This window comes from Bradyrhizobium sp. 2TAF36 (assembly GCF_052114925.1).
Lineage (GTDB): Bacteria > Pseudomonadota > Alphaproteobacteria > Rhizobiales > Xanthobacteraceae > Bradyrhizobium > Bradyrhizobium barranii.
This window is the reverse complement of sequence record NZ_JBFRFR010000016.1, coordinates 57,672-108,098: the sequence shown is the minus strand read 5'-3', so window position 1 is coordinate 108,098 and position 50,427 is coordinate 57,672. Positions and strand designations below refer to the sequence as shown.

At 63.8% G+C, this 50,427-nt stretch carries 44 protein-coding genes and 1 pseudogene (1 of these 45 cut by a window edge); 18 read left to right on the top strand and 27 right to left on the bottom strand.

Translation table 11 applies throughout. The features are described from left to right. From AB4Z51_RS11820 to AB4Z51_RS11810, 3 genes and pseudogenes are all read left to right on the top strand, one after another. A pseudogene (locus AB4Z51_RS11820) lies at positions 1 to 325 on the top strand (IS481 family transposase); the annotation flags it as partial. Between the two features lie 268 nt (positions 326 to 593). Continuing rightward, entirely contained in the window at positions 594 to 1,790 is a 1,197-nt protein-coding gene (locus AB4Z51_RS11815; protein ID WP_085402018.1) for an acetyl-CoA C-acyltransferase, read from the top strand. A gap of 113 nt (positions 1,791 to 1,903) precedes the next feature. After that, on the top strand, positions 1,904 to 3,199 hold the full coding sequence (locus AB4Z51_RS11810) for an MFS transporter (RefSeq protein ID WP_441497438.1): 1,296 nt from the start codon (positions 1,904 to 1,906) through the stop codon (positions 3,197 to 3,199). On the opposite strand, the gene AB4Z51_RS11805 is transcribed toward AB4Z51_RS11810, so the two are convergent. The 3 genes from AB4Z51_RS11805 to AB4Z51_RS11795 form a co-directional block, all read right to left on the bottom strand. Further along, a complete protein-coding gene (locus AB4Z51_RS11805; protein ID WP_441497437.1) occupies positions 3,196 to 4,599 on the bottom strand; it encodes a carbohydrate porin in 1,404 nt (467 codons plus the stop codon). The genes AB4Z51_RS11810 and AB4Z51_RS11805 overlap by 4 nt on opposite strands. 21 nt (positions 4,600 to 4,620) lie before the next feature. Next, on the bottom strand, positions 4,621 to 5,637 hold the full coding sequence (locus tag AB4Z51_RS11800) for a transporter (RefSeq protein WP_354080560.1): 1,017 nt from the start codon (positions 5,635 to 5,637) through the stop codon (positions 4,621 to 4,623). A 114-nt stretch (positions 5,638 to 5,751) separates the two neighbouring features. Further along, positions 5,752 to 6,534 carry an acetoacetate decarboxylase gene (locus AB4Z51_RS11795; RefSeq protein ID WP_028153388.1) on the bottom strand — a complete coding sequence of 261 codons (783 nt, stop codon included), beginning with the start codon at positions 6,532 to 6,534 and terminating at the stop codon, positions 5,752 to 5,754. Between the two features lie 220 nt (positions 6,535 to 6,754). On the opposite strand from AB4Z51_RS11795, the gene AB4Z51_RS11790 reads away from it, so the two are divergent. The 3 genes from AB4Z51_RS11790 to AB4Z51_RS11780 all read left to right on the top strand — a co-directional run bounded on the left by AB4Z51_RS11790 (position 6,755) and on the right by AB4Z51_RS11780 (position 10,649). Further along, positions 6,755 to 7,930, top strand: coding sequence for a patatin-like phospholipase family protein (locus AB4Z51_RS11790; RefSeq protein WP_135214333.1), 1,176 nt, complete (start codon positions 6,755 to 6,757; stop codon positions 7,928 to 7,930). A 432-nt stretch (positions 7,931 to 8,362) separates the two neighbouring features. Beyond that, positions 8,363 to 9,736, top strand: coding sequence for an aldehyde dehydrogenase family protein (locus AB4Z51_RS11785; RefSeq protein ID WP_039157058.1), 1,374 nt, complete (start codon positions 8,363 to 8,365; stop codon positions 9,734 to 9,736). Between the two features lie 112 nt (positions 9,737 to 9,848). Then, on the top strand, positions 9,849 to 10,649 hold the full coding sequence (locus AB4Z51_RS11780) for a type 1 glutamine amidotransferase domain-containing protein (protein ID WP_085401966.1): 801 nt from the start codon (positions 9,849 to 9,851) through the stop codon (positions 10,647 to 10,649). 118 nt (positions 10,650 to 10,767) lie between these two features. On the opposite strand, the gene AB4Z51_RS11775 is transcribed toward AB4Z51_RS11780, so the two are convergent. From AB4Z51_RS11775 to AB4Z51_RS11760, 4 genes are all read right to left on the bottom strand, one after another. Beyond that, positions 10,768 to 11,421 (bottom strand): TadE/TadG family type IV pilus assembly protein, encoded by a 654-nt coding sequence (locus tag AB4Z51_RS11775; RefSeq protein WP_028157690.1) that lies wholly within the window; start codon positions 11,419 to 11,421, stop codon positions 10,768 to 10,770. Next, positions 11,421 to 11,978, bottom strand: coding sequence for a TadE/TadG family type IV pilus assembly protein (locus tag AB4Z51_RS11770; RefSeq protein WP_063983829.1), 558 nt, complete (start codon positions 11,976 to 11,978; stop codon positions 11,421 to 11,423). Before AB4Z51_RS11770 ends, AB4Z51_RS11775 begins: the two co-directional genes overlap by 1 nt. 10 nt (positions 11,979 to 11,988) lie before the next feature. Next, complete coding sequence (locus AB4Z51_RS11765) at positions 11,989 to 13,413, bottom strand: TadE/TadG family type IV pilus assembly protein (protein WP_071917521.1); 1,425 nt, start codon at positions 13,411 to 13,413, stop codon at positions 11,989 to 11,991. A gap of 380 nt (positions 13,414 to 13,793) precedes the next feature. Beyond that, on the bottom strand, positions 13,794 to 14,588 hold the full coding sequence (locus AB4Z51_RS11760; protein ID WP_441497436.1) for an IclR family transcriptional regulator: 795 nt from the start codon (positions 14,586 to 14,588) through the stop codon (positions 13,794 to 13,796). Between the two features lie 237 nt (positions 14,589 to 14,825). Between AB4Z51_RS11760 and AB4Z51_RS11755 the strand changes: the two genes are divergently transcribed. The 6 genes from AB4Z51_RS11755 to AB4Z51_RS11730 all read left to right on the top strand — a co-directional run bounded on the left by AB4Z51_RS11755 (position 14,826) and on the right by AB4Z51_RS11730 (position 20,909). Beyond that, positions 14,826 to 15,986, top strand: a complete 1,161-nt coding sequence (locus tag AB4Z51_RS11755; protein WP_441497435.1) for an aminotransferase class V-fold PLP-dependent enzyme — start codon at positions 14,826 to 14,828, stop codon at positions 15,984 to 15,986. A gap of 29 nt (positions 15,987 to 16,015) precedes the next feature. Beyond that, positions 16,016 to 16,912: an amino acid ABC transporter substrate-binding protein gene (locus AB4Z51_RS11750; RefSeq protein WP_441497434.1), complete on the top strand. Its 897-nt coding sequence runs from the start codon at positions 16,016 to 16,018 to the stop codon at positions 16,910 to 16,912. 62 nt (positions 16,913 to 16,974) lie between these two features. Next, complete coding sequence (locus tag AB4Z51_RS11745; protein ID WP_441268268.1) at positions 16,975 to 17,769, top strand: amino acid ABC transporter permease; 795 nt, start codon at positions 16,975 to 16,977, stop codon at positions 17,767 to 17,769. Next, positions 17,766 to 18,458 (top strand): amino acid ABC transporter permease, encoded by a 693-nt coding sequence (locus AB4Z51_RS11740; RefSeq protein WP_166095254.1) that lies wholly within the window; start codon positions 17,766 to 17,768, stop codon positions 18,456 to 18,458. The genes AB4Z51_RS11745 and AB4Z51_RS11740 overlap by 4 nt, the downstream gene beginning before the upstream one ends. A gap of 40 nt (positions 18,459 to 18,498) precedes the next feature. Next, the gene (locus AB4Z51_RS11735) at positions 18,499 to 19,266 is read left to right on the top strand and encodes an amino acid ABC transporter ATP-binding protein (protein ID WP_441268269.1); all 768 of its coding nucleotides are present in this window, start codon (positions 18,499 to 18,501) and stop codon (positions 19,264 to 19,266) included. Positions 19,267 to 19,439: 173 nt separating this feature from the next. Beyond that, positions 19,440 to 20,909 carry an FAD-binding oxidoreductase gene (locus AB4Z51_RS11730; protein WP_441497433.1) on the top strand — a complete coding sequence of 490 codons (1,470 nt, stop codon included), beginning with the start codon at positions 19,440 to 19,442 and terminating at the stop codon, positions 20,907 to 20,909. A 20-nt stretch (positions 20,910 to 20,929) separates the two neighbouring features. Here AB4Z51_RS11730 and AB4Z51_RS11725 read toward each other — a convergent pair whose 3' ends face one another. Further along, positions 20,930 to 22,966: a molybdopterin-containing oxidoreductase family protein gene (locus AB4Z51_RS11725; protein WP_441497432.1), complete on the bottom strand. Its 2,037-nt coding sequence runs from the start codon at positions 22,964 to 22,966 to the stop codon at positions 20,930 to 20,932. Between the two features lie 269 nt (positions 22,967 to 23,235). Here AB4Z51_RS11725 and AB4Z51_RS11720 point away from each other — a divergent pair, with 269 nt between their 5' ends. Further along, complete coding sequence (locus AB4Z51_RS11720) at positions 23,236 to 23,511, top strand: DUF3303 domain-containing protein (protein ID WP_038941960.1); 276 nt, start codon at positions 23,236 to 23,238, stop codon at positions 23,509 to 23,511. 489 nt (positions 23,512 to 24,000) lie between these two features. On the opposite strand, the gene AB4Z51_RS11715 is transcribed toward AB4Z51_RS11720, so the two are convergent. Then, positions 24,001 to 25,560: an acyl-CoA carboxylase subunit beta gene (locus AB4Z51_RS11715; RefSeq protein WP_441268271.1), complete on the bottom strand. Its 1,560-nt coding sequence runs from the start codon at positions 25,558 to 25,560 to the stop codon at positions 24,001 to 24,003. Beyond that, entirely contained in the window at positions 25,490 to 26,464 is a 975-nt protein-coding gene (locus AB4Z51_RS11710; RefSeq protein ID WP_208086270.1) for an IclR family transcriptional regulator, read from the bottom strand. Before AB4Z51_RS11710 ends, AB4Z51_RS11715 begins: the two co-directional genes overlap by 71 nt. A 94-nt stretch (positions 26,465 to 26,558) precedes the next feature. On the opposite strand from AB4Z51_RS11710, the gene AB4Z51_RS11705 reads away from it, so the two are divergent. The 4 genes from AB4Z51_RS11705 (at position 26,559) to glsA (ending at position 32,222) form a co-directional block, all read left to right on the top strand. Continuing rightward, a complete protein-coding gene (locus AB4Z51_RS11705) occupies positions 26,559 to 26,780 on the top strand; it encodes a biotin/lipoyl-containing protein (protein ID WP_014495968.1) in 222 nt (73 codons plus the stop codon). A gap of 167 nt (positions 26,781 to 26,947) precedes the next feature. Further along, complete coding sequence (locus tag AB4Z51_RS11700) at positions 26,948 to 28,111, top strand: TAXI family TRAP transporter solute-binding subunit (protein WP_441268272.1); 1,164 nt, start codon at positions 26,948 to 26,950, stop codon at positions 28,109 to 28,111. Between the two features lie 42 nt (positions 28,112 to 28,153). Next, positions 28,154 to 30,352, top strand: a complete 2,199-nt coding sequence (locus tag AB4Z51_RS11695; RefSeq protein ID WP_441268273.1) for a TRAP transporter permease — start codon at positions 28,154 to 28,156, stop codon at positions 30,350 to 30,352. 22 nt (positions 30,353 to 30,374) lie between these two features. Beyond that, positions 30,375 to 32,222, top strand: a complete 1,848-nt coding sequence (gene glsA / locus AB4Z51_RS11690; RefSeq protein ID WP_441497431.1) for a glutaminase A — start codon at positions 30,375 to 30,377, stop codon at positions 32,220 to 32,222. A 15-nt stretch (positions 32,223 to 32,237) separates the two neighbouring features. Here the strand turns inward: glsA and AB4Z51_RS11685 are convergent, their stop codons facing one another. The 5 genes from AB4Z51_RS11685 to AB4Z51_RS11665 all read right to left on the bottom strand — a co-directional run bounded on the left by AB4Z51_RS11685 (position 32,238) and on the right by AB4Z51_RS11665 (position 38,456). Continuing rightward, on the bottom strand, positions 32,238 to 32,540 hold the full coding sequence (locus AB4Z51_RS11685) for a nucleoside triphosphate pyrophosphohydrolase family protein (RefSeq protein WP_014495972.1): 303 nt from the start codon (positions 32,538 to 32,540) through the stop codon (positions 32,238 to 32,240). 26 nt (positions 32,541 to 32,566) lie between these two features. Next, on the bottom strand, positions 32,567 to 33,094 hold the full coding sequence (locus AB4Z51_RS11680) for a carboxymuconolactone decarboxylase family protein (RefSeq protein WP_441268275.1): 528 nt from the start codon (positions 33,092 to 33,094) through the stop codon (positions 32,567 to 32,569). A gap of 94 nt (positions 33,095 to 33,188) precedes the next feature. Further along, the gene (locus tag AB4Z51_RS11675; protein ID WP_441268276.1) at positions 33,189 to 35,426 is read right to left on the bottom strand and encodes a N,N-dimethylformamidase beta subunit family domain-containing protein; all 2,238 of its coding nucleotides are present in this window, start codon (positions 35,424 to 35,426) and stop codon (positions 33,189 to 33,191) included. 13 nt (positions 35,427 to 35,439) lie between these two features. Continuing rightward, positions 35,440 to 37,044 (bottom strand): ABC transporter substrate-binding protein, encoded by a 1,605-nt coding sequence (locus AB4Z51_RS11670; protein WP_441268277.1) that lies wholly within the window; start codon positions 37,042 to 37,044, stop codon positions 35,440 to 35,442. 20 nt (positions 37,045 to 37,064) lie between these two features. Continuing rightward, positions 37,065 to 38,456, bottom strand: coding sequence for an aspartate aminotransferase family protein (locus AB4Z51_RS11665; RefSeq protein ID WP_441497430.1), 1,392 nt, complete (start codon positions 38,454 to 38,456; stop codon positions 37,065 to 37,067). A 139-nt stretch (positions 38,457 to 38,595) separates the two neighbouring features. On the opposite strand from AB4Z51_RS11665, the gene AB4Z51_RS11660 reads away from it, so the two are divergent. Continuing rightward, positions 38,596 to 39,339, top strand: a complete 744-nt coding sequence (locus tag AB4Z51_RS11660) for a FadR/GntR family transcriptional regulator (protein WP_225005018.1) — start codon at positions 38,596 to 38,598, stop codon at positions 39,337 to 39,339. 448 nt (positions 39,340 to 39,787) lie between these two features. On the opposite strand, the gene AB4Z51_RS11655 is transcribed toward AB4Z51_RS11660, so the two are convergent. The 12 genes from AB4Z51_RS11655 to AB4Z51_RS11600 form a co-directional block, all read right to left on the bottom strand. After that, positions 39,788 to 40,147: a Zn-ribbon domain-containing OB-fold protein gene (locus AB4Z51_RS11655; protein ID WP_439034664.1), complete on the bottom strand. Its 360-nt coding sequence runs from the start codon at positions 40,145 to 40,147 to the stop codon at positions 39,788 to 39,790. After that, a complete protein-coding gene (locus AB4Z51_RS11650; RefSeq protein ID WP_439034663.1) occupies positions 40,144 to 41,280 on the bottom strand; it encodes a thiolase family protein in 1,137 nt (378 codons plus the stop codon). The genes AB4Z51_RS11655 and AB4Z51_RS11650 overlap by 4 nt, the downstream gene beginning before the upstream one ends. A 37-nt stretch (positions 41,281 to 41,317) precedes the next feature. Further along, complete coding sequence (locus tag AB4Z51_RS11645) at positions 41,318 to 42,310, bottom strand: OmpA family protein (RefSeq protein ID WP_439034662.1); 993 nt, start codon at positions 42,308 to 42,310, stop codon at positions 41,318 to 41,320. Between the two features lie 124 nt (positions 42,311 to 42,434). Continuing rightward, on the bottom strand, positions 42,435 to 43,637 hold the full coding sequence (locus AB4Z51_RS11640) for a CaiB/BaiF CoA transferase family protein (protein WP_441268278.1): 1,203 nt from the start codon (positions 43,635 to 43,637) through the stop codon (positions 42,435 to 42,437). A gap of 119 nt (positions 43,638 to 43,756) precedes the next feature. After that, a complete protein-coding gene (locus AB4Z51_RS11635) occupies positions 43,757 to 43,963 on the bottom strand; it encodes a hypothetical protein (RefSeq protein ID WP_014495977.1) in 207 nt (68 codons plus the stop codon). Between the two features lie 123 nt (positions 43,964 to 44,086). Next, a complete protein-coding gene (locus AB4Z51_RS11630; RefSeq protein WP_441497429.1) occupies positions 44,087 to 45,256 on the bottom strand; it encodes an acetyl-CoA acetyltransferase in 1,170 nt (389 codons plus the stop codon). A 57-nt stretch (positions 45,257 to 45,313) separates the two neighbouring features. Next, on the bottom strand, positions 45,314 to 45,964 hold the full coding sequence (gene eda, locus AB4Z51_RS11625) for a bifunctional 4-hydroxy-2-oxoglutarate aldolase/2-dehydro-3-deoxy-phosphogluconate aldolase (RefSeq protein ID WP_085401986.1): 651 nt from the start codon (positions 45,962 to 45,964) through the stop codon (positions 45,314 to 45,316). A gap of 13 nt (positions 45,965 to 45,977) precedes the next feature. After that, positions 45,978 to 46,964, bottom strand: a complete 987-nt coding sequence (locus tag AB4Z51_RS11620; RefSeq protein ID WP_167767987.1) for a sugar kinase — start codon at positions 46,962 to 46,964, stop codon at positions 45,978 to 45,980. A 29-nt stretch (positions 46,965 to 46,993) separates the two neighbouring features. Next, positions 46,994 to 47,980, bottom strand: a complete 987-nt coding sequence (gene denD / locus AB4Z51_RS11615) for a D-erythronate dehydrogenase (RefSeq protein WP_441268279.1) — start codon at positions 47,978 to 47,980, stop codon at positions 46,994 to 46,996. Positions 47,981 to 48,059: 79 nt separating this feature from the next. Beyond that, complete coding sequence (locus tag AB4Z51_RS11610) at positions 48,060 to 48,935, bottom strand: carbohydrate ABC transporter permease (RefSeq protein ID WP_014495982.1); 876 nt, start codon at positions 48,933 to 48,935, stop codon at positions 48,060 to 48,062. Between the two features lie 2 nt (positions 48,936 to 48,937). Further along, positions 48,938 to 49,885 carry a carbohydrate ABC transporter permease gene (locus AB4Z51_RS11605; RefSeq protein WP_063983847.1) on the bottom strand — a complete coding sequence of 316 codons (948 nt, stop codon included), beginning with the start codon at positions 49,883 to 49,885 and terminating at the stop codon, positions 48,938 to 48,940. A gap of 67 nt (positions 49,886 to 49,952) precedes the next feature. Next, on the bottom strand, positions 49,953 to 50,427 hold the final stretch of the coding sequence (locus AB4Z51_RS11600) for an ABC transporter substrate-binding protein (protein WP_071914934.1). It continues 839 nt past the right edge of the window; 475 of the gene's 1,314 nt are visible here — the last part of the coding sequence; its start codon lies beyond the right edge, outside the window; the stop codon is at positions 49,953 to 49,955.

Below are 50,427 nucleotides of genomic sequence, written 5' to 3'. Positions count from 1 at the left end.
TCACCAAGGCCTCGATATGCAGGTCCCTGCCGATCGCTTCCGGCCAAGTGCTCGTCCCATGCCGGCCCGCGTTCCGAACGTCGAATACGACAGCGGCGAGATCGTGCGCAGGGTCTCATCGACAAGACCCTACATCTCCTTCAAGGGACGCTTCTGGAAAGTTCCCCAGGCCTTCGCCCGCGAACGCCTTGCCATCCGGCCACTGGATCGTGACGGCCACTACGGAATCTTCTTCGCCAGCTGGCAGGTCGCATCGATCGACTTGACCAATGGCCAACCTGTCAGTGATGTGTCCGAACAGGTGTCAGCCATGTCTCCGGGCTAAACAGAAGGCGGGGCATCCAGTACGCCGCGGCCCCTCGATTCATCACAGCTGTCTCGGAGTACTGGATCGCCCGCCTTCGCGGGCGATGACAGTGTTTGGTGTGGCGGCTACCGTCCCCCTAGCCGCAGCCCAAGCCGCACCCCTCCTCCAATCGAACGACCAAATCTCATCCGAACCACGACAATTTCTCATGCCGGCTGCGGTTGCATTTTTTGCGCCGCATCATATGATGATCATAATCTTTTCCGTCATCGCTGGGAGTTTCATCATGGCCGAAGCCGCCGATCCCGTCGTCATCGTCTCCGCCGCCCGCACCCCGCTCGGCCGCTTCATGGGCGAGCTGTCGCCGCTGGCCGCGCACAAGCTCGGATCGCATGTGATCAACGCCGCGCTGGAGCGCGCCAAGCTTCCGCCCGAGAAGGTCGACGAGGTCTTCATGGGCTGCGTGCTGCCGGCCGGACAAGGCCAGGCGCCGGCTCGCCAGGCGGCGCGCGCGGCCGGCCTGCCCGACGCCACCGGCGCCACCACCGTCAACAAGGTCTGCGGCTCCGGCATGAAGGCGACCATGCTGGCGCACGACATCATCCGCGCAGGCTCGGCCGAGATCGTCGTTTCCGGCGGCATGGAGAGCATGAGCAACGCGCCCTATCTGCTCGCCAAGGCCCGCGGTGGCTACCGCGCCGGGCACGACCGCATCATCGACCACATGATGATGGACGGGCTGGAGGATGCCTACGAGACCGGCCGTTCCATGGGCGATTTCGGCGAGGCCACCGCGGAAGCCTATCAGTTCACCCGCAAGGACCAGGATGCCTACGCGATGGAGACGCTGAGCCGCGCGCGCAAGGCGGTTGAGGGCGGCGCGTTCAAGGCCGAGATCGCGCCGATCACGCTCACCGAGAAAGCCGGCCCGCGCATCGTCGCCAATGACGAGCATCCGCTGAAGGTCGATCCTGCGAAAATCCCCGGATTGAAGCCGGCGTTCCGCGCCAACGGCACCATCACGCCGGCCGCCTCCTCCGCCAATGCCGACGGCGCCGCCGCGCTGGTGCTGACGAAGCGCTCGCTGGCTGATCGCAACGGCCTGCCGGCAATCGCCGAGATCAAGGGCCACGCCACCCACAGCCAGGAGCCGCAATGGTTCACGACGGCTCCGATCCCGGCGATCCGCAAGCTGCTCGACAAGGTCGGCTGGAGCGCCGGCGACGTCGATCTGTTCGAGATCAACGAGGCCTTCGCCGTGGTGGCGATGGCGGCGCAGCGCGACCTCGGCATCCCGCGCGAGAAGCTGAACATCAACGGCGGCGCCTGCGCGCTTGGCCATCCCATCGGTGCCACCGGCGCGCGGCTGATCGTGACGCTGCTGCACGCGCTCGAGGCGCAAAACCTCAAGCGCGGCGTTGCGGCACTCTGCATTGGCGGCGGTGAAGCCACGGCCATCGCCGTGGAGCGTCTGACGCACTGACCTAGAAACGTCCGAAAATGAGGGAACTCTGTCATTTTCGACAGACACGTCCCGTGCCATTCTACAAGCTCGTGCAGGTGTCTCAAAGCCTGCCCATCAAACATTGAGGCCCAATGATCTCGAACTGRCTCGCGGCGACACTCGGCCGCCGCAATATCCACTACGGCTGGGTGATGGTCGGCGTGACCTTCCTCACCGCGCTGATCAGCGCCGGCACGGTCGGCGCGCCCGGCGTGTTCATCGTCCCGCTTCAGCACGAGTTCGGCTGGAGCACGGCGCAGATTTCCTCCGCGCTGTCGATCCGCTTCATCCTGTTCGGGCTGATGGCGCCGTTCGCGGCCGCCCTGCTCAACCGCTACGGCCTGCGCAACGTCACGCTGACCGCACAGCTCATCGTGGTCTCGGCGCTGGTCCTTTCGCTCGGCATGACTGAAGTCTGGCAGCTCGTGTTGCTGTGGGGCGTCGTGATCGGCATCGGCACCGGTATGACCGCGCTGGTGCTGGGCGCCACCATCGCGACGCGCTGGTTCGCCGCGCGGCGCGGCCTCGTCGTCGGCATCATGACCGCGAGCGTCGCCACCGGCCAGCTCGTATTCCTGCCGCTGCTCGCAAGCCTGACCGAACGTTACGGCTGGCGGCTCGCGCTCGGCTTCGTCTGCATCGCGCTCGGCGTCTCCGCCGTGGCGGTTCTCCTCGCGATGCGCGACCGGCCGAGCGATGTGGGCCTGCGCCCGTTCGGCGACGAAGGCACCGAGCCCCTGCCGGCCCCGCCGGTCAGCCATGGCTCGATCACGGGCGTGGCGCTCGGCACGCTGCGCGACGCCTCGAAATCGCGCGCGTTCTGGATCCTGTTTGCGACCTTCTTCGTCTGCGGCGCGTCGACCAACGGCCTCGTCCAGGTGCATTTGATCCCGATGTGCCTCGATTTCGGCATCCCGCAGGTGCAGGCGGCAGGCCTGCTCGCCGCGATGGGCATCTTCGACTTCTTCGGCACCATCATGTCGGGCTGGCTGTCGGACCGCTACGACAACCGCTATTTGCTGTTCTGGTACTACGGCCTGCGCGGGCTCTCGCTGATCTTCCTGCCTTTCAGCGACTTCTCGTTCTACGGGCTGTCGCTGTTCGCAATGTTCTACGGGCTCGACTGGATCGCCACGGTGCCGCCGACGGTGCGGCTCACCGCGCAGAAATTCGGACCCGAGCGCGCCAATCTGGTGTTCGGCTGGATCTTTGCCGGCCATCAGCTCGGCGCCGGCACCGCGGCGTTCGGCGCCGGTTTCTCGCGGACGGTCTATGAGAGCTACCTGCCCGCGTTCTTCATCGCCGGCGCGCTCTGCGTGTTCGCCTCGCTGATCGTGCTGGCGCTGTCGCGGCAACCGAAGGCCGAGCCGAAGCCGGCGATGGCCTAGTACCTGATCGTGGTGGTGACGCCGAACACTGCGGCGTCACCGATCCGCGACACGCCGGTCGGATCGTTCGGATTGGGGATGCCGCCGGAGGGGCGGAACACGTATTGGAAGTAAGGCGCGATCAGCCAGCCCGGCTTGATATGCGCCTCATAGATCATCTCGATCAGCGTCTCGTTGCTGCGCACCGGACTCTGGATGCCGGTGGAAGCCTGCGTATCAATGTCAAGATTGCGCGCGGTGTTCGAAATCCGCATATAGGCCATTGCCACGCCGAAGCGATCGGGCGGACGGCCTGGCGTGAAGCCGACGAAGCCGATGCCGCCGTCCACATAAAGGTCGATCAGATTGCGGTCCGGCGGGCTGTAGGCGATGCGGCCGAACGCGGTGACGCCCGGGATCGAGGCTGACGTGCTGTTGTCCTTCACCTCCGGCGGGCGATAGAGCACCTGCTCGATGACGGCGAAGATACCGTAATTGCCGCGAAGTCTTGCAGGTACACCGCTTCCGCCGGGATCGGCGATCGAGAGCCCCTCGGCCGTAAAACGCTGGCTGTCGAACGAGCCGTAATGCTTCCAGGCGCCCGGCGTGAAATTGCCGGCGAGCGGCCGGCCGCCGATATCGATGTCGTAGTTGAAGCGGACCTGCCCGATCACCCACGGCGGATCGTTGACGCGGAACGCCAGGCCATGATGGTCGCGCAGCTGCGGATCCTGATCGCCCGGACCTGACGGATCGCCGTTGAACACCGCACCGAACGCGGTGATGTTGTCGGTCAGCGCCGCCTTGATGCGGATACCGGGCACAGCGATCGGCGGTGCCGGGCCGCCGGCCGGAAGGTTGCTCGCCTTGATCGCGGGCCAGCCGAAGGTGCCGTTGATGAAGAGGTCGTCGGTCTGGCTGTCGAAAAACTCGACGTCGGCGGCCTGCTGGCCGGCCCTGATGTTCAGGCGATCGCCAAAGAAGCTCTGCTCGAAATAGGCGTTGTAGAGCCGCTGGTCCGGCAATGCCTCGATCTCGCTGATGGTGGCGAGATTCATTACGTAGTTGCGGCTCAGTCCCTGCCCGTAGATCACGAACGCATTGGCGTAGAAGCGGCCGCCGGTCCAGCCGACGAGCTTGTCGAGATCGGCATCGACCGAGAGATCGAGGCGCCCGAAATGGATGGCGCCACGCTTCACGCCGCCGGAGACGTTAGTGATGTTGTCGGCGATATAGGTGGCGCCGAAATTCAGGCCTTTGTTGGCGAGTCCGTCATGCCATTCGTTGAACCATTTTGGCGCCAGCCATTCGGCCGCGCTTTCGTCCTTGGCGCCGGCGAACGCGCCGGTGCTCGCCACCGTTGAGGCCAGCACGATCGCGGCCGCATTTCGCAGCGGAAATCTGTGGGACGTCCCGATCACGGCTGATACCGGCTGCGTACGCTACCTGAAGATACCCGTGCGCCGCATGAACAGATAGGCTGCCCCCACCGACGAGGCCATCAGAAGCGCCGCCCAGAGAAATCCGCTCTCGACATCGGTGAGCGGCAGGCCCTTGGTGTTCATGCCGAAGATGCCGGTGATCAGGGTCGGCGGCAGCAGCAGCGAGGTCACGATGGAGAGCGTGTGGAGGTGGTGGTTGCTCTCCTCCTCGTTCTTGAAGCGCAGCTCCTCCTCGAGCAGGCGGCTGCGTTCGCGGAGCTCGACGATGTCGTGATCGAGCCCGTCCAGCCGCTGCGCCAGCTTGCCGGCGTGGATGCGCAAGGCCGGCGCGAGATGATCGGTGTTCTTCTGATCGAGCCGGTGGAACAGCACGCGCAGGCCAGTGAGCTGGCGATGCAACCTGACGCAAGTCCGACGCAGCCGGCCGAGATTGCGGCGCATCTCCGGCTTGGCGTCGTCGGCCAAAATCCGTTCCTCGATGTCGTCGATCTCCTGGCCGAGCTTGTCCGTCATCCGGTCCAGCGTGTCGGCGACCTCGTCGACGATCTTTTCCAGGAGATGGGCGACGTTGTCGACGCGGTAGCCACCTTCGAGCACGCGGCGCGTCGCATCGGCCGAGCATAGCGCCTGATGCCGGCCGCTGACGAGAAGATGCTCGGTCATGGCGAAACGCAGGAACGCGGTCTCTTCCGTCGCGCTGTCGATGTCGCGCACGAGATCGGAGAAGACGCCGTAAACGCTATGGTCGATGACGTGAAGCTGCTGGAAAGTGTCGTTGGACAGCAGGAGGTCGCGCGCGAGCGGCGGCAGCTGTGACGCTGCGATCCAGGGCCGTGCGCGCGCATCGGTCAGGTTGAAATGCAGCCAGAGCCGGCCGTCATGGCTGAACTCGATCGGCTGGTCGATCGGCAGCGCCTCGGCACTGCCGTCGCGGTGCAGCCGGAACGCCCAGACCAGGCCGGGAATGGCCGGCACGGAATCCGATATCGCGCTGACAAGCTTCGCCGGCTCAGCCATGGCCAACCCCAACCGTCAACAAATGCCCCGCTCCGGAAGATGGCTGACGGCATCTTCCGGACCTCTCACGGGTACTCAATTACGGCTTTGTTACAGTTTGATGATGGTGCCGCCCTACTCCGCGGCCAGCCCCGTCGCGGCCACCGCCTCGGCCTCCTTGACGTAGTCGTGCACGACGCGGCCGAATGGCAGCGTGAGATCGGCGATGTAGTGGTGCGCGCCCAGGCAGCGGCGAACCGGGAAATCCGCGACCGGTGCGTTGACATGCGGCACCAGATGCAGCCGGCCGGGCCCCATCCAGGAGCCCTTCGGCACGATGTCGATGAGGTTGATCGCGACGAGCTGACAGACTTCGAGACGGCCGTCGACGCCCGGGATCATCTTCAGATTGATCTGCGTCTTCGACAGCGTCGCACGGGTGCGATCGCCGTTGCCGGCCATGCTCTCGTGCTTGTAGCCCATCGTGCCCATGGCGACGAGCTGGCCGGCATATTCCAGCGTGCCCGTCAGCGTATCCTTGACGATCTCGAGTTTCGGATGGGCGTATTTCTTGGGAAAGCCCCAGATCTCGCGGCCCGCCGCGATCGGCGGATCATCATCCAGATACATCTGCGAGACGAAATTGACTTCCTCGCCGTTGAGGCGCGCCGGAATGACGAGGCCGGATTCGGTGTAGCTGCCGAAGCCGGAGGAGTCCGGCATCTTGATCCATTCGTAATGCACGATCGGCTGGTCGATCGGCTCCAGCGGCTCAGGCAGGCCGGCGCGGATCAGCTCCGGATCGGTCTCGTAGGTGATGACGAGGAATTCGCGGTTGACGAAGCGATAGGGCCCGGCCGGATAGCTCGGCCCCGCCGCCGGCATGGACGGAAGTCTCAGCACGTCTTCCCTGCGCATCCTGATCTCCTGTGTGCGATGCCCGCCCGGCGGCGTCAGGCCTGGATCGCAAATTGCTAGCCGCCGTCATTGACCGCGATGTGAAGGATTTCCGTCAGGCGCACGACCTCCCGCCATTCCCGCTGCGGTCGGCCTGCATGCGGACGATGCATCGGCGCTGAAATTGTCATCACGCCGTCACTGCCGGACGCAATCGTTTGGTCCACGCTAGGAGGCACCCATGGACGCCCGCACGTCGCAACCGGCTCATCAGACGCATCAGCCTCCCGCACGGGGCTGGCGCCCCGAACGCTGCGACCGCGTCGCGCTGGTGCTGCAAGGTGGCGGCGCGCTCGGCGCCTACCAGGCCGGCGTCTACCAGGCGCTGCACGAAGCCGGCATCGAGCCCGACTGGGTCTGCGGTGTTTCAATCGGTGCGATCAACTCAGCCATCATCGCCGGCAATAAGCCGGAGAAGCGGCTGGAGGCGCTGCGCATCTTCTGGGAGCGCATCACCAATCGCAAGATCTGGCATTACACGCCCGACGGCGACATCTTCCGCCAGTGGCGCAATCTCACCAGTGCGTGGATGACGTCGGCGATGGGCCAGCCCGGCTTCTTCACCCCGCACCAGGTCAATCCCTGGTTCAGCCCGGTCGGCGCGCGCACCGCCACCAGCTACTACGACACGATGCCGCTGAAGGAGAGCCTGCTGGAGCTCGTCGACTTCGATCTCATCAACGAGAAGAAGGTCCGCTTCGCGGTCGGCGCGGTCAACGTGCTCTCGGGCAACTTCATCTATTTCGACAATTCCCATGACGAGATCGAGCCGGAGCACATCATGGCCTCCGGCGCCCTGCCCCCGGCGCTGCCGATGGTGCGGATCGGCACCGATCATTTCTGGGACGGCGGCATCGTCTCCAACACGCCGCTCCAGCATCTGCTCGACCAGGAGGACGCGCTCAACTCGCTGGTGTTCCAGGTCGACCTGTTCAGCGCACGGGGCGTGCTGCCGCGCTCGATCCAGGATGTGATGGCCCGCCACAAGGACATCATGTATTCCTCGCGCACGCGCCACAACACCGACGTCTACCGCCGCACGCACAACCTCAAGGTTCTGCTCTACAAGGCCCTGGCGAAAGTCCCGGACGAGCAACTCTCCGACGAGGATCGCCAGCTCAAGTCGAGCCTGCGCCGCATGCCGGAGATCGCGATCCTGCACCTGATCTACCAGCAGAAGGCCTATGAGGGCGACGCCAAGGACCATGAGTTCTCGGGCACCTCGATGCGCGAGCACTGGACGAGCGGCTACGAGGACACCAAGCGCACGCTGAAGCGCCGCGACTGGATCAAGATGCCGGACGAAGGCATGGGCCTCGTGGTGCACGACGTGCACCGGGAGACGGAGAGCGCGTAACGGCGCTCTTCAGACGAACCGCTCCAAACAAAACTGCGAAAACAACCCCATGCACAGTAGCCGGGGCGTGGCGGATCAATGACTTACGTTTAACCGAAGGAAACTTGACTCGTCGGGCAAAACAGGGGCATGATGCTATCGTTGCCTCCCATCCATTTTGACCTTCGACGACGTGACGCAAAGCATCAGCCCCGCGGTCTCGATGTCATCACAAGCAAGATACCGGTCGATCTCTTCGGCTTGACCATCTGTCCTCGGCGAAATTAGCGTGCGCGCAGTGCGCAGCCTCGGTGCAGCTTTCGCGCGGGAGCGAGCTTCGATTGCCAAATCGCACGACGGATCCGCTCAGCGCCAATCCGCGACATTGGCCACACCGCGCCCCATGCCATAGTGGACGCCAGGCGAAGAGCACAACACGGCGTGGAGAAAATGATGATCAAGATTGTACAGGCCTTCGACCGAAAAGAGATCACCGAGCTCGCCAGTGACGACGCCGCCGCGCTGGAGGCAAAGTTCGAGACCGCGCGAAAACTGTTCGCGGACCGAAAGGCCTGGCTGAAGCCGCACCAGCGGATCGCCATCCTCAACAGGCTCGCCGATCTGGTCTCGGCGAAGCGGCAGGATTTTGGTATCCTGATCGCGCGCGAAGGCGGCAAGCCGCTCACGGATGCGTTGATCGAGACGGATCGGGCGATCGACGGCATCCGCTCGGCAGCGGATTTTTTGCGGACCCGCGGCGGGGTCGAGGTCCCGATGGGCCTGACGCCCGCAAGCGATGGCCGGCGGGCATGGACCATCAAGGAACCCATCGGCATTGTCGCAGCGATCTCGGCCTTCAATCATCCCCTCAACCTGATCGTTCACCAGGTCGCACCGGCGATCGCGACGGGTTGCCCTGTCATCGTCAAGCCGGCTGGCACAACGCCCCTGTGCTGCGTCGAGCTCGTGAAGCTCGTCCACGAAGCCGGCATGCCCGAAGGCTGGGTGCAGACGTTCCTCCCGGAGGATCATAGCCTGCCTGAAAAATTYGCGACCGACCCGCGCGTCGCCTTCCTGAGCTTCATCGGCTCGGCGCGCGTCGGCTGGCATCTGCGATCGGTCATCACCCCCGGTGCACGCTGCGCCCTCGAGCACGGCGGTGTCGCGCCCCTCATCGTCGACCGCAGCGCCGACCTCGAAAAGATCATCGAGCCGATCGCCAAGGGCGGCTATTACCACGCGGGGCAAGTCTGCGTGTCGGTCCAGCGCATCTATGTGCATTCCGCGCTTCAGAAGGAGTTCGTCGACCGCTTCGCGGCCAGGGTCGAGGCCCTGAAGGTGGGAGACCCGACGCTCCCCGAGACAGAGGTGGGACCGCTGATTACGCCGCAGGAGGTTGCGCGTGTCGAAGGCTGGATCAATGAGGCGGTTTCGGCCGGGACACGACAGATCGGGGGCGGCCGGTTGAGCGAGACCACGCTCAAGCCATCGATCCTGATCTCGCCGCCGCGCGATGCCAAGGTTTCCACGCTGGAGGTGTTCGGGCCGGTGACCTGCGTCTATCCGTTCGATCGCATCGACGACGCGATCGCGGAAGCCAACTCGCTTCCGGTCTCATTCCAGTCCGCCATCTTCACGCGCGATCTCGCGGTCGCGCTCGATGCGGCGGAGCGCCTCGACGCGGCGGCGGTGATGATCAACGACCACACCGCCTTCCGCACCGACTGGATGCCGTTCGCGGGCCGCCGCGTGTCCGGCCATGGCGTCGGCGGCATTCCCTACACGATGCACGAGATGACGGCGGAGAAGATGATCGTGTTCAGGTAATCGCCGAACAAGCGCAGGCTCGGTGGAGCAGGACGAAGAAGTGGCCTGGACAGCCCTTGCCGCGATCGAGGGTGCCGCTGGCCGGTCATGAACCCAACAGTCAGGAGATCACATGCCCAAGGGAAAAGTGCTCGTTGTCGGCTCCAATGCCACCCGTATCGAAATCCAGGGCGGCGGCACCGGACCGACCGGCCAATACCTCAATGAAACCGTCGTGCCGGCGATGGCCGTGATCGATGCCGGCTACGAGGTGGTGCTGGCGACGCCGAACGGCAAGCAACCGTACATCGATCCGGCCTCCGATCATGCGGCCCATTTTGACGGCGACGAGAAGGCCTACCGGCGGGGACGCGACTTCTTCGACAAGGACCCGGCGATGACCAACGTCCATACGTTGCGCGCGATCGTGGACGGAGGACTGGATCAATATGCCGCCGTTTTTGTCCCCGGCGGCCAGGGTCCGGTCGTCGATCTCATGCAGGATGCCGAGCTCGGCAAGATCCTACGATATTTCCATGACCGGAAGAAGATCACCGCGCTGCTCTGCCACGGACCGATCGCAACACTGTCCACCCTGCCTGAGGCCAAGGCCTATCGCGCCGCGCTGATCGCCGGCGACAAGGCCAAGATCGCCGAGCTCGGCAAGGGCTGGCAATATGCGGGCTATAAGATGACGGTGTTCACCGCCTCGGAAGAGATCCCGATCGAGGAGCAGTTCCTGCACGGCAAGATCTACTTCACGATGCCGGACGCATTGGGAGCTGCCGGTGCCGAGGTCAGCAGAAGTGCCGTCGACTTCGAGCCCTTCGTCGTCGAGGACCGCGAGCTCATCACCGGCCAGAACCCGCGGTCCGACCACCCCATCGCCGCAAAGCTGATCGCAGCRCTCGACCGCGCCACTGTGGCGGCGTAAGCCGTTCACCCCAATGTCATCCGGCCCTGTGCGCAATTGCGCACAGGGGCCGAGAGGAAATCGGGACAGAAGGTTGCCTCAGCGGCATCCGGCTTCTTTCGGACCGCGTTCCGTGAAACTAACAGGTCTTCTGCTGCAAGTGCTGCACGCAGGTGCAGGTCTTCGCCGCCGGATATTTCACGTCGTAATAGGGAAAACTCGACGTGGCGGGGGTGTTCGTCGAGCAGCGGGGGAACAGGTAATAGCTGTCGGACAGCTTCACCGTGCCGGCGATCGTGAAGCCGAGGTTGGGCGCGTAGTCGTAGGACACCTCGCTCAGAATGAGCGAGATGTTGGCATTGCTGGTGCCGCCCGGCGCGGTAAAGGACGACAAGGTCATCTGCTGACCGGCGGCCCTCGCCCCCGACGTACTGGTCGACTTGCTCCATTGCACCGTCGCGTTGCCATTGCTGTCGGTCGAGACCTCGGAGACCGTGATCGTCATCAGCGAGGTGCTGCCGTTCTTGATGGGATAGGGAGCCATGATGGAGCTCGCCGCAGCGAGAATGCCGTCCATCTGGGTCGACGTGACGGCCGTGTTCTGCGAGATCATGTCGGCAACGCTGTGCGCAGTCGCGCTGACCTTGACGTTCATGGCGAGCCCGTTCCCGAGCTCGACGCCGCCGACATAGAGCACCAGCATGAACGGCGTCACGATGGCGAACTCCGTCGCTGCAACAGCGCGTACATCGGTCAACATCTGCCGAGCGCGAGACGACAGGGCGGAGATCATCAGGTAGCTCCTGGCTCGTTCTGGAACGCGGCGGACGACATGAGCAGCCGGTTGCCATTGCTAAGGTTCGAGAGATTGAAGCCGAGCGGCCCGAGCACGACCGGCCAGACATACATGACGCGGAGAACGACGATATCGCCGGAATCGCCCGGATTGTATTGCCAGCTGTTGGTCACATTGCCCGAGCCGTCGAAGGTCAGCGTGGGCGTCGCCGTGTTCGCGGAAGACCAGGACGTCGCGACCTGCATGTCGACCATCAGACCGCTGCAATTGAACAGGATCACGATCTGATCGCAGACCTTCTGCTTGAAAACCGCCTGGTTCATCTGCGCCGACTGAACCTGCCCCGTCATGACGAGACGCGCCGACTGGCGCACCACGGTTTCAAGCATCTGCTGGGCAAAGAAAACCAGAAACGTCTGGATGAGCGCGATGATGAGGGCGAGAAACGGCGCGGCAACGAGCGCGAATTCGACGGCCGTGGCTCCGCGGCTATCGCCGGCGAAGGCGGCCCAGCGGTTGCGGCATCTTTTCGTTGTCGTGACCTGTCGGGTCATGGCGCCTTCCCTACTGCACGAGGCTGGCCGTGCTGGATGCAACCTTGATGAACAGGTTGGTCAGCGCCGCGGAAATGTCGCCACCTGTCTGCACGCTCGCATACAGACCGGGCGATGCGCACGATTGCAGCCGTGTCGCGATCGTGCCGGTTGACGAGGATGGATTGTTGAACTGCGAGATGCGGCTCGTGTACCAGCTGTCGCTCAGCTGCAGATACTCGGTGTAGAGGACCGCGATGCGAATGCCGCGGTTCTTGATCGTCGTGCAGACCGTCGTGTCGAGCGGTTGCTGGCACCGCAAGGTCGTCGAGTTGGCTGTCGGAAGCGCATAGGTGGCATTGGGGTCGCAGGAGCCCCCCGTCTTCGGGATGAGCTTGTCCTCGACGCCGTCGGTGACGAGGAAGACCACTTCCTGCGGCGTATCGCCCGCCTGATTGGTGCCGGTGCCTGGCGCAGGCATCACGGTGTTGACGCCCGTGAGCCCGCCCGAGATATCCGTGCCGTAGTCGGTGGTGTAGGTGCAGTTGCCCTTGCTATCGACAATGGGGCAGTTCTGGTGGTCGACCGTCAGGAGCTGAATGTTGTTGATCTTCGTGGCGGCGGTGTCCGGCGTGGTCAGCACCTGAATCGTGTTGAGGGCGTAGTCGAAGGTGTAGATGGCGGCCTTGTAGGTCGTGTTGTTGAGCGCCGACATGCACTGCATGACGCCGCCCGTCACACCCGCTTGCGGGCACGTCCAGGGTCCCTTCAGCAATTGCGTAACGGCGTTGGTCACGAGATCGATGCGCAGCGTGATGTTGTTTGCGCGTGCGACGGTGAGATTGTCCTTGTTCGTCGAGCTGGCAGTTGCGTTGTTGGGACGCGCCTCATGGCAGGCGAACGAGCAATTCTTCGCGTAGCTGGGCTGGTTCTTCGTGGCCGCGATCATGTTGGTGATGTCGGCCTGCGTCGCAGCAAGCGCCATCGACGGCGAGTCGTCCAGCAGCAGGTAGAAATTCATGTTGGGCGCACTCGACGCCTTCGCCGTTGAGGAGCCAGAGACGTCCCAGGTCTGCTTGCCGAGAACGCTGGGGAAATTATTGACGGACTGCGCGGTGTACGAAACCGTGATGCTTCGTGCGAGGCCGGAATCCGTGACGGTGATGGTCGGCGTCGGCGTCGCCGTCAGACCGGGAAGATTCGCCTTCGCTGCAAAGACGGCTGCGGCGGTCGCCTGGACGACCGTCTTGTCGGTCTGGGTCAGCATCGCCGGCCGCACGGCTGCGATCGCGGCCGCGTCGGCGGCTGCGTTCAATTGCTCCCGCTTGCGGACGGCCTGCGTGTAGTCGAGCGTCATGCCCAGGAGAAAGACGATCGGCACCATCGTGAGGGCGAAGATAACGGCGATGTTGGCCTTCCGGTCTCTTGCGAAACGGAGCACTACCCGGCGGAGCATGACCTTCATCCTGATTGCCGTCGTGGCGGCAGAGAGCAATTCCTAAAGTCTTTTGATCGGGGCAACCGGTGGGATTACCGCTGCCGGTCAGCCCGCCAATCGCAGGCTGGAATATGGATATGGCCTTCTTAATCAACACTTACGGGCAATCCACAAACAGGGAGTGCAACGGAGTGGGATGTTCCATATCGAGAAGACATCATTAACGTCGGTTAAACGCGATCGCAGAGATTGAGGGGTAAGCGGCCTCAGGTGCGGTCGATACGGCCTCAACGCCGGCGCTGGCGGGTGCGTCCGGTGGGCTGCGCAGCATCACCGCGCAGCAGGCACGTCGGTCTGGTTAAGGACGGCTATGGCACAGAGGCCAAGGCATCATGCCGTCATTGGGCATCTGCGCCATCGTCGTCTTCAACTTGCAGAATGGTGTCGGATAGCAGAGCGGCGGCCTTTTGAAGCGGCGCTATGAACCGGTCCAGTTCGGCGAAGCTCACGCGGGCCACCGGTACAGAGACGCCGAGGCAAGCGATCAATTCCCGATCCGGTGACAGAATGGGGACGGCGCACCCCACCACCCCCTTGACGTACTCTTCGTTTGTCTTGGCCCAGCCGCGTTGTCGCGTCTCCTCGAGAACCTTCATCAGCGCGTGGACATCGACGATCGTCGTTTCGGTGAATTTGGTCAGGGGTAGCGCGCGGCACAGCTTCGCCCGGATCCGCTCGGGCAGTCTGCTCATATAGATCTTTCCGGTCGACGTGCAGTGTAACGGCGCCGCTTCCCCCGGATTGAACTGAAGACCTTGCGGCTCCGAAACGCGAACGCTGTCGACATAGGCAACGAAATTGTCGCGTACGACGCCGATCTCACACTGTTCGCCGATTTCTCCCGCGACCGCCCGAAGCACCGCATGCCGCCGCGCGGTGCGAAATGCAGCGCCGATGACGGTGGTGGACAGTGTGACGAGCTGGTTGCCCACAACGTACCGCTTGGTACCCAACGCCTTCTGAAGCAGTCCGCGGTCTTCGAGATTTCCGATCAACCTGTGTGCCGTTGGAAGCGGCAGCGAAAGAGCCTTTGCGATCTCCGCGGCCGAGACGGCTTTGCGTTGGTCGGCAACATGCCGAACGATCGCGAAAGCCCGATCCAACGGTCCTTCCTTCCCAATTCGCTTCGTCATGTCCCACCCGGCCAAAACTGGAAGTGAAATCAAGATCAACGCCGAGTATTATCATTTTTCGGAATAAAACCTATTGAAATTCGACATAATAGATTGTCGAAATCCTGAAAGCTCATATTCTTGGCGTCACCGGCGATTGACCAGAAATTGTGCAGTGCGGTCTCGCCGTTCCGAAAATCGCGCTCCGCCGCTTGGCCGGGAGCCAAGTTCTGCCGGCGCGCTCAACAGGAGATGTGCATGTCTCGTCATTACGACGTGGACGCCGTGAGGAAGGAATTCCCCGCCGTCGAACGGATGGTCTATCTGGATTCCGGGTTTCAAACGCCGCTCGCGCGTCCCGTGAAGGCCGCGATCGAGCTTTTCCTGCGCGAGGGCTTCGAGACAGCCGGTCCGAAGAGCATCTGGCTCGATCGGGTCGAGCAGACCCGTGCCAAGGTCGCCCGCTTTCTCGGCGTGACGGCGGACGAGATTGCCTTCACGAAAAACACGTCGGAAAGCATGAACATTGCGGCAAATGCACTGCCGCTGCGCGCCGGCGACAACGTTCTGATGATCCACGGCGATCATCCGAACAACGCCTACGCGTTCCTCAATCTGCAACGGAAAGGCGTCGAGGTCCGCTTCATCCCGATGACGGAAGTCGTCGACGCCGACAGCTTTGCTCCCTTCATTGACGAAAGGACGCGTGCGATCTCGATGTCGCATGTGACTTTTCACGCCGGTCACCGCTTTGACATCGAGAGCGTCGGCGCGATGTGCGTCAGGAACAAACTCCACTTCGTGGTGGACGTGATGCAGGCCATCGGAGTCGTGCCTGTTAACGCCAAGGCGATCGGCGCAAGCTTCATCGGCTCCGGCAGCCACAAGGGATTACTGGTTCCGCAAGGGCTCGGGCTGCTCTATTGGGACCAGACGCTCAAAGAGCTCGAGCCGACCTATCTGGCGGCTGCGAGCCTCGCCGAGATCCCGAGCGATCTCATCGCGCGTGCCGACGGGATGGCGCCCTCGCCGGCCGCCAGGCGCTTCGAGCTCGGCAACTTCAACCTGCCCGCAGTCCACGCCCTCGGTGCTTCGCTCGACATGATCGAGCAGATCGGGGTGCAGAACATCCAGAACCACTGCTTCGATCTCGGCGATCACCTGATTGCACGCCTGGACGAGCTGGGCGTCCGCCTCGTTGGTCCGCGCGAGCGCAAGCATCGCGCTCCGCACATCTACGTCATCGCCCTGCCCGCGGCAGACTGGCTCGGCCATTTCGAGGAGAACGGCGTGCGCGTGTCGCCCGAACGAGATGGCATTCGCGTCTCGCTCGGCATGTTCAACACCGCCACCGACATCGATCGGCTGATCGACGTCATCCGCCGGCGAGGGCTCGGACGCCCGTCCGTCGCAGCTTGAGTTTGACAAACGATCGGAAGGCAAAGACCATGAAGAAGCTCGTTCAGGTATTGGGACTTCTCCCGGCGCTCCTGGCTGTCAACGCAAGCCCGGCCGCGGCAGCCGACAGCCCGACGCTCGACAAGGTCAAATCCAGCGGATCGATCACGATCGGCTACCGTGAGGCTTCGATACCGTTCTCGTACCTCGGGCCGGACCAGAAGCCGATCGGCTTCTCGCTCGACCTCTGCGCGGCGATCGTCGATCGCATCAAGGAGGAGCTGAAGTTGCCCAGTCTGAAGGTCAACTACACGCCGGTAAACTCCTCGAACCGGATTCCCCTGATCCAAAGCGGGACTGTCGACATCGAATGCGGCGGCACCGCCAACGACAAGAAGCGGCAGGAACAGGTCTCGTTCTCGGTCGCAACGTTCGTCAGCCAGCCGCGCTGGCTCGTCAAGGCCGCCAGTGGCGTGAAGACCGCCGGCGACCTGAAAGGCAAGACGGTTGTCGCCACGCAAGGCTCCAACGCGGTCGGTTTCGCGCAGAGCGTCAACGCCAAGGCGCAGCTCGGCCTCAACATCGTCCAGGCCAAGGACCATGCGGAGTCCTTCCTCATGCTAAACACCGGCCGCGCCGTCGCCTTCATGGAGGACGATATCCTTCTCGCCGGGCTCAAGGCTGCGGCGCCGAATCCGGACGCGCTCCTCTTCCTTTCCGAGGGTTACGCGAAGATCTACTATGGGCTGATGTTCACCAAGGGCGATGCCGGCTTCAAGAGGCTCGTCGACGACGTTCTCTCCAAGCAGATGGCATCCGGCCAATTCGAGAATACCTACGCGAAATGGTTCACCAGGCCGATCCCGCCCAAGGGTGAGAACCTCGCATTCCCGCTCACCGACGAGTTGATGGAGCGGATCGCACATCCCAGCGATGCCGTCGACTGATTGACGGAGCTGATCGTCCCGGAAAGTCATCCTCGTCMGCACCTGCAACCCGGAGGCTCGCGATGTTCGGAGTGCTTTTTGAACAGGCGGCAGACGGCCAGCGCTATATCGACTGGCTTCTGTCGGGTCTCGGTTGGACCCTGGCTCTGGCCTTCTTCGGCTGGTGGATCGCCTTCGGTATCGGCGTGTTCGTCGGCGTGGGCCGCACTGTCCAGAATCGTTTCGTCTCGATTCCGGCCCGGCTCTACGTCGAGATATTCCGAAACATCCCTGTCCTGGTGCAGATGTTCCTCTGGTACTTCGTTTTCCCGGAGGTGGTGCCGACCGCGCTCGGAAATGCCATCAAGCAGATGCCGCCGCCTTGGGCATCGTTCTTCCCGGCTCTCCTTTGCCTCGGACTCTACACGGCGTCGCGGATAGCCGAGCAGGTCCGGGCCGGCATCGAAGCGCTTCCGAAGGGGCAGATCGAGGCCGCCAACGCTCTCGGCCTCAGTGGCTACCTCACCTATCGGTACATCGTCGTGCCGCAGGCTCTGCGCCTGATCGTGCCGAGCCTCACCAGCGAGGTGATGGGAATATACAAGAACACCTCCGTCGCACTCACGATCGGCTTGATGGAGCTGACCGCACAGGCGCGCCAGATCAGCGAGGCAACGTTCCAGACATTCTCGGCATTCGGCGCGGCGACGATCATCTATCTTTGCCTGGCGCTGGTTGCGTATCAGATCATGACGCTCATCGACAAGGCCGTCAGGATTCCGGGTAGCACCCCGGTGAAGCTTACTGCTGAACAGGATCTCGCCGCCGACATGCAGCAAGGCAGCGCTCTGCCTGGCGCCATGGAGACCGTGAAATGAATACCCTCGATTTCTCGATCGTCGCGCAGTCGTGGCCTTATCTCTGGTCGGGCCTGCTGTTCTCGCTTTCGCTCACGGCGGCCGCATTCGCCATCGGCATGGTGCTCGGAACCTGTCTCGCGCTGGTACAGCACTTCGAGGTCCCGGTGTTCGCCCAGATCGTCCGCGGCTACGTCGCGATCATCCGGTCGATCCCGCTGATCCTGGTTCTCTTCTGGTTCTTCTTCCTGGTGCCGATCGTGCTCGGGCACCTGAGCGGCAACGGCCGCCCGATCCCGATCGGGGCGACCTACACGGCGTTCATCACCTTTGGCTTGTTTGAAGCCGCCTACTACTCCGAGATCATCCGCGTCGGACTGCGGGCCGTGAACAAGGGGCAGTTCGAGGCCTGCCAGGCGCTCGCGCTGTCGACCTACGACACCTACCGCCATGTCGTTCTGCCGCAAGTCCTTCGCGTGGCGAGTCCGATCATCCTGAGCCAGACGATCATCCTGTTTCAGGACACGTCTCTCGTTTACGTGCTGTCGTTGACGGATCTTCTGGGCGCGGCTTCCAAGCTCGCACAGCTCAATGGACGTCTCGTCGAGATGTACCTCGTCGTCGCGGTGGCCTACCTCGCCATCAGCTCGGCGGCCTCCCAGTGCGTCGCCACCCTTCGCAAGCGATACGGCCTTGCCACGGCACGATGATCATCGGGATACCAAACGGCCTTGTATTCGGGAGACAAACATGCCTCAAGCGACTGTCAGCAATGCCACGCAGCCCAGTGCAATCGTCCTCGTCGAGAATGTGATGAAGCGATTCGGCGCATTCAATGCGCTGAACGACGTCAATCTCAGGGTCGGCAAGGGCGAGAAGATCGTGCTGTGCGGCCCCTCGGGCTCCGGCAAGTCGACGCTCATCCGGTGCATCAACCATATCGAGAAACACGACGGCGGCAGGATCGTCGTCGACGGTGTCGAATTGAGCAATCGCATGGCCGACATCAACAGCGTGCGCTGCGAGGTCGGGATGGTCTTTCAGAGCTTCAACCTCTTTCCGCACCTCACGGTCGCCGAGAACTGCATGCTGGCTCCGATGAAGGTTCGCGGCATCTCGCAGGCGGAAGCGCGCGATCGCGCACTCGGCTTGCTGCGGAAGGTCCGCATCCAGGATCAGGCGGACAAGTATCCCGCGCAATTGTCGGGTGGCCAGCAGCAACGCGTCGCCATCGCGCGGGCGCTGTGCATGCAGCCCAAGATCATGCTGTTCGACGAACCGACATCTGCTCTCGACCCCGAGATGGTCAAGGAAGTGCTGGACACCATGGTCGAGCTGGCGCGAGACGGAATGACGATGGTCTGCGTGACGCACGAGATGGGATTCGCCCGCGAGGTCGCCGATCGGGTCGTCTTCATGGATCGCGGAAGCATCGTGGAGGAAGCGGATCCGGAGACATTCTTCCGGGCTCCGCGCACGGAACGGGCGAAGGGTTTCCTGAACCAGATCATCCACTAGGATTCCGCTCGGCCGAGACCAAGCTCCGTCGGTGACGGGTACCTGCTCGGTGCGTTCGTCCACGGTCCCCCGCTTCGAGACATATTGCCATTAGACTCCCCCGCCGCAAACGTGGAGAATACCCCCGCACGTTACGTGCGCAGTGCACACCAAGATGCGCCAGGGGAAACAAAATGCCGGCTGCCTTCCCGTCCTCCCTACCCACCATCCCGACCGCTCCTTTGACCGCCCGGATGCGCGATGCGCTGCGCGCGATCGTCGGCGAGAAGGGCCTGATCGAGGACGAGCACGGCAAGCAGCCGTACGTGACGGACTGGCGCGGACTACTGGTCGGCGGCGCGGGCGCCGTCGTTCGTCCTGGCAGCACCGAGGAAGTCTCGAAGGTCGTCCGGCTTTGCCATGAGCACGGCGTCGCGATCGTGCCGCAGGGTGGCAACACCGGTCTGATGGGCGGGGCCACGCCCTGGCCAGCGCACACCGGCATCGTGTTGTCGCTCGGCCGCATGAACCGCGTGCTGGACGTCGATGCCGTCGGCTACGCGATGACGGTCGAGGCCGGCTGCGTTCTCCAGACGCTTCAGGAGACCGCAAGCCGTCACGACAGGTTCCTGCCGCTCAGCCTTGGCGCCCAGGGCTCATGCATGATCGGCGGCAACCTGTCGACCAACGCCGGCGGCGTGCAGGTGCTCCGCTATGGCAATGCCCGCAATCTCGTCTTGGGGCTCGAAGTCGTGCTGGCCAACGGGGACGTCTGGGACGGACTGCGTGCGCTCAAGAAGGACAAYACGRGCTACGACCTCAAGCACCTTTTCATGGGCGCCGAGGGAACGCTGGGCATCATCACGAAGGCCGTCCTCAAGCTGTGGCCGGCGCCGAAGGACGTCTGCACGGCGTGGCTGGCGATCCGCGATCCGCGCGCGGCGCTGGAGATCCTGTCCGAAGCCCATGCGGCATCAGGGGACAATGTCGGCTCCTGCGAGCTGATGAGCCGCAGCGCCATCGACATGGTGCTGCGCCATATTCCCGGCACCCAGGATCCTCTCAAGGCCGACACGCCATGGTACCTCCTGCTCGAATGGTCGTCCTCGCGGGCCCGACAGGACGGGACCGAGGGCATRACCGAGAAGCTGGAGCAGTTTCTCGCTGATCAGCTCGAGGCCGGCCGCGTGCTCGACGCGGCATTGGCGCAGACGGTCGGTCAATCGCGCAACATGTGGCGCATCCGGGAAAGCGTCGCCGAGGCCTCCCGCGCCGAGGGGCCGGGACTGAGCTACGACGTGTCGGTGGCCATCTCCAGGATTCCCGGCTTCATCGACCAGGGGCTCAAGGCCGTGCTCGACATTCTTCCGACCATTCGCCCCTATCCTTTGGGACACATCGGCGACGGCAATCTGCATTTCTCGTTCATGGGCCCCAAAGGCATGGATCAGCAGACGCTGACCCAATATTCGTCCGCCATCACGCGGGCCGTGAACGATCTCATCACTTCCATGGGCGGCTCGATCTCGGCGGAGCACGGCATCGACAAGCTCGACGAGCTCAGTCACTACCGCTCGAAGACCGAGCTCGACGTCATGCGCACCATCAAGCGCGCGCTCGATCCGCAGAACATCATGAATCCAGGCAAGGTGCTGCGGCTGTGACGGATGCCGGATAGCCTCGTCTACAACGACGCCTGCCTTCGCGCGACCTCCACGCGGGCGCCGTAGTCGGACTGGCCAACGGAGAAGTGAAAAAGACTGAGAGCGTCTCCGGTCAGAACCGCGTCGCCGGACGTGAGATGATTGAGGCCAACCCAGCCATCGCGCATCCAGACCACCCCGGGCTTGACGTCGTCGGTGACGCAGGCCTTTGCCGCGAACTCGCCCCGCTGATTGTAAATCCTGATCGCATCCCCGTTGCTGAGTTGAYGCGCCTCTGCATCCACCGGCGATATCCAGAGTTGCGGGGCGACATTGTGCTTTGCCAATGCCGGGAGAGCCTGGCCCTCGTCATAGAACGAATGAAAATGTGTCAGCGTCCTTCCGAAGCTCAGCGACAACGGATAGGGCGAAGCCTGGTCGCCGCCGTGCACCGGAAGTGGCGGAAGCCCGAGCCTTGCCGCCTGCGGCGAGCAGAATTCGATCTTCCCGGACGGTGAATCGAATTTCCGATCCGCATAGGCGACCGCGGGCACGTTAAGAGGCAAAAAGCCACCGGCAGCGCGCAGCGACGCAACAGTCGCATGGCCGGTTGTCGTGTCATTCAAGATGACATCGATCACCTCTTCGATCGACGCCCACGGAAAGAAGTCAGCAAGCCCGAGGGAGTCTGCCAAAGAACTCAGGATTTCATAGATCGGGCGCGTCTCTCCCTCCCGCTCCAGTGCACGCTCCATCAGATAGAGGTGCGTGTTCGTCACCTTAAATCCCAGTTCCTCGAGCCAGGCGGTTCCAGGCAACAACACATCGGCGAAACGCCGCGCCGTTTCATTCATGAACAGATCGACGCAAACGACCAGACCCGTCTTGTTGAGACCATGGGAGATTTCACCGGCGTCCGCGAAGGACGACAGCATGTTGGTCCCCAGCAGGAGCAAAACCTTGAGCTGCCCGTCGGACAAGGCCTTTGCGATGTCGGGCATTTGATTGGCAACATAATTGCCCGGCGCGCGTGCCACACCCGTATTCAGATTGCACATGGTCGCACTGTGGGCGCCATGACGTGGGCCGAGACCGCCGCCTGCAACCCCAAAATTGCCGGTCAACGCCGGCAGACAGCTGATCGCACGCGCCGCGTGCCAGCCGTTGGCACTCTTGTGCATGGAGCTGCCGCCGAGAAGGATCATGGCTGGTCGCGTGGACGCGTACGCTCTGGCGAACGACGCAATCTGGCCTTCCTCAAGACCGGTCTCGGCTGCTGCCCAGGCCGGCGCGAAGGGCAGAACGTGAGACGACAATTCCGCGAAGCCGACGGTATGCGCTTCGATAAACTCAGAGTCATAGAGCTTTTCAGTGACGATGACGTGCATGACGGCCAAAGCGAACGCAGCGTCCGATCCAGGGCGGATCAGGAAAACTTCATCCGATTGAGCCGCCGCTTCCGTTCTCCTTACATCGATCGTGATGACTTTTGCCCCGCGACGCCGAGCCGCGACGATATGACGGGCGGTATTGGGCTGACTCGAAATGTTCGCGCCCCAAAGCACGATCATGTTCGAGTTCTCAGCCATATCCTCCTTGGTATTGACCTTGAGCGCGCCCGTCAGACCCACTCCAAAACCGCCAAGCCCCCAACAGACCATTGCAGGATGCCAGTTCTGGCATCCATACATATGCGCGAAACGCTGCATCAACTGCACCGTCACGGCACTCCCCACGGTGAAGCCGCCATGCCCCGCCCATAGACCCACCGCCTCGGGCCCAGCCGACCGCATCCGCTTCGCCATGAAATCCAGCGCCTCGTCCCAGCTTACGCGGCGCCAGATGTCGGTGCGGCGATCGTCGCGAATCTGGGGGTAGAGCAGTCGCTTCGGATTGCCGAAGATCTCGCTGGTCGCGCGCCCGCGAACGCAAAGAAACCCGGCACTGTCCGGATTATCCTTGTCTCCGCTCAGCGTCTTGAGCCGACCGCTCTCGACCTCAACCTGCATTCCGCAAAACGTCGGGTGGCAGTTCATCGGACACATGGTGCGGACGATCTTCGCATCGACAGCCGACATGAGCGAGCCCTCCCGGTCTCATTCCCGAGATGATCTTATCAGAGACGGGATAGGTCGGCAGCCCCAATGAGTTCCCCGTTCGCGCCGCTACGGCCGTATCGTCATGTTCTCCGGCGGACGCCGGTGACACACGACCAAGTCCGCTACGGCGCCTCCACCGCACTAACCCACGGCTTCATTCGCCGTTGTTATTCGACATGCCAGCGCTATTGTGCGCGGGCGGCGCAGCCGCAGCATTCATCCAATAATTCAGATTATGGGAGAATCGCATGAAATTCATTACAACCTGGAGTGTACCTCAAGGCACCTTCAATGCAGCCGTCAGCCGTTTTCTGGAAACCGGCGGAGCGCCACCCGAAGGCGTCAAGATGCTGGGCCGGTGGCATGGCATGAACGGACAGGGATTTGCGATCTCTGAATCGAGCGATCCAAAGGCGATGTATCGCTGGCTCGCGCAGTGGGCTGACCTGCTCCCATTGACCGTCACACCCTGTCTGGAGGATGGCGACGCGGGCGAAGTGATGGCCTCGCTGCCCAAGCGCTAATCGTCAATCCTCATGTCGCTGCCGCTGAAGACCGGCGGCAGTGACATCCCCGGCAGGTCTAAAATGTCGATCTGTCCGGCCGAAGGCGTGGCCGTTTCCGTGGCGGCTTACAACGAATGTGTTTGCGGGTATTTCGATAGGGCCGTCAGTGACGCCCGCGATTCCTTTAGCGCTCAGGTGGCGGGCGTGGAATCACCCATTGCTCGAGGCGATCGATTGATGCCTCCCGTTCATGCTGGCCCAGCCAAACCGTAAAGAGAACCAGCGCGGCGGCGAGAGCCCCGATGCCGAAATACAGGTTCCTCATGCGCGTTTGAATGCACCGCGCCGGAAATGGTTCCATCCATCACGACTTTCACCGCGCCGCTCCACGAGGAGCGAAGCGACGAAGCAATCCAGACGGCCTCCGCGGGTAAAGTCTGGATTGCTTCGCGGAGCCCGTCATCGGGACTTCGCTTCGCGCGCCCGGTTGCTCGCAATGACCGCAACCTACGGCCTGATCGTCATGTTCTCCGGCGGCCCCGCCTTCCGCAACGGCTCGGCCAGCCTTGCGAACTCGCATAGCAGCGACCGCGTCTTCCGGGGATCGATGATCTCCTCGACCCAGAATTTTTCGGCGGAGCGAAACGGCGAGCGTAGCTTGTTCAGCCGTTCCTGGATCTCGTTGAGCTTGCCCGCCTTGTCCTCGGCCGCATCGATGTCGGCGCGGTAGGCGGCTTCGATGCCGCCTTCGAGCGGCAGCGAGCCCCAATAGGCTGACGGCCAGGCGTAGCGGATCGAGAAGCGGTCGGCCGGCTGATGCACCACGCCGGCGACACCGAAGGCATTGCGCAGGATCACGGTGCACCAGGGCACGGTGGTCTGGTTGACCGCGGCCATGGCGCGGACGCCGTGGCGGATGGTGGCCGCCTTCTCGGCATCGAGGCCGATCATGAAGCCCGGGCAGTCCATGAGATAGACGATCGGCAGGTGAAAGGTTTCGGCGAAGTCGACCCAGCGCACCACCTTCTGGCACGCATCCGCGGTCCACGAGCCGCCGTAGTGAAAGCTGTCGCTCGCAAGCACCATCACCGCCCTGCCCTCGAGCCGGGCGAGACCGACAATGATTGGCTTACCGAAATTCTTGGCGACCTCGAAGAACGAGCCCTTGTCGACGACCTGCTCGACGATCGGCCGCATCTTGTAGACCTGCTTGCGGTTGCGCGGCACCGCATTCATCAGCGCTTCTTCGGTGCGCTCCGGATTGTCGGTGCAGGGCAAGGTCGGCGGCAGCTCATAGACCGATGACGGCAGATAAGAGAGGAAACGTCGCGCGCAGGCGAACGCCTCTTCTTCCGTATCGACGGCGTGATCGACCGCGCCGGCGCGAGTCTGGATGTCGGCGCCGCCGAGCTCCTCCTTGGTGAGGTCCTGCCCCAGCGCCTTCACCACCGGTGGCCCCGCGACGAACATCGCGGACTTCCGGGTCATGATGGAATAGTGGCTGGCGGCAAGGCGTGCCGCGCCAAGGCCAGCGACCGAGCCGAGGCCGAGCGCGACGACCGGCACGCGCGACAAATTCTCCGTCGTGAAGCGATACCAGCGCGTGCCGCCAATGCCGCCCGGCAGATTGGCCGCGCCCTTGGTCTCGATGGTCTTGACCGAGCCGCCGCCGCCGGACCCCTCGATGATGCGGACGATGGGCAGGTGGAAATCATGCGCCATCTCCTCCGCCATCAACGGCTTTGCCGAGATCGACGCATCGGCCGAGCCGCCGCGCACGGTAAAATCGTCGCCGACGACCACCACGGTGCGGCCCTCGACACGCGCGCGGCCGAACACGCAGTTCGCCGGCGTCAATTTCTGCAGCTCGCCGCTGGAATCGTACTCACCGATTCCGGAGACGGCACCGATTTCGTGAAAGCTGCCCTTGTCGATCAGCTTGTCGATACGCTCCCGAACAGTCAGTCGGCCCTGGTCATGCTGACGCTTGACCTTGTCAACGCCGCCCATCTCCCGCGCGAAGGCTTCGCGCCGGGCGAGCTCGTCGAGTTCCGGCTTCCAGTTCATTCACTCCCTCCGAATTGATCGGCTTGTTATTGTTGTGCACGGCCATTGCGACCGGTTTACGCGAGATACGGTTGTTGAAGACGTCGCCTTCCGCGCCCTCCATCAGGCTTCCGAGCGAGCGGCCGAGCGCGACCATCAACGGCGCGACTTCAGCATGCAGACGCTGCTCGTCATACATCGACGACAGCAGCCCGATCGTGATGACGACGAAGGTCTGGTATTGCGGCGACCAGATCGGCACCGCGAGGCCGTTGATGTGCGGGCTCCACAGGCCGCAGGCCGTGACATAACCGCGCTCGAGCAACGACTGCCTGTTGGCCTCGATGCGGGGCCGCAGGATCTTTGCAGCTTCGGGCGCTTCCCGTTCCATGTCTGTAATGAAGGCATCGCCGACTTCAGGCGCCAGCGCCGCGGTGTAGGCCGCGCCCGCGGCCGTCGAGGCCATCGAGATGCGGCTGCCGGTGCCCTCATGCAGGCCGAGCGCAGTCGCCGAGCGCGCGAACTGGAGATAGACCAGATGGAAGCGATCGGGGACGACGAAGCCGACAGTGCCAGGCAATTGCTCGGCGACTTCCTGCAGCCGCTGCCGGATCATGCTGCGCAGCTGCGCGCCCTTCATCATCGAGGCGCTCATCGCCACTGCGCTCGGACCGATGCGATATTTCTGGTCGCGCGGCAGGTAGACGAGTTGCCCCATCCGCGTCAGCGTGTGCGTGAGCCGCGACACCGTCGAGCGCGGCAGGCCGCAGCGATTTGAAATCTCGAGATTGCCGAGTCGGGCCTCATGGCCCTCGAAGCATCGCAACACGTCGAACGCGCGCGACACCACCTGGATGACATCACCCTCGCCGGCATCGCCAGCGAGCGCACCTTGCCTGCTTAACCGCTCCGATCGTCGTCCCATGTTCCCTACCGTTCGTTCCGCTCTGCGGAATTAAATTCCACTTGCAGACGACGCTACCTCAGGCATTTTGCAACGACAACAAAAAGGCGATGGCATGCCAGAAATTAAGATCGTCACGGAGGTCGCGGGTCGCATCTGCGCAACTCCCGTGCAAGTTGGAGGAACCGTTGCTGATGGCGATGACGTTGTAGTCGTCGAGGCCATGAAGATGGAGATACCTGTGCCCTCGCCTGCGAGCGGCACGATCACATCGCTGCTCGTCAAGCTCGACGATGTCGTCGCCGAAGGACAGGCGATCGCGATCGTCGCGAACTGACTGCATTATCCGTGGATTCCGCGACAATCTGTCTGCCTCATCGCCGCGTTCGYGGTACGGCGTTGCCATCGCCTGATCGCGATGACATGATCTGCTTCAAACAAAAATCTGTTTCAAACAAAGAATGAAACTCTTCGCGGCAAACGCGAGGATCATTGGAGGGAAACATGCTTCGTGGGCTGACCATGCTCGCGCCTGCCTTGGTTGCGGGCATTTCTTTTGCGTCTACACGCTATGCAATCGCCGAAGACATCAAGCTGCCGCCGACATTGACATTCACCGCCTATGACACCGGAACCGCCGGATTCAACATCGCGGTTGGCGTCGGCAAGATGATGAAGGACAAATACGGCACCGATGTGCGCGTGCTGCCCGCAGGCAACGACGTCGCGCGGCTTGCACCACTGCGCGCCAAGCGCGCGGCGTCATCGGCGATGGGATCAGGTACCTATTTCGCGCAGGAAGGYGTGTTCGAGTTCGGCTCGAAGGAATGGGGCCCGCAGCCGCTCCAGATCATGCTCTCGAGCGTCGATTGCAATTGCGGTTCGCTTGGGGTCGCAGCCGATAGCGGCGTGAAAGATCTGAAAGACCTGAAAGGCAAGCGCGTCGGCTTCGTGGTCGGCTCGCCCGCGCTGAACCAGAACTCGCTCGCGGTGCTCGCCTTCGCAGGCCTGACGCAGAAGGACGTCAAGGTCGTCGAGTTCGCGAGCTACGGCGCGATGTGGAAAGGCCTGATCAACAACGACACCGACGCCGCCTTCGGCACCACCATCACCGGCCCCGCCAAGGAAGCCGAGACCTCGCCGCGCGGCCTGGTCTGGCCGCCATTGCCCGCCAAGGACAAGGAAGGCTGGGCGCGGATGCAGAAGGTCGGCTCGTTCTTCTTCCCGCAGACGGCAACCTGCGGCGCCGGCATCACGCCGGACAAGCCGATCGAGCTCGGCAACTACCCCTACCCGATCTTCGTCGCCTATGCCTCGCAACCGGCCGACCAGATCTATGCGATGACCAAGGCGATGATCGTGAGCTACGACGCGTACAAGGACTCCGCGCCCGGCGCCGGCGGGCTCGCTGCGGACCGGCAGACCAAGAACTGGGTGGTGCCGGTGCATCCCGGCGCAGTGAAGGCCTTGAAAGAAGCCGGGCAATGGTCTGACGCGCAGGACGCCCACAACAACAAGCTGTTCAAGCGTCAGGAAGTGCTTGGCGCGGCATGGGCGGATTACGGCAAGTCCAATCCACCGTCGGACGAAAAGGCCTTCCTCGAGGGCTGGATGAAGGCGCGCGCCACGGCGCTGGCCAAGGCCGACATGCCGAACGGGTTTGACTGACCGTCAAGCTGCCTGCCGCAGAACTGTTTGAGGAGAGCGCCGATGTCAGAGACTGCGGCAGCGCCGGCGACGAAGGTTGAGTTCGCAGATCCGCATCTCGGCGCCGCTGCCGACCTGCAGGAAGCCGAGGTCACGCGTGTCCGTACGCTGAAGGGCGCGGGGCGCTGGGTGCTGATGACGGCCACCGCGGCCACCATTCTGTTGTGTGTGAACCAGCAATTCTCGCTGCGGTTCTTCATCGACTACACCCAGCTCAACACCGAATATTTCTACCTGCTGATCGCGTTGATGCTCCCATTCACCTTCCTGATCTTTCCGGGATCGGAGAAGGCACCGCTCGACCGCATCCCCTGGTATGATCTGCTGCTGTTCGCGGCGACCTTCGGTTCGGCGATCTGGCTGATGCTCAACATCCGCAAGGCCGCGCAATTCGGCTGGGAGTTCGATGGCGCGCCTGGCAGCGTCATCGCCGCCGGACTCGTGATGTGGTTCGTGCTGATGGAGGCGCTGCGGCGCACCGGCGGCTGGAGCCTGCTGCTCAGCGTGCTGCCCTTCACGCTCTATCCGCTATTTGCGGATTCCTCCTGGCTCGGTCCGTTCCGCGGCACGCAATCGACGCTGGCGCAGACCACGTCCTATCACATGCTCTCCGGCGAGAGCCTGCTTGGGATTCCGATCCAGGCCTTCGCCGACACCGTGATCGGCTTCCTCGTCTTCGGCACCGCGCTGATGATGACGGGCGCGGGAAAATTCTTCATCAACATCGCCTTCGCGATGTGCGGCACTTTTCGTGGGGGCGCGGCAAAGGTCTGCGTGTTCGCCTCCGGCCTGCTCGGCACCGTCGGCGGCAGCATCGTCTCCAACGTGCTAACCGCCGGCACGATGACGATCCCCGCCATGAAGAAGACCGGCTTCACGCCGTCCTATTCCGGCGCGATCGAGGCCTGCGCCTCGACGGGCGCTGTGCTGGCACCGCCAGTTTTGGGTGCCACTGCCTTCGTCATGGCGCAGTTCATGAACACCGGCTATGCCGACGTCGCGCTCGCCGCCACCATCCCCTCGATCCTCTATTATGTCGGCCTGTTCGCACAGGTCGACGCCTATGCCGCCCGCCACAAGTTGAAGGGCCTGCCGCGCGCCGAGCTGCCGCGCTTCTGGGACGCTTTCAAAGAGGGCTGGTACTATCTGTTCGTGATCGTCGTGCTCGTGGTGATGCTGCTCTACTTCAAGCGCGAGAGCCACGCGCCGTTCTATGCCTCCGTGCTGCTCGTGATCCTGCATCAATGGTCCGGGCCGGCGCGCTGGAAGCACGGCAATACGCTGGTGCTCGCCGGTTCTATCGCGGCAACGGCTGCGATGTTCTGGTTCGGCGTGCTCAATGCCGCGCTGTGGGGCATGTGCCTGCTGGCCGCGCTGAACGAATTCTTCCCCGGCAAGAACTGGGGCGGCGCGCGCTGGCTGCATTTCCTCGAACTCAACGGCAAGACCTTCGTCGAGCTGATCGCGATCCTCGCCGGCTGTGGCCTCTTGATCGGCGCCTTCTCGCTCACCGGCGTGATCTCGAGCCTCGCCAACGACCTGCTCAGCATCGCCGGGGGCGATGCCTTCCTGCTGCTGATCATGTGCGCCATCACCAGCCTGATCCTCGGGCTCGGGCTGACCACGACCTCCTGCTACATCTTCCTGGCCATTCTGGTGGCGCCGGCGCTGGAGAAGCTCGGGCTGAACAAGATGGCCGTGCACATGTTCATCTTCTACTGGGGCATGCTGTCCTCGATCACGCCGCCGGTGGCGATCGCCTCCTTCGCGGCGGCCGGCATCGCCGGCGCGCCCGCGATGAAGACGGGCTGGGAGAGCATGTGGGTCGGCAGCATCATCTATTTCATCCCGTTTTTCTTCGTGCTCAATCCGGCGCTGCTGCTTCAGGGCAGCAACCCGTATCTGGAGGCATTCGGGCTGACCGGACTTGCCTGCTTCGGCATCGTCTTCATTTGCGGCGGCATCCAGGGCTACCAGGCTTTTGTCGGCGACCTTCGCGGCGCGGGCCTGATGGAGTGGCCTTTGCGGGTGCTGCTGGTGATCGGCGGCTTTGTCGTGGCCACCCCGGGCGGCGGGATCATGCCGCTGTCGCAAATGCAGGTCACGCTGCTGGGCCTCGCGATCCTCGTGCCCACGGTTTTGATCGCCCTGCTGCTGGTCCGGCGGCAGGCCGTGGTGCCGGACGGGTTGCGCGTGCCCTGATTGCGTTGCACAAAGACAGGCGATGACAACGCTTTCGCCTCTCGCCTCCGCCTGGACCCGCTCGAAGCCGCCCTTGCTGCGGTTTCTGGGCAATTGTCTCAACGAATTCTCGGCCGAGACCTCCGGCGCCGTCGCCGACTACATCCCCGAGCTGAGCAAGGCCGACCCTGCCCATTTTGGCATCAGCCTCGCGACCCTGGACGGCCATGTCTACGAGGTCGGCTACAGCCGGGTGCCCTTCACCATCCAGTCGATGTCAAAGCCGTTCGTGTTCGCGCTGGCGCTGGACCTCCTGGGCGCCGGCCGCGTCGAGGGCGCGATCGGCGTCGAGCCTTCGGGCGATCCCTTCAACTCGATCCGGCTCAATTCCGACAACCATCCGTTCAACCCGATGGTCAATGCCGGTGCCATCGCCTGCACCGGGCTGATCTATGACAGCAAGGGCCCGGACGCGTTCGAGCAGATCCGGCTTGCGCTCAGCCGTTTTGCGGGGCGCGATCTCGCCGTGGACGAGGCCGTTTACAGCTCGGAGAGCCAGACCGGCGACCGCAACCGCGCCATCGGCTATCTCCTCAAGACCAACGCGGTGATCTCGGACAATGTCGCCGGCGTGCTCGACGTCTATTTCCGGCAATGCGCGGTGCTGGTCACGGCGCGCGACATCGCGGTGATGGCGGCGACGCTCGCCAACCGCGGCGTCAATCCCGTGACGGGCGAGCAGGTGCTGACGCCCTACGCGATCTCGCGCACGCTGTCGGTGATGACGTCGTCGGGGATGTACGACTACGCCGGCGAGTGGATCTACCGGATCGGCATCCCCGCCAAGAGCGGCGTCGGCGGCGGCATCCTCGCGGCCCTTCCCGCCCGGCTCGGGCTCGGCAGCTATTCGCCGAGGCTCGACAAGCATGGCAACAGCGTGCGCGGCATCAAGGTCTGCGAGGCGCTGTCCTCGCATTACGACCTGCACATGCTCAACCGCAGCGACGACGCGCGCAACGCCGTCATCGCCGATTACGACATCGGCAAGAGCCCGTCGCGGCGCGTGCGCCGGCCGCAGGAGCGCGAGATTCTGGCCGGGCGCGAGCAGGAGGTGCGGGTCATCGAGCTGGTCGGCACGCTGTCGCTGTCGGCAGTGGACTATGTCTCGCGCAGGCTGGCCGGACAGGCCCGGCCGCAAATCGTGATCTTCGATCTCCACCGCGTCACCTCCACCACGCGCGCCGGGGCGCGGCTCGTCGCCGAGGCGTTCGAGGAGCTGGCAGCGCTGAACGTGACCGTCGTCCTGTCAGGGGTCAGGCGTGCGTCGAAGGAATGGGACAGCCTGCGGGAATGGACGGCGGAGCTGAAGAACGTCCGCGACTTCTATCTGCTCGACACCGCGATCGAATGGGCGGAAGACCAGATCGTCTACCGTTACGGCGGCTCGATCGATTTCCACGAAACCACCGAGCTTGCCGAACAGCCGCTGCTATCAGGCATGAGCGAGGAAGAGCTGACCGACCTCACCTCGATCTGCACGATCCGGACCTTTCCATCCGGGGCAAAGATCATCACGACAGGCGACCCCGCCGATTCCCTGTTCTTCCTGCGCAGCGGCGCCGTGCATGTCACCCTGCCCGACGGCGTGCGGCTGGCGACGCTGACCGCCGGCATGGCCTTCGGCGAGATGGCGCTGCTGGAGCCGACGCGTTCGGCCGATGTTTACGCGGACATGGCAGCGACCGCATTCGAGGTGCCGCTGAAGGATTTCGAGCGCTTCCGCAAGCAGCACCCGCGCGCTTCCGAGCGCATCATGCGCAATCTGGCGCAGCTGCTCGCCGACCGCCTGATCGTCGCCAATGCCRAGGTCGACATTCTGACGTCGACGTGAGCGCGCTGATCCGGGTCAGCGGCTCGCGGCTTCGCTCAGTCGCCGCTTGATCTTGGCAGCGCTCGCCTTGAGCAATTCGGACGGCTGCTGGCCGGTCGCGGCGCACAGGCAAGCCCAGTAGTAGATGACGTCGCCGAGCTCATCGACGAGGCCCGCCTTGTCGAGCCAGTCATCGCGCAGCAGCTTCTTGATGTGGTCGGCGACCTCGCCGGATTCGCCGGCGAGGCCGAGCCCGAGATAGGACAGCCGCTCGTTGGACGGATGCTCATCGACTTTCGCAATGCTCGCGGCCCAGACCGCGTATTCATCGATCGTCATCGGCAGACCTCGCCACAGTTTTTGGATCAGCCCACCACTTCCGTGACAGGCTGGAGATCGATTTCAAAAGTCTCCAGAAATTTCGAGGTCATGATGTAGAAGCCGACCGAAAGCTGGAGCTCGACCAGCGCGGCCGGTGTCAGCTTCGATGCGATCGTCTTGAATGTCGCATCCGTCGGCTTCTTCAGCTTCACGATCTCGTCGGTGAAGGCGAGTGCGGCGCGCTGCACCTCGTTGAAGCAGGTCGCGGCCTGCCAGTTCTCCAGCGCTTCGTTCTGCTCGTCGGTGACGCCGACATTCTTGCCGATGCGCTTGTGCGCGACGATCTCATACGGCGCCTCGCACAAAATGCCGGTGCGGGTGATCGCGAGCTCGCGCACGATGGGATCGAGCTCGCCCTTGTGGCGGATGGCTCCGCCGAGCCGGCAGTATTGCTCAAAGTAGCTCGGCGAGTGCGCCATCATGCGGAAGATGTTGGCGTTGCGGTTCTTGTCGAGAATTTCGCGGGTGCGGTCGGACGCCTTGATCGGGTCGCTGTAGTTGATGCGGGCCATCAGTCACCTTGGGTCTTGATCTTGTTGTCGTTTGTTCGAGCAGAGGTCCAAGAGTATTCTCGCACCGGCCCAAGAGCAACATCGTCGCGTGAGGTCATCCCCCTTGTGCGGGGGCCTTCGGCACCGGGAATGGCGTCGAATCGGCGAAGCGCCTGACGATGTTGGTCACCAGCAGGGCTGCCACGTTGTTGTAGCCGTCGACCGGCAACGCGCCGATGAAATTCATCGAGCCGACGGAGAACACCGCACCGCCATTCGGCGTCTCGAAAAAGGTCAGGTCGGAGCGGATGATGTCCTCGCGCGATGCCGGCCAGGTATGGTCGTAGCGCTCTTCGTTGACGGGCTGATAGGTCGGATCAGTGAGGACTGCGCGGCCGACGATGATCGCATGATGCGGGGTGCCAAGGCGCGTGTCCGCCCGATCCAGCTCGTGACCCGCCGCGCCGCCGCCCATGAAGCCGCGCTCGCCAAGCTTGGCACCGGGCTTCGCCAGATCCTCGATCCCCTCGCGCATGAAGGCGACGCGGGAATCGAGAATGCCGTCGAGAAAGGTGTAGGGGAAACCCATATACTCCCCTTGCGTGCTGAAGCCGACGCCGACCAGCGCCTGCGGCGGACGGCCGAGCCGACGCCAGAGGCCGCCATAGGACCCGTCGAACGCGTGATAGCTCTCGCCGGGCAGCGTTTCCCAGAGCCGGATGCCGCCCTCGGCGCGGCGCAGCTCGAAAGCCCAGGTGCCTGTCGCATGCGGCACCACTTTCCAGTAGAAGCCGTTGCCGCCGAGATACATGAAGCGGCCGCCATTGCCGAGATAGGCGCCGAGCGCGTCGAGCGTCTCATGGGTGTGATATTCCGGATGCTGCCCGGTCAGAACCACAGAATATTTCGAGAGCAGATCGACGCCTTCGGCATGGACGTCGTGATCGGTGATGACTTCGAAGTCGATACCCTTGCGGGTCAGCAGATCGGTGATGGCGCTGTCGGCGGAGATCCAGTAGAGGCCGGAACCGTAGTCGCTGGGATCGACCAGATGGATCTGGTTCACACGCTTGTCGATCAGCGGCCGGCGCATCGTCGACATCACCACGCCGCTGCCGTCAGAGTGGAAGTTGTAGGGCGAGACGCCGTACTCGGGATGACCGTCCGGCGCCTGCGCCAGCGCGCCCCAGGCCACCGAGCGCTCCGTGATCAGGGCTTGCCTGCCCTTCTTCTGATACTGGCTGTAGACCGTGTAACTGAAGGTCGGCGCGAGAAAAGCCACCTTGGCCTGCGATCCCGGTATCCGGGCGCGGACATAGAAGACGATGTTGTCGCGCGTGCCATCCTTTTCGAGATGCAGTGCGTAGACGCCGCTCTTCCAGTCCTCCGGCACGGTGAAGGTCAGCGACGGCTGCCAGCCGGAATCGCCGATATCGTCGTCGTGGAAATGGATCGCCCCCCAGAGCTTGGGTTCTTCTGTCCAGCGATGCGTCACGCCGCCGGTCCAGCGCGACCCCGTCATCGCGCGCGTCGGCAAATTGATGCAGGTGCCGTGCGCCTTGGCAGCGCCGATATCGGTCGCGGAGTCGGTTGGAATGCCGATGGAAAAATCCCATTCAGCGATGGACGGAGCCGGCGTTCCAGAAGCCTGCACGGCGATGGTGCCGTCAAGGCCGGTGCTGCCATCGGTGATGCGCGGCCGCTCGATCTTGCCGTTGAAATGGTGGACTACGCCCCGGCCTGCGCGCTCCGCTGCAATCGCCGCCGCCCCCGTGCCGGCCAACGCGGCCTTTGGCGCGCTCAGCGATTTCGTCGCGCGCTCGTCGCGATCGAGCCTGATCTTGCGCGGTGCCTGTGCGATCGCCAACGATCCGGTTGCCGGGTCGAACACGCACGCGATGTCGTGCCACGCCCGCTCGGTGAGCCCGACGCCGGTCTCGACCTCGATGGTGCCCCCGCCGGTCACGAGCCGGACGAAAGCGCCCGCCTTGCCGACGCCGAGCGTCATTGAGCCGCCTGCGCCGGCCCAATTCAGCACGGCCTGCTGGCCCGCGGAGAGCAAGGTCGGCCAGACAGTCGCGGCAAAGGCGATCGGGCCCGCCGGCAGCGTCAGCGCCGATACATCGACCCATGAGCCCTTGGCGATGGTCTGCTCGATGCCATCGTGCTGGCCTTCCAGGTCCCACTTGACCGGAATCTCGCGATAGCCTGGTCCCCTGGGATTCGGGTCGCCACAGATGATGCGGGCGATCCGCGCCGAATAGCGGCCGCCGCCCTTGACCGCAATCATGAAGTTGATGTCGTCGCCGGAGCGCACGCTCCAGCGGTCCGCATAACCGGTGATCGGAAGCATCGAAAATCCCTCTTCAGGCGCCGCGCACGTTCCAGAACAACGGCAGGCCCTTGAGCATGCCCGTCAGGCTCTTCTTGTAAGCCGTCGGCTGATAGAAGACACCAAGCGGAACATAGGGAACATCGATGAAGCACTGCTTCTGCATCTCGACGCCAATCTTCGTCTGCGTGGCGGCATCGGGCGCGGCGAACCAGGCATCCCGGAGCTGCTCCAGCTTCTCGCTCTTTGCCCAGCCGAAGGTCGCCTTGTCACCGCTGCCGCGGATGAAGTTATGCGCCGAGGGGTTCAGCTGCGTGACGCCCGCAGAATAAGTGCAGAAGGCGCTATATCCGCCCTTGTCCGGTGTGTCGCGGTTGCCCATGCGCCGCAGCATCGAGCCCCAGTCCATCGCCGCGTAGTCGACATTGAGACCGAGCTTGCGGAACAGATCGGCTGCGACTTCGCTCATCTGCCCGATGACAGGGAAATCGCCCGGCGCCATCAGCAGCACTTTCTCGCCTTTGTAGCCGGCGTCCTTGATGGCTTTGGCCGCGACGGCGATATCCCGGGGGCCGTTCAGCGCGTCCATGCCGGCATCGTTCGCCATGATGCCGCCGGGCGCGAAGAAGCCGACCTTGTCGCGCCAGAGACTTGTGTCGTCGCCCGCAACCGCGGACATGAATTCCTTCTGGCTGATGGCGGAGAGCACCGCGCGGCGGATGGCCGGGTTGTCGAACGGCGGCTGCGTATGGTTGAAGCGCAGCACGCCGACATTACCGATGGGGTCGAGCAGTTCGACGGTCAGCGCCTTGTTGCCCTTCAGCTTCGGCAACAGGTCGACGATGGGCTGATCCCACCAGTCGATCTCGCCCTGCTGAAGCGCAGCCGCGGCCGTCGCGGGGTCCGGGATGACCTGCCACTCGACCCGGTCGAAATGCGCGATCTTCGGACCGGCGAGCAGGCTCGGCGTCCCCTCGGGGCGCGGCACGTAGCCATCGAAACGCGTATACACCAGGCGCGCGCCGGGCACGTGCTGATCGGCCTGGAATTTGAACGGACCGGAACCGATCAGCTCCTTGACCGGCGTGACGCTATCGGTCTGCGCAAGACGTTCCGGCATGATGAAGGCGATGATGGCACCGACCTTGCCGAGCGCTTCCGGCAACAGCGGAAACGGTGACTTCAGACGCCAGCGCACGGTCTTGTCATCAGGCGCCGAGAGTTCGTCCACCAAATTGAAGAGCGAATTGCCGAAGGCATCGCGCGCGGCCCAACGTTTCAGGCTCGCCGCCACATCCCGCCCGCGTACGGGCTCTCCGTCATGGAATTTCAAGCCGTCCCGCAACGTCATCGTCCAGAGCTTGCCGTCGTTCTCGACGGTATGGCCGGCGACCATCTGCGGCTGAACCTGGAATTTCTCATCCACGCCGTAGAGCGTGTCCCAGATCAGGAAGCCGTGGTTGCGGTTGACGAGGCCGGTCGTGATCATCGGATCGAGGATGGCCGCATCGGCCTGCGGCACGAAGCGCAGCACGCGCGAACCTTGCGCGCGGGCCAGCCGCGGCATCGCAAGACTCGAGCCCAGGGCGACGCCGAGACCGGCGCCCAGTGTGGATCGGAGCAGGTCTCGACGGCGCATGCTATGGTCTCCTCAAGGGGTTACGCAGATGGACGTGTCTCGGCAAGCTTGGCCTCGGCGCTGAGCAAGGTCCGCGCGAACAGGTCGAGCGCCTCGTCAACTCCGGCTTCGTCGATGATCAGCGGCGGACAGAACCCGATCGTGTCGCCCATCGCGCGGATGATCAGGCCATTCTCGATTGCGAGCGCATCGAACATCGCGCCGACCTTCAGCGCGGGATCGAAGGCCTGCCGCGTCGCGGGGTCCGCGACCAGCTCGACCCCGATCATGAGTCCCTCGCCCCTCACCTGGCCGACGATGCGCGAATCCCGCGCGATCTGCTCCAGTCCGGCGCGGAGCCTCGAGCCCATGCGGCGGACGTGCGGCACCACATCCATCTCGTGATAGATCTTCAGCGTTTCGAGCGCGATCGCCGCGCCAACGGGGTGCCCGGAATTGGTGAAACCGTGGCCGAACAGCTCGCCGCCCTTGTTCATCTCGCTGAGCGCGTCCCGGATCGGACGGCCCAGCAACACGGCCGACATCGGGAAATAGGACGAGGTGATGCCCTTGGCGAGCGCCACCATGTCCGGCTTCATGCCGACCGTCTGGCAGCCGAACCAGTTGCCGGTGCGGCCGAAGCCGCAGACCACCTCGTCACCAAGCACCAGGATGTCGTGACGGYGCAGCACCGCCTCGATCTCAGCGAAATATCCCTTCGGCGGCACGACGATGCCGCCGCCGGCGTTGATCGGCTCGGCGATGAAGGCTGCGATCGTATCGGGTCCCTCGGCCATGATCATTGCTTCGAGATCGGCTGCGAGCCGGCCGACAAACGCCGCCTCGCTCTCACCGGGCCTCGTGCCGCGATAGGCATCCGGGCAATGCGTGTGCAGGAAGCCTTCGAGCGGAAGACCGAATTCGCGGTGCATGCGGGGCAGACCGCACATCGAAGCTGCAACGATCGTCGAGCCATGGAACCCGCGATCGCGGGCGATGATCTTGCGCTTTCCGGGCTTGCCGTGAACCGCGTGATACACCCAGGCGAGCTTCACCATCGTCTCGGTGGCTTCCGAGCCTGACGTTGCGAAATATGCTTGAGCATCCGGGATCGGCGAGATCTCGACCAGCTTCTCGGCGAGGTCGATCGTGTTGTCCGGCGTCTTGTGATTGAAGCTGTGATAGAAGCCGAATTTGTCGTAGGCCGCCGCTGCTGCCGCTTTCAGGCGCGTCTCGGAAAAGCCGAGCGAGGTACACCAGAGCCCGGCCATCGCTTCCAGATAACGCTTGCCGTTCGCGTCAAAGACATGGACGCCCTCGCCGCGCGCCATGATCAGCGGTCCGATTTCTGCATGTCGCTGGGGGTTGGTCTGCGAGTGCAGATGGAACGCGATGTCACGCGCCTCGGCTGAATTCGGCTTGCTGTCGAACACGCGCGCAGCCTCCATCGTCCCACCGACAGAGTATTCCCAACCCCGGTCGCGCGAAACTGGTCAGTCCAAATTGGTCTGACCAGCTTGGCTTTCGAGCGGCAGCTTGTCAAACTCAAAAAAAGGACTGATGAGCACGAAGATGTTGCACGATCCCCCGTCCAAGCCTGAACGCAGCTTCGAGATCGTTGCCCGGCGCATTGCTGCGATGATCCAGGCGAGTTACCGGATCGGCCAGCGCCTGCCGGCAGAGCGCGATCTCGCGAAGACGTTTGGCGTGTCGAGGCCGACGGTGCGCGAGGCCATCCTGTCGCTGGCGATGGCCGGCATGCTGAAGGTGCGCAGTAACAGCGGCGTCTATGTGATCAGTCGTCAGGAGGCACCTGACGTGCACGTGCTCGAAGGTTTTGGGCCATTCGAGAACCTGGAGGCGCGCCAGCTGATCGAACCGCAGATCGCGGCGATCGCGGCGCAGCGCGGCTCCGAGGCCGCCTTCGCGCAGCTCGCCGAAGCGCTCGCGATGATGCGCTGGGAACATGCGCAGGGACGCGAGGCCGACACGTCGGACCACCGCTTCCACATGGTGCTGGCCGAGGCGACCGGGAACGGCGCGCTGGTGTCGATCAGCGACTCGCTGTGGCGCGCACAGACCGAGTCCGGTATCTGGCAGGAGATTCACAACCACATGCAGATGGAGGACTACCGGCCCATGTGGCGCAGGGATCACGAGGCCATCTTCGAAGCCGTTCAAGCGAGGAACCCGCGCAAGGCGAGCCACGCCATGACGCGTCACCTCACCAACATCAGGGATGCGCTGATGGAGGCTTCGAAGGCCAAATCGATGGCCACAAAGAAACCCGCGAATTCTCGCGGGAAAATCCGATGATTCGTCGCGATTGAAGAAAGTTGCCGCAAACCCTGTGCTTCGCTACCGCAACAGCAACATCATCGAGTCAAAATGCCGCCGCATTGCTGATCGACCTTGGCACAGTCGATATTCACCGTGTGGGGACAAATCACGGTGAATACTCGCAAGGGGTGTTCCGAGTAAAAACAATTGACCGTCGGGTGCGCAGTGCGCGCAACGATGAGTCACGCCCAAGTCTAGGGAGAATAGGCATGAAGGAAGCCACCAAGGGGGCGGCCTCGGGAGCGCTCGCGCACATGCTGGCGGTGACGGCGATGCTCGTCATCGCCAGCATCTTGTTCTACGGGCGTTAGCAAAAGAGTTGCGTAGAGTGTTTTCGTCATTCCGGGGTGGCTCTCGCACAAGCCAGGCCCAGAATCCCGTTCCAGGCTCGGTCCCTCGGACCGCCCCCGAATGACGAATCCTACTATTCCCTTTTGCTGAAAAACGGCACGAGCTTGCCGGCGAACGTCGGGAAGCTCGCGGTGACCTCATCGCCGATAGCTAGATTCGTCTCGCCGTGCGCCATCATGCGAAATCCCTCGGCGCAATCGACCAGCAGGATGTTGTAGGGCACGTGCGCACGAGTCTCGGGCGTGGCGGCGCGGCAGACCAGCGAGGTCGCGTAGACCCTGCCCTTGCCGCTGGCGCGCGCATCGCGCGGATCGGGCGCGCCGCAGGCCGCGCAGAAGGCGCGATGGAAATACTGCACATGGCCGCATGCGCCGCAGGTCTGAAAGGTGATGGCCTGCTCACCCTTGGTCCAGTCCGCGATTCGTTCGCTCATCGCACGCGCTCCAGAAACATACTCACGTGGGACGACAGCACGCCGCCGTCGCCGTGCAGCAGCGCGATCGAGGCATCGCGCACCTGGCGGTGAGCCGCCCGCCCCGTCATCTGCAAATGCGCCTCGACCAGATGCGCCATGGCGCCGCCGACGCCGCAATGGCCATAGCTGAGCAGGCCGCCATGGGTGTTGAGCGGCATCGCGCCGTCGCGGCTGAAATGACCTGATCGCACGCGCGCAGCCGCCTCGCCGCGGCCGGCAAGGCCGAGGTCTTCCAGCAGCATGGCGAGCGTGATCGTAAAGCTGTCGTAGATCGCGGCGTAGCGCACGTCGGAGATCGCAAGGCCTGTGGCCTCCTTGGCGCGGGCGATGGAGATTTCAGCACCGAGCTCGCTGAGCGCGGGCGCGGCCGTCACGTGCTGATGGGTATGCGCCTGGGCGCAGCCGCGGATGCGCACACCCGCCTCGCCGGTCCGCTCACCGCTGATGACGAAGGCCGCGCCGCCGTCTGACACCGGGCAGCAGTCCAGCAGCTTGAGCGGCATCGCCACCGGCTTGGACGCCATGACATCGGCGACCGTGATGGGATCGTGGAATTGTGCGCCGGGATGGGTGCAGGCATGCGCGCGCATCAGCACGGCGAATTCGGCGAGGTCCTCTTCCGTCACGCCGTATTCGTGCATGTAGCGGGTGGCGACCAGGCCGTAATAGGCGGGAATGGTCGGGCCGAGCGGCACCTCGTAGTCGGGATGACCGACCTGCGCCAGCGCCTGGATCGAAGCGTCGCGGCTCTGCCCGGTGAGCCGGTTCTCACCGGCGACGACGAGGACGTTGCGCGCGACACCCGCCTCCACGAGGTGATGGGCCAGCATCGTCATCGCGAGACCAGTGGCGCCGCCGACCTGCACGGCATGCGCGTAGGACGGGCGGATGCCAAAATGCTCGGCGAAGACGGTCGCCAGCATGATGTGCGGCGAGACGGTGGAGTAGCCGCAGAGGATGCCGTCGATCTCGGCACGCTTGAGGCCGGCGTCGTCGAGCGCGGCTTGCGCGGCCCGGCTCATCAGGTCGAGCGAGGATGAGCCCTCGTGCTTGCCGTAAGGTGTGAGGCCGACGCCGGTGATGAAGCTCATGGTGACGTTCGTGCTCCTGCGATCTGGTAGCGGCGCGCTACTGCAACACCATCTCTACCCGGCGGTTCCGCGCACGGCCCACGTCGGTTGCGTTGTTACCGAGCGGCGCATAGCTGGCGACGCCGGCCGCCGACAGCCGCTTCGGATCGACCTTGTACGTCGTCGCCAGGGCATCCACGACCGTTTGCGCCCGTGCTTTCGACAGGGCCAGGTTGGCGTCCAGCGCGCCCTGGTTGTCGGTGTGCCCGACAATATGGACCTTGAGAGATCCATCGGACTGGAGCAACTGTGCCATCTGGTCGAGTTGAGCTTTCGACTCCGGCTTGATGACGGATTTTCCCGTATCGAAGTACAGGCCGTACAGCGCCACCTTGCCCTCGGCCTGCAAGCCCTTCGTCAGGGCCTTCACGTCCACCACCACCTTGTCGGACTCCATCGCCTTGGCCTCGACGATCTCCACGATGGTGGCCACGTACTTGCCGGACAGTGCGACCGTTCCTGGCTTCCCCGTGACAATCGCGACATGCAGCATTGCACCGGATGCGTTCACGGTCCCGTACCAGTAGCGCTCGGTCCCGGGTTCCTGCCATTGCTGGAGCAAGGTGATGGGGGTCCACCCTTCAAGCTGGGCCTTTGGCAGCGACGGGTTAGCCGGCAGCCTGCGAAGCTGGCCGAAGTCCCGTGCCCCGCAGTCCTCGGCGCAGCTATCCTGCCTGGCCGCGCCAGCGCGCTCCAACGCCTGCTCGTAGTTGCGCTGAACCTCCAGCGCCGATTTGCCGGCCGGGGCAAGGTAGAACAAGCGAGTGACACGGCCCTCGACTTTCACGACCTCACCATTCTGGCTCCCCCGCGGCATCCCGACCTGGTCGAAGCCTTGGACGTCCTGCGCCACCAGCCAGGAGCCGGCATAGCGACTGATCAGCGCGTGGTCGCGGGCATCGGGCGCATCGGCCGGCATCGCAGCACGAGCGACGGCAGGCGCGAGCACGATGCTGCACGCGATCATGAGCAGACGGGTGAAGACGATCATGAGAAGGTCCGTTTACGAGTTTGGGGAGCGACGGGAGCTTGATGCAGGCCCAGGGATCTTGTCCAACAATGGATACATTTTCACGACTGCGCCGCCGCAGAGCACGAATCGACATAGCCAATCCCTACTGGCCGGCAATAGCCCCGGTGACACCGTCGCGCACCATGGCGGCGATTTCGTCCGGGGAGTAGCCGACCTCGCGCAGAATCTCCGCGCCGTGCTCGTTGAGCCGCGGCGCGAGCCGCACCGGCTCCGCCTCCGTCTCTGACCAGGTCGCCGTCACCTTCATGCTGCGGATCGGGCCTTCGGTCGGATGGTTCACGACCGGGAAGAAGCCGGTGGCTTCCAGATGCTCGTCGTGCAGGATCGACGCGAGGTCGTGCATCGGCATCACGGGCACATCGGCCTTGGTCAGCAGGTCGATCCACTCGGCCGTGGTGCGGGTCTCGAAGATGCGCGCGAGCTCGGCATAGACGACGTCGATATTGGCGGCACGGCCGGCGAAGGTCGCGAATTTGGGGTCGGCGCACAGATCGTCGCGGCTCGTTGCCTTGAAGAAGTTCTCCCACTGCTTGTCGTTGTAGACGATGACGCTGAGATAGCCGTCCGAGGTCTTGTAGGGCCGGCGGTCGCGCGAGAGGTGGCGGGCATAGCCGCCCTTGTCGAGCGGCGGCTCGTAGGTGAGCCCGCCCATGTGGTCGCCCATGACGAAGCCGGCCATGGTCTCGAACATCGGGATGTCGACGCGCTGGCCGCGGCCGGTGCGATCCCGATGCACGAGGCTGGCGCAGATCGCGCCGACCGCAGTGAGACCGACGATGCGGTCGACCAGCGCGTTGGGCACATAGCGCGGCACGCCATCACCCGTCTGCGCCATCAAGGCGGGGAGCGCGGTCGCGCCCTGGATCAAATCGTCATAGGCGGGTTTTGCCGCGTAGGGCCCGTCCTGGCCGAAGCCGAACACGCCGGCGTAGACGAGACGCGGGTTGATTGCGGAGACGACGTCGTAGCCGAGCTGAAGCCGCGCCATCGCCTGCGGGCGGACATTGTAGACGAGAACGTCGGCGTCCTTCAGCAGCCGCAGTACGGCCTCTCGGCCGGCGGGCTTCTTCAGATCGAGACAGATCGAGCGCTTGCTGCGGTTGGTGTTGAGGAACACCGGGCCCATGCCGGCATGGCGCATCGGACCGATCAGGCGGGTGACGTCGCCGTCGAGCGATTCCACCTTGATCACGTCGGCACCGTAATCGCCGAGCATCTGGGTCGCATAGGGACCCATCAGCACGGTGGTCATATCCACGACCTTGATGCCCTTCAGCGGCCCCATCCGTTCGCTCCCGATTGCGCGGGCTCAACCTGGCCCTGCGATTTCGGTCCAGCTAAGGGCAGCGACGCCGCACGCGCAAGGGCGGCCGGGGTATGGCCGCATGCGCGGTGCCGCGGCCGCTATTTCTTCTGGCGGGATTCGCGGATCTTGATGAGGCGGTCGAGCTCATCGTTCTGCTGGTTGATCCGGTCGGCGATGCGCGACTCGTTCTGCTCGCCGGAGGCGGCAGCGGCCTGCTCGATGAGCTGCCGGATATTGTCCTCGAGGATCGCGATGCGATCGTTGAGTGCGTCTATCGACAGCGAGTCTTCGTAATCATTGCCCATGATGCATTCCCTGCCAATCAATGAAGAGCCGCAGGATGGGCAAAGCGTAGCGTGCCCACCATGATCTAGCGCAACAAAAAGGTGGGCACGGCGCAAACGCGCCTTTGCCCACCCTACGAGAACTTACTTCAGCGGCTCCAGCACGGAAACGTAATTCGCGACCGCTGCGCCGCCCATGTTGAAGATGCCGCCAAGCTTGGCGTTCTTGAGCTGCATGCCCTCGGGCGCCTGGCCAGCGAGCTGCATCGCGGTCATCACGTGCATGGAGACGCCGGTGGCGCCGATCGGATGGCCCTTGGCCTTCAACCCGCCGGACGGATTGACCGGCAGCKTGCCGTCCTTGAGCGTCCAGCCTTCCTTGATGGCGCGGGCGCCCTGTCCCTTCGGCGTCAGGCCCATCGCTTCGTACTCGATCAGCTCGGCGACCGTGAAGCAGTCATGGGTCTCGACGAAGGAGAGATCGGTGAGCGCAACGCCCGCCTTCTCCAGCGCGCGCTGCCAAGCGACCGTGCAGCCCTCGAACTGGAGGATGTCGCGCTTGGACATCGGCAAAAAGTCCTGGGCGTGCGCGGTGGCGCGGAAGCCGATCGACTTGCTCATGCCCTTGGCGGTCTCGGCGTCGGCCAGCACCAGCGCCGCGGCGCCGTCGGAGACCAGCGAGCAGTCGGTACGCTTCAGTGGACCCGCGACGTAGGGGTTCTTCTCGCTCTCGGCGCGGCAGAACTCGAAGCCAAAGTCCTTGCGCATCTGGGCGAAGGGGTTGGCGACGCCGTTCTTGTGGTTCTTGGCCGCGATCAGCGCCAGCGCATCGGACTGGTCGCCGTATTTCTGGAAATAGGAGCTGGCGATCTTGCCGAACACGCCGGCGAAGCCGCCGACGGTGTCGCCGTCTTCCGGCAGATAGGATGCCTTGAGCAGGTTCTTGCCGATCTCGGGCCCCGGGGTGCGGGTCATCTGCTCGACGCCGACGACGAGCACGATCCTGGCCGCGCCTGCGTCGATCGCACGCAGGCCCTGATGGACCGCGGCGGAGCCGGTGGCGCAGGCGTTCTCGACGCGGGTCGTCGGCTTGAAGCGCAGCTTCGGGTCGGCCTGGAGCACCAGCGAGGCGGTAAAATCCTGCGGCGAGAAACCGGCGTTGAAATGGCCGAGCACGATCTCGTCGACGTCGGACGCGGAAATGCCGGCATCGGCCATCGCCTCGTTGGCCACGCGGGTGACGAGGCTTTCGACGGTCTCGGTGTCGAACTTGCCGAACGGCGTATGCGCCCATCCGACGATGCTGGCGGTCATGGTCATCTCCCTGGGGTCTCTTACTGACCTAAGTCTTAGCCCACCAACCGCAAGACTTCACGTGGCTTTCAGGGCCTTGAGGGTGCGCTGGCAGATGGCAGTTATGCCGGCCCAGTTCCCGGCCTTGATCTCCGCAGTCGGGCATAGCCAGGAACCGCCGACCGCGACCACGTTGGGCTCGGCGAGCCAGGTCGCCGCATTGGCCTCGCCCACACCGCCGGTCGGGCAGAACCGCACATTCGGGAACGGCCCGCCCAGCGCGCGCAGGCCCTTGATGCCGCCGGCCTGCTCGGCCGGGAAGAATTTTGCGACGTCCAAGCCGTAGGACAGCGCCAGCATCAGTTCGGACGCCGTGGCAATGCCCGGGGCAAACGGCAAGGAGCTGTCGGCGGCGACCTTCAGGAGATCGGGGGTCAGGCCCGGGCTGATGCCGAACGCGACGCCGAGCTTCTCGACGCGGACGAAATCGGCCGGATTGAGGATCGTGCCGATGCCGACGACCGCCTCGGGCACCTCGGCCATCATCGCCCTCGCCGCCTCGATCGCAACGGGGGTGCGCATGGTCACCTCCAGCGTGCGGACGCCGCCGGCAACCAGCGCTTTCGCCAGCGGCACGGCATCCTGGATACGCTCGATGGTGAGGACAGGAATGACGGTCGCGGCCTTGAACAGCGCGACGAGATGGTTCTGTTGGGCAGTCGTGGTCATCTTGGCTTTCGTTTCACTTGGTCGCCTGACGCGTGGTCGCCGGCCGGTGCCGCTTCTTCGGCGGCATGGCATAGCCCGGAATAATGGCGCCGGCATAGCAGATCACGAGGCTGGCGAGGCGGTGCCCGGCCTGGGCCGCCTCGACCGGATCGGAGCCGCCGAGCCGGGCCGCGATATAGGCCGCGGCAAAGCTGTCGCCCGCCGCTGTGGTGTCAACGACCGGCTTGGTCATCGGTTCGGCGCGGACCTCGCTGGTGCCGCCGGGAAAGCGCAGCAGGCTGACGGGCTCGGCGAGACGGAACACCAGCTCGGGGCTCGGGATGCGTGCCATCAACTGCTCGTGGCTTTCGCCGGGATAGAGCGCGAGCAGATCCTCGGTCGAGGTCAGCACGATGTCGGCGGTCGCAAACGCCGTGGCAAAGACCTCGCGGGCGACGTCGCGGTCCGGCCATCCCCGCGCGCGGAAATTGGTGTCGAACACGAAGCGGGTGCCGAGCAGGCGCGCCCGCTTGATCGCCGCGAACAGGCGCTCGCGCCCGGCCGCATCGTAGATCGAGAGCGTGATCGCGGAGAGATAGACGATGTCGTAGCTCATCAGCGAGTTGAGCAGCTCGTCCGTCTCGGGCAGGCTCATCAACTGGCGCGCCGCCGCACTGTCGCGCCAGTGGAAGAACTGCCGCTCGCCCTTCGCATCCGTCTGGATCATGTAGAGGCCGGGCAGCTTGCCCGGCAGCCGGGAGACGCGGCGGGTCCCGACGCCCTCCGCATTCCAGGCCGCGATCATCTCGTCGCTCAGGGCATCGTCGCCGAGCGCGGTGAGATAGTCGACCTTGACCTCGAGCCGCGCCAGATACACCGCCGTATTGAGGGTGTCGCCACCGAAGCCGCGCGAATACAGGCCGCCGCCCTGGCCATGCCCACTGGACTGTCCAGCGGACTGTCCACCCTGGGCCTGCCGGAGCTCGACCATGCATTCACCGATGCAAGCAACGCTCGCCATCGTCATATCCACGCTGTTCATCGGTTCGATCAGGCGACGAAGTTGCCGCCGAGCTCGTCTTCGATGTGAATGCGGATGATGTCGTCAAAAGTCTTTTCTTCGGTGGTGAAGCCGAGCTCGCGCGCCCGCTTCGCCTCGAAATTGCGCGGCCAGCCGCCGACGATACCGACGATGAACGGATCCAGCTCGTGCTTGATGCGTGCGGCGACCTTGTCGCCGGCCACCCGCGTGAGCGCAGCGATCTGTTCGCCGACCGTCGCCGAAAAGCCGGGCATGGTCAGATTGCGGCGCGGACCGACCTTGGCGAGGTCCATGGTGCCGGCATGGAGCAGGAAGCCGACGGCGGAACGCGGCGTGGCGTGCCAGTGGCGGACGTCCTCGGAGACCGGGAGGATCGCTTCCTTGCCGGCCAGCGGCTCGCGCAGGATGTTGGAGAAGAAGCCCGATGCCGCCTTGTTGGGCAGGCCGGGCCGGATGCAGATGGTCGGCAGACGGATGCCGATGCCGTCGAGGAAGCCGCGGCGCGAATAGTCGGCGAGCAGCAATTCACCGATCGCCTTCTGGGTGCCGTAGCTGAGCAGCGGGGTGTGGAAGAACTCGTCGCCGATCGCATCCGGGAACGGCGCGCCGAACACCGCGATTGACGAGGTGAAGACCACGCGCGGCTTGTAGCCGCCGCCGACGAGCCTGACGGCATCGAGCAGCATCCGCGTGCCGTCGAGATTGATGCGGTAGCCCTTGTCGAAATCGAGCTCGGCTTCGCCCGAAACGATCGCGGCGAGATGGAAGATCACGTCGGGGCGGCCGGCGATCAGCTTTTCGGCTGCGCCCGGCACGGCGAAATCGCCTGACACGGTCTCGACGGGGAAACCGGCCTTTTCCGGCTTTTTGGGCTCGACCACGTCGTGCATGGTCAGCTTGGTGATGTCGCTCTTGCCGAGCCGGCCGTCGCGCAACAGCCGTTCACACAATTTACGGCCGACCATGCCGGCGGCGCCCAGAACCAGAATGTGCAAGAGCCTACTCCTTCTTATTGGCCGGAGCGCGCCGCTCCTGACACGTTCTCCTGGCACGCTCTCAAGGCAGGCCCCGCGATCATTCCTTCACGGCGCCGGTCATCGCCGACACATAATACTCCACGAAGAAGGAATAAAGGATAACTACGGGGACCGAGCCGATCAGGGCCGCCGCCATCAGCGCGCCCCAATGGTAGACGTCGCCGCTGACGAGCTCGGTGATGGCGCCGACGGGAATCGTCTTGTTCTCCGACGAGGAGATGAAGGTCAGCGCGTAGATGAACTCGTTCCAGGACAACGTGAAGGCGAAGATGCCGGCCGAGATCACCCCCGGGAGCGACAGCGGCAGCGTGATCTTGACCAGGATCTGGAGCCGCGTCGCACCGTCGATCAGCGCGCATTCCTCCAGCTCGTAGGGAATGGTGCGGAAATAGCCCATCAGGAGCCAGGTGCAGAACGGGATCAGGAAGGTCGGATAGGTCAGGATCAGCGCCAGATTGCCATCGAACAGGCCGAGCTGGAATACGATCGCCGCCAGCGGAATGAACAGGATCGAGGGCGGCACGAGATAGCCGAGGAAGATCGCTAGCCCCACATAGCGCGAGCCCTTGTAGCGGAGACGTTCGATCGCGTAGGCGGCGCAGACGCTGGCGAACAGCGAGATGAAGGTGGAGGACACCGAGACGATCACGGTGTTCCACATCCAGAGCGGATAGTCGGTTTCGACCAACAGCTTCTTGATGTGCTCGATGGTCGGATTCACGATCCAGAACGGATTGTACTTCTCGTAATCGTACATCTCCGCGTCCGGCTTGAACGTCGCGACCGCCATCCAATAGAACGGGAACAGCAGGAAGAAGATGATCAGGCCGAGCGGAAAGTAGACCCGCAAGAACTTCCGCGGGAAGCTCTCGAGATAGTCCATTCCAACGCTTTGGTCGTCTGCGGTGCTCATGGTCAGTCCCTCCCGCCCTGCTGCCAGCGGGAGCGCTGAAGCCCGAAGAAGCTGAGCAGGATCGCTGCGACCAGGAACGGGATCATTGCGTTCGAGATCGCTGCGCCCTCCCCGAGATTGCCGCCGGTGATGGCGCGCTGGAACGACAGCGTCGCCATCAGATGCGTGGCATTGATCGGCCCGCCCCGCGTGATGGTGTAGATCAGCTGGAAGTCGGTGAACGTCATCAGCACCGAGAATGTCATCACGACCGCGATGATCGGCGACAGCATCGGCAGCGTGATGTGGCGGAAGCGCTGCATGTTGGTGGCGCCATCGAGATTGGCCGCCTCGTAGAGCGAGGGCGAAATCGTCTGCAATCCCGCCAGCAGCGTGATCGCCACGAAAGGCACGCCGCGCCAGATGTTGGCGGCGACGACCGACAAGCGCGCATTCCAGGGATCGCCGAGGAAGTCGATGTAGCGCGTGATCAGGCCGGCCTTGATCAGCACCCAGGAGATGATCGAGAACTGGCTGTCATAGATCCACCAGAACGCGATCGCGGACAGCACTGTCGGCACCACGAAGGGCAGCAGCACGATGGCGCGAATCATCGACTTGAACGGCAGCCGCTCGTTGAGCAGCAGCGCGAGGTAAAGGCCGATGGCGAATTTCACGATGCTCGCGGTGAACGTATAGAAGATGGTGTTGAAGACCGAGAGCCAGAACACCGAATCCTTGGAGAGCGAGACGAAGTTCGCAAAGCCGATATAGCGCCCGGCCCCGCCGATCTTGGTGTCGGTCATGCCGAGCCAGAAGCCCAGCGCCAGCGGATAAGCCAGAAACAGGATGAGGATCGCGATCGCCGGCACCATGAACATCGCGCCGAGCCAATTCCGGCTCTCGAATGCTCTGGTCCAGAGGCTGGCGCGCTTGACCTGCGCGACAGCGGACTCGGCCATGACTGCCATGTCGGATTCCCCTCGGGAGAAAAGTCACGGCGTCCGGCGAACCGGACGCCGCGCGGATTGGCGTTGATCAGACCTGGTAGTAGCGCTTGGCGCGCTCGGCGGCGCGCGCCGCCGCCTGCTTTGGCGTCGCCGAGCCGGAGGCTGCTTCCGCGAACATGTCGACGACGACGAAGTCGCCCATCACCGCGGCGGAGGCATAGCCGAGATCGCCGGCAAAGCCGTTGTCGCGGCAGCGCTTCAGGCAGTCGCGATACGGGGTGATCTTCGGATCCGACGTCCAAACCGGGTTGTCGTTGTAGGCCGGCAGCGGCGGCGACACGTAGCCGTTGGAAGCGACCTCCCAGGCGTCGTAGTTCTCCTTGTCCATCATGAACTTGATGAATTCCTTGACCGCCTTGGGATACTTCGAGTGCTTGTAGCCGTAGTAGACCAGCACGTTCTGCTGCTCGGTCGACACGCCCACGGGGCCGATCGGCATCGGCGCGTGGTTCATGTCCTTGGCGATCTCCTGCTGCTTCGCATCGGTAGAGTTCTTGCCGACG

Excerpts from the sequence above, each read along its gene's own strand:
- AB4Z51_RS11795 (WP_028153388.1), bottom strand. The coding sequence starts at position 6,534 with ATGCGCAGGGAAGACGTGCTGAGACTTCCGTCCATGCCGGCGGCGGGG.
- AB4Z51_RS11775 (WP_028157690.1), bottom strand. The coding sequence starts at position 11,421 with ATGATCTCCGCCCTGTCGTCTCGCGCTCGGCAGATGTTGACCGATGTA.
- AB4Z51_RS11660 (WP_225005018.1), top strand. The coding sequence starts at position 38,596 with ATGTTGCACGATCCCCCGTCCAAGCCTGAACGCAGCTTCGAGATCGTT.
- AB4Z51_RS11640 (WP_441268278.1), bottom strand. The coding sequence starts at position 43,637 with ATGGGGCCGCTGAAGGGCATCAAGGTCGTGGATATGACCACCGTGCTG.
- AB4Z51_RS11675 (WP_441268276.1), bottom strand. The coding sequence starts at position 35,426 with ATGCTTCCGATCACCGGTTATGCGGACCGCTGGAGCGTGCGCTCCGGC.
- AB4Z51_RS11610 (WP_014495982.1), bottom strand. The coding sequence starts at position 48,935 with ATGAGCACCGCAGACGACCAAAGCGTTGGAATGGACTATCTCGAGAGC.
- AB4Z51_RS11815 (WP_085402018.1), top strand. The coding sequence starts at position 594 with ATGGCCGAAGCCGCCGATCCCGTCGTCATCGTCTCCGCCGCCCGCACC.
- AB4Z51_RS11695 (WP_441268273.1), top strand. The coding sequence starts at position 28,154 with ATGTCAGAGACTGCGGCAGCGCCGGCGACGAAGGTTGAGTTCGCAGAT.
- AB4Z51_RS11650 (WP_439034663.1), bottom strand. The coding sequence starts at position 41,280 with ATGAGCTTCATCACCGGCGTCGGCCTCACACCTTACGGCAAGCACGAG.
- AB4Z51_RS11720 (WP_038941960.1), top strand. The coding sequence starts at position 23,236 with ATGAAATTCATTACAACCTGGAGTGTACCTCAAGGCACCTTCAATGCA.
- AB4Z51_RS11715 (WP_441268271.1), bottom strand. The coding sequence starts at position 25,560 with ATGAACTGGAAGCCGGAACTCGACGAGCTCGCCCGGCGCGAAGCCTTC.
- AB4Z51_RS11670 (WP_441268277.1), bottom strand. The coding sequence starts at position 37,044 with ATGCGCCGTCGAGACCTGCTCCGATCCACACTGGGCGCCGGTCTCGGC.
- AB4Z51_RS11645 (WP_439034662.1), bottom strand. The coding sequence starts at position 42,310 with ATGATCGTCTTCACCCGTCTGCTCATGATCGCGTGCAGCATCGTGCTC.
- AB4Z51_RS11710 (WP_208086270.1), bottom strand. The coding sequence starts at position 26,464 with ATGGGACGACGATCGGAGCGGTTAAGCAGGCAAGGTGCGCTCGCTGGC.
- AB4Z51_RS11755 (WP_441497435.1), top strand. The coding sequence starts at position 14,826 with ATGTCTCGTCATTACGACGTGGACGCCGTGAGGAAGGAATTCCCCGCC.
- AB4Z51_RS11765 (WP_071917521.1), bottom strand. The coding sequence starts at position 13,413 with ATGCTCCGCCGGGTAGTGCTCCGTTTCGCAAGAGACCGGAAGGCCAAC.
- AB4Z51_RS11680 (WP_441268275.1), bottom strand. The coding sequence starts at position 33,094 with ATGGCCCGCATCAACTACAGCGACCCGATCAAGGCGTCCGACCGCACC.
- AB4Z51_RS11635 (WP_014495977.1), bottom strand. The coding sequence starts at position 43,963 with ATGGGCAATGATTACGAAGACTCGCTGTCGATAGACGCACTCAACGAT.
- AB4Z51_RS11750 (WP_441497434.1), top strand. The coding sequence starts at position 16,016 with ATGAAGAAGCTCGTTCAGGTATTGGGACTTCTCCCGGCGCTCCTGGCT.
- AB4Z51_RS11735 (WP_441268269.1), top strand. The coding sequence starts at position 18,499 with ATGCCTCAAGCGACTGTCAGCAATGCCACGCAGCCCAGTGCAATCGTC.
- AB4Z51_RS11655 (WP_439034664.1), bottom strand. The coding sequence starts at position 40,147 with ATGAGCGAACGAATCGCGGACTGGACCAAGGGTGAGCAGGCCATCACC.
- AB4Z51_RS11745 (WP_441268268.1), top strand. The coding sequence starts at position 16,975 with ATGTTCGGAGTGCTTTTTGAACAGGCGGCAGACGGCCAGCGCTATATC.
- AB4Z51_RS11760 (WP_441497436.1), bottom strand. The coding sequence starts at position 14,588 with ATGACGAAGCGAATTGGGAAGGAAGGACCGTTGGATCGGGCTTTCGCG.
- AB4Z51_RS11740 (WP_166095254.1), top strand. The coding sequence starts at position 17,766 with ATGAATACCCTCGATTTCTCGATCGTCGCGCAGTCGTGGCCTTATCTC.
- AB4Z51_RS11685 (WP_014495972.1), bottom strand. The coding sequence starts at position 32,540 with ATGACGATCGATGAATACGCGGTCTGGGCCGCGAGCATTGCGAAAGTC.
- AB4Z51_RS11605 (WP_063983847.1), bottom strand. The coding sequence starts at position 49,885 with ATGGCAGTCATGGCCGAGTCCGCTGTCGCGCAGGTCAAGCGCGCCAGC.
- AB4Z51_RS11770 (WP_063983829.1), bottom strand. The coding sequence starts at position 11,978 with ATGACCCGACAGGTCACGACAACGAAAAGATGCCGCAACCGCTGGGCC.
- AB4Z51_RS11620 (WP_167767987.1), bottom strand. The coding sequence starts at position 46,964 with ATGGCGAGCGTTGCTTGCATCGGTGAATGCATGGTCGAGCTCCGGCAG.
- AB4Z51_RS11800 (WP_354080560.1), bottom strand. The coding sequence starts at position 5,637 with ATGGCTGAGCCGGCGAAGCTTGTCAGCGCGATATCGGATTCCGTGCCG.
- AB4Z51_RS11705 (WP_014495968.1), top strand. The coding sequence starts at position 26,559 with ATGCCAGAAATTAAGATCGTCACGGAGGTCGCGGGTCGCATCTGCGCA.
- eda (WP_085401986.1), bottom strand. The coding sequence starts at position 45,964 with ATGACCACGACTGCCCAACAGAACCATCTCGTCGCGCTGTTCAAGGCC.
- AB4Z51_RS11790 (WP_135214333.1), top strand. The coding sequence starts at position 6,755 with ATGGACGCCCGCACGTCGCAACCGGCTCATCAGACGCATCAGCCTCCC.